This window comes from Burkholderia territorii (assembly GCF_001718335.1).
Taxonomy (GTDB): domain Bacteria; phylum Pseudomonadota; class Gammaproteobacteria; order Burkholderiales; family Burkholderiaceae; genus Burkholderia; species Burkholderia territorii.
This window is the reverse complement of record NZ_CP013366.1, coordinates 629,293-685,925: the sequence shown is the minus strand read 5'-3', so window position 1 is coordinate 685,925 and position 56,633 is coordinate 629,293. Positions and strand designations below refer to the sequence as shown.

Genomic DNA, 56,633 nt, shown 5'->3' with positions numbered 1-56,633 from the left:
GACATCATCGAGGAACGCACGATCGGCCCGAGCCTCGGCGCCGACAACATCAAGATGGGCGTGCACTCGGTGATCTGGGGCTTCTGCGCGATCGCCGTGTTCATGATCGCGTACTACATGCTGTTCGGCGTGATCTCGGTGATCGGCCTGTCGGTGAACCTGCTGCTGCTCGTCGCGGTGCTGTCGCTGATGCAGGCCACGCTGACGCTGCCGGGTATCGCGGCAATCGCGCTTGCGCTCGGCATGGCGATCGACTCGAACGTGCTGATCAACGAGCGCGTGCGTGAGGAACTGCGCGCGGGCCAGCCGCCGCAGATCGCGATCCAGGCCGGCTACGCGCACGCGTGGGCGACGATTCTCGACTCGAACGTCACGACGCTGATCGCCGGCCTCGCGCTGCTCGCATTCGGCTCGGGCCCGGTTCGCGCGTTCGCGATCGTGCACTGCCTCGGCATCCTGACGTCGATGTTCTCCGCGGTGTTCTTCTCGCGCGGGATCGTCAACCTCTGGTACGGCGGCCGCAAGAAGCTGAAGTCGCTCGCGATCGGCCAGGTGTGGAAGCCGGAAGGCGCCACGGCCGGTGCCGCGGGTGCAGCGTTCGCCGCGGCCGACGAATCGACCGACACCGCGCGCGCCGCGAAGCTCGCCGCGCCTGCCAACGGCAACGCGCCGCGCGCCGGCAAGCCGCAGCTGCGCAACCGCGCGCAGCAACGCGTGTCGCCGAAGAAACCGGGCTCGACCCAATAAGGCCCCGGAGACGAAGCCATGGAATTTTTCCGCATCCGTAAAGACATTCCGTTCATGCGGCACGCGCTGGTGTTCAACGTGATCTCGCTGGTCACGTTCCTCGCCGCCGTGTTCTTCCTGTTCCACCGCGGGCTGCACCTGTCCGTCGAATTCACCGGCGGCACGGTGATCGAGGTGCAGTATCAGCAGGCCGCGCAGCTCGAACCCGTGCGCAACACGCTCGGCAAGCTCGGCTACGCCGACGCGCAGGTGCAGAACTTCGGCACGTCGCGCAACGTGCTGATCCGCCTGCAGCTGAAGGAAGGCCTCACGTCCGCGCAGCAGAGCGACCAGGTGATGTCCGCGCTGAAGGCGCAGAGCCCCGACGTCACGCTGCAGCGCGTCGAGTTCGTCGGGCCGCAGGTGGGCCGCGAGCTCGCGACCGACGGTCTGCTCGCGCTCGCGTGCGTGGTGATCGGCATCGTGATCTACCTGTCGATCCGCTTCGAATGGAAGTACGCGGTCGCCGGCATCATCGCGAACCTGCACGACGTCGTGATCATTCTCGGCTTCTTCGCGTTCTTCCAGTGGGAGTTCTCGCTGGCGGTGCTCGCCGCGATCCTCGCGGTGCTCGGCTACTCGGTCAACGAGTCGGTCGTCATCTTCGACCGGATCCGCGAAACCTTCCGCCGCGAGCGCAAGATGAGCGTGCCGGAAGTGATCAACCACGCGATCACGACCACGATGTCGCGCACGATCATCACGCACACGTCGACGGAAATGATGGTGCTGTCGATGTTCTTCTTCGGCGGCCCGACGCTGCACTACTTCGCGCTCGCGCTGACGGTCGGCATCATGTTCGGCATCTACTCGTCGGTGTTCGTCGCGGGCTCGCTCGCGATGTGGCTCGGCATCAAGCGCGAAGACCTGATCAAGGAAAAGAAGACCGCGCACGATCCGGACGATCCGAACGCGGGCGCGCAGGTTTAACGCATCGCGCCGTTTCGGCGGATACCCGAAGGCCGGTCCTGTTGGACCGGCCTTTTTTCATGCGCGCGCCTCGCCCGCTTCCTGCGGTGCGGCGCACGGGCCGTCGGCTACAATCGCTTCACCATCCCGCCCCGCCACCCGTCGAAGCCGCGGTCCTCATGATGCCTGCCTCGCGTGTCGTTCATCGTATCGTCGCCTGGAGCACCGGTGCCGCCGCCGCGGCTGCGTTCGTTGCATGCGCATCGGCCGGCGCCCGTGCGCAATCGGCGTCCGCACCGCCCGCTGCCGCCGCTGCTGTCGCGGCGTCACAACCGTCACCCTGCCCGCCCGACTGGGAACGCCAGCTCTGCGAACTGAAGGCCGCGGTCGAAGTGCTGAAGAAGCAGCACCTGACCGACGTCGACATCGGCGCGTTGCTCGACGCCACCGTGCACGACGGCATCAAGACACTGCCGTACGCGCGGTTCTTCAACGCGACGGAGGAACAGGAACGGCGCGACGACGAGCGCCGCGCGCGCGACGGCACGCCGGGCATCGGCATCGTGTTCGAGACGCGGCCCGACGGACTGCACATCATCGACGTGATCCCCGATGCGCCCGCCGAACGCGCCGGCGTGCGGCCCGACGATCTCGTCGTCGCGATGAACGACCGGAGCGTGGTCGGCATCGACAGCAGCGAGGTCGTCAAACTCGCGAAGGGCGAAGCGGGCGTGCCGCTGAAGCTCACGGTCCGGCGTGGCGCGAACCGTGCGACGCTGACCTTCGCGCCGGTCCGCGCGATCGTCCACCCGCACCCGGCAACGGCAAAGCGGCTCGCCGGCGACATCCTGTACACGCGACTGTCGAGCTTCCCGGAGCCGGCGGTCGGCAACTATATCGACGCAATGCAGGCCGCGCGCCGCGCGGGGCCGCCCGTGAAAGGCGTGATCCTCGACCTGCGCATCAACGGCGGCGGCGCGCTGAATGCGGCGATCGGCATCACCGCCCTCTTCGCCGGGCGCGACCGCACCGTGATGGTGACGCTCGAGCGCGACGGCACGAAGCGCCGCCGCTTCACGACCAACTGGCCCGACTACGAACTGCCCGTCATGCACGGCCAGGATCCGCTCGCGCCGCTGCAGGCGGACGACTGGTGGCGCACCGTGCCGCTCGTCGTGCTGGTCGACGGACAGAGCGCGTCGGCAGCCGAAGCGACCGCGGCCGCACTGAAGGATCTCGGCCGCGCGCGCCTGCTCGGGATGCCGACCTACGGCAAGGGACTCGCGCAGACCGGCGTCGACCTGATCGACGGCACGCGCATCAATTTCACGTTCGCGCGCAATCTGCGGCCGAACGGCTGCCCGATGGACGGCTACGGCGTCGTGCCGGACTGGCTCGTGCCGCCGCGTCGCGACGCGGACGTCGACGGCGTGCTGCTGTGGTACCGCGAAGTCGATCTCGCCCGCGCGCCATATGCGGACCGGCTGGCGCCCGATCCGTTCGCGCAGGTACGCAAGGCACGGCAAGCACTACGCGACGCACGCGTGCGCGACAAAATCGATACGTCGAAGAGCGCGGCGCTGCCGCAGCGGGAATTCGGCACGGCCGCCGACTGGCAGCTCCGGCAGGCGCTCGACGCGCTCGCCGGTCGGCCGGTGCAGACCGTCGCCGCGCCCGCGCAACTGATGCCGGCGCAGCCGGCATGCGAGCGCGTCGGCGACTGACGCGGCGCCGCGCACCGCGCGCTGCGCGTCACCGGAAGCCGAATCGCCGGCGCAACACGATCAGCGCGACGAGGCTCAGCACGGCCGCGAACATCAGGTAGAAGCTCGGCGCGGTCTTCATCCCGGTCGCGCGGATCAGCCACGCGATGATGAACGGCCCGAAGCCGCCGAAGATCGTCACCGCGACGTTATACGCGAGCGACATTCCGGTCGTGCGCGTCTGCACCGGAAACACTTCGGACAGCAGCCCGGGCAGCGCAGCGAAGTAACCGGTCATCAGGAACGCGAGCAGTGCCTGCAGCGCGATCAGCGTGCCGAAGCCCGGATGCGCGACCAGGTACGCGAACGCCGGGTAGATCAGCACGAGGATGCCGATGGCCGGGGCAAGCATCACGCGCACGCGTCCGTAACGATCGGACCAGTGGCCGACGAGCGGCGCGAACGCCATCTGGATCACGCCGACGACGAGGATCGCGGCGAACGCGGCCGACGGTGCAAGGCCGAGCTGCTTCACGCCGTAGGTCGGCATGAACAGCACGAGATAGGTCGCGACGGTGCCGAGCACCACCGCGCCAATCGCGGCAACGAGCCGCGCCTTGTGCGACGCGAACGTGTCGCGCAACGGGCTCGCGGTGCTTTCGGCCGCGAGGAATTCGGGCGTCTCCTCGACCTTCGAGCGGATGTAGTACGCGACAGGCCCGAGCAGCAGCCCGAAGAAGAACGGAATGCGCCACCCCCAGGCGGCCATCTGGTCGGCCGTGAGCTGCGCGTTCAGCACGGTGCCGAAGCCGGCGGCGAGCAGCGTCGTGAGGCCCTGGCTCGCGACCTGCCAGCTCGCGAAGAAGCCGCGCCGGCCCGGCACGTGCTCGGCCAGGAACGCGGTCGCGCTGCCGAATTCCCCGCCGGCCGAAAAGCCTTGCATCAGCCGCGCGGCGACGAGGATCAGCGGCGCGGCGACGCCGATCGTCTGGTAGGTCGGCAGCACCGCGATCACCAGCGTGCCGGCCATCATCAGCATGATCGACAACGTGAGCGCGGCCTTGCGGCCCGCGCGGTCCGCGTATGCGCCGAGCACGATCGCGCCGAGCGGGCGCATGAAGAACGACACGCCGAACGTGCCGAGCGTGAGCAACAGCGACACGGTGTCGTTGCCGGCCGGAAAGAACAGCTTCGAGATCGTCACCGCGAAGAAACCGTAGACGACGAGGTCGAACCACTCGAGCGCATTGCCGATCGATGCGGCGATCACCGCGCGCCACACGCGCGGTGACGAGGCGATGGAGCTGGACTGCGTGACGGCATGCATCGGCGATCTCCTTGTCGTTGTACGTTGTGTCCGGCGCGCCGGTTCTCGCGCCGCGCTGCGCTGCGCCGACGATTATAGGCGCGCAAAAAAAACCGCCGCGCCCCCGGGGAAACGGGAGCGCGGCGGCTGGCTCGCGAGGGCCGGCGGCGCGACGCGGCGGCCGGCCCGACCGGGCGCGTTACTGCTGCTTGACGGCTTCGGCCGTGATCAGCAGCTTCGTCTTCATCTTGAAGCCGTACTGCTTGCCGTAGTCGAGGCCGAAATCGTCGCGGCTGAATTCGCCGACCGCGTCGACGCCGCACACTTCGCGCTTGAGCATCGGATGCGGCATGCACTTGAACGAATCGATCTTCAGCGTGACCGGCTTCGTGACGCCGTGCAGCGTCAGGTTACCGACCACCGACACCGGCTTGTCGCCGTCGAACTTGATGGTGCCCTTGTAGTTCGCCTGCGGGAACTTGGAGACGTCGAAGAACTCGGCCGTCTGCAGGTGCTCGTCGAGCTTCGCGCTGCCCGTGTGGATCGACGCGATGTCGGTCGTCACGTCGACCGTGCCGGTCTTCGCCGCGCGATCGAGCGTCACGGTGCCGCTCGACTTGTCGAACTTGCCGCGCCAGACCGACAGGCCGCCGAAGTGGTCGGCCTCGAAGCTCGGGTACGTGTGGCTCGGGTCGAACTGGTACGTCGCGCTGTCGGCGAATGCCGAGAACGACAGCGAAGCAGCCAGCGCGCCGGCGGCGATGATCAGATGCTTTTTCAAACGCTTTCTCCTTGGAACAGCGCCGCGCCCTCGCGCGGCATTCGGGGTGATGCGACAGCCCGCCGCTTACTTCGTGGCGACGAGATGGAACTTGATCTGCACTTCGTCGGCGACGATCGACGTGTCCTTCCACTCGCCGGTGCCGACGTTGAACGTCGAACGCTTGATCGGCAACACGCCGTCGAAGGTCTGGGTCGCGCCGCTCTGCGTGACCGTGACGGGCACGGTGACGGTCTCGGACTTGCCCTTGATCGTCAGCTTGCCGGTCACGTTGTACTTGTTGCCGCCGGCCGGCGCGATCGCCGTCGACGCGAAGGTCGCCTGCGGATACGCCTTCGCGTCGAACCAGTCCTTGCCCGCGACCTGGTCGTTGTACATCTTGTCGCCGAGGTCGAAGCTCGCGATATCGATCGTCATTTGCGCGCTGCCCTGCGCGGCCTTCGCCGGGTCGAACTTCACCTGCGCGGAAAACTTCTTGAATGCGCCTTCGGTCGGCACGTTCATCTGCTTCGACACGGCGGACACCTTGCTCTTCGCGAGATCGACGTCGGCATGCGCCGCAGCCGACGCGACGAGTGACACCGCGGCGAACGCGGCCAGCATGGAGCGGGAGAAAGACACTTTCATGGGATCCTTCATTTGGCGGAGGGAAGCATCCGCGACAGCAGGCCGTCGCGGTCCAACAACTGGTGCTTGAGCGCCGCGAGTACATGCATGGCGACCAGCGCAAGCAGAATGTAATTCAAAGACACGTGCAGCGTCTTGAAGGTTTCCTTCAGCGCCGGATCGGGATCGATCAGGCGCGGCAGCGGCACGATGCCGAGGTAGACGACCGGAATGTTCGACGCGGAGCTGTACAGGTAGCCCGTCGCCGGAATCACGATCATCAGCACGTACAGCAGCATGTGCACGCCGTGCGACACCGCGCGCTGCCACGCCGGCGTGCTGCCCGGCAGCGGCGGCGGCACGTGGGTCGCGCGCCACAGCACGCGCACGACGGCCAGCGCGAACACCGTCACGCCGATCCATTTGTGCCACGAGAAATACTTGAGCTTCGTCGGCGTGAAGCCGGGGATGTCGGTCATCACCCAGCCGAGCGCGAAGCCGCAGACGATCAGCAGCGCGATCAGCCAGTGCAGCGCGATCGCGGTGTGCGCGTAGCGTGCCGGCTGAGCCGGCGGCGATTTCGATGCCATCTTGGATTTCCTCAGTTGAGCGAACGGCCGCGCCGGTAAATTCATCCGACGCTTGTCAAGGGCGCCATGCTACCGCAACCTTTTGTCACGCGCGGACTCTCAAGACAGGCTCGCCAGCCCGCTGCCATGTCCGCGCCACGTTACCGATCGGTCACGCGCACACGGGGCGTTGACACGCCGAAAAAGGCGTTTTGGTAAGATTGGCGCGGGTTCCGGCCCCGTCGACGCGTTCCCCCAGCCGTCGCAGCACCGCCTTTTCCATGCAACGATACGACCTGATTGCCTGCCACGAATGCGACGCACTGTTGCATAAACCGCGCCTGAGCGGCCGCGAAATCGCGCGCTGCCCGCGCTGCGACGCGCTGCTCTATCGCAACAGCACGACGCAGATCGAGCGCATCAGCGCGCTTGCGGTCGCGGCACTCGTCACGTTCGTCATCGCGCAAGCGTTCCCGATCCTCGAGATGGACCTGAACGGCACCCGCGTGCAGACGACCCTGATCGGCGCGATCGATGCGCTTTGGCATCAGGACATGGAGATCGTCGCGGTGATGGTGTTCTGCTCGACCGTGCTGTTCCCGCTCGTCGAGATGGCCGCGCTCCTTTACGTGCTGTTGCCGATCCGCCGCGGCGTCGTGCCGCCGGGCCTCGATCTCGTGCTGCGCACGATCCAGCTCGTGCGCCCGTGGGGGATGATCGAGGTGTTCATGCTCGGAATCGTCGTGACGATCGTGAAGATGGTGAGCCTCGCGCGCGTCGTGCCCGACGCGGCGCTGTTCGCGTTCGGCGCGCTCACACTGATGACCGCCGTCGTGCTGATGTTCGATCCGCGCACGCTGTGGGACATCGCCGACGAGCTGCGCGCCCGGCGCACGCCGGCGCCGCCCGACGGCAAAGCGCCGCTGCCGGAAGCGCCCCGCCGATGACGATGCCGACCGCCGCCCGGGAGGGCTACGCCAGCTGCCATGCCTGCGGGCTCGTGCAGACGATCGACCATCCGCACGCGCATTGCGCGCGCTGCGGCAGCGCGCTGCACTTTCGCACGCCGAACAGCATCATGCGCGCGTGGGCGCTGCTGATCGCGGCCGCGATCCTCTACATTCCGGCGAACCTGCTGCCGATCATGCGCACGTCGTCGATCGTCGGCTCGCAGGAAGACACGATCATGAGCGGCGTCATCTATTTCTGGACGTCCGGCGACTGGCCGCTCGCGGTGGTCGTGTTCGTCGCCAGCATCCTCGTGCCGATGCTCAAGCTCGGCGTGCTGACGATCCTCGTGGGCACCGCGCAGCGGCGCACCGCGTGGCGGCCGCTGCAACGCACGCGCCTGTACCGGATCGTCGAGCGGATCGGCCGCTGGTCGATGCTCGACATCTTCGTCGTGACGCTGACCGTCGCGCTCGTCCATTTTCGTTCGCTCGCCGTCATCACGGCCGGCCCCGGCGCGCTCGCGTTCGGCTCGGTCGTGATCCTGACGATGCTTGCGTCGATGCAGTTCGATCCCCGCCTGATCTGGGATCCAGTCGAAACCTCAGGGAAACACCATGAATAGTCCGCAAGGCCCGCAGCAAGACGCGCCCCGGCCGCCCGATCCGGCGATCTCGACGAAAAGCGGCTGGCTGCCGTCGCTCGTCTGGCTCGTGCCGCTGATCGCCGCGCTGATCGGCATCGGCCTCGTGATCAAGTCCGTGCGCGAGCGCGGCCCGGAAGTCACGATCAGCTTTCACAGCGCGGAAGGGCTCGAGCCCGGCAAAACGCAGGTCAAGTACAAGGACGTCGAAATCGGCATGGTCAAGACGATCAAGCTGTCGAAGGACCTGTCGCGCGTGCTCGTCCAGGTGCAGTTGAAGAAGGAAGCCGAGGACTTCGCGGTCAAGGGCTCGCGTTTCTGGATCGTGCGTCCGCGCGTCGGCGCGACCGGCGTGTCGGGGCTCGGCACGCTGCTGTCGGGCGCGTACATCGGCGTCGATGCGGGCCACGGGCAGGACACGCAGACCGACTTCACGGGCCTCGAGACACCACCGGCCGTGACCGGCGACCAGAAGGGCACGCAATACGTACTGCGCGGCGATTCGCTCGGCTCGGTCGACATCGGCTCGCCCGTCTACTACCGCCGCGTGCAGGTCGGCCAGGTGGTCGGCTTCTCGCTCGACAAGGACGGCACGGGCGTCACGTTCAACGTGTTCGTGAATGCGCCGTACGACCAGTACGTCGGCGTGAACTCGCGCTGGTGGCAGGCGAGCGGCGTCGACCTGCGGCTCGATTCGAGCGGCCTGAAGCTGAACACGCAGTCGCTCGCGACGGTGATCCTCGGCGGCATCGCGTTCCAGACGCCGCCGAACCAGGACAGCGGCGCGACCGCGCCGAACAACACGACGTTCCGCCTCGGCTCCGACGAAGCGGACGCGATGCGCGATCCGGACGGCCAGCCGCTGCAGGTCGTGATGAACTTCAACCAGTCGCTGCGCGGGCTCGCGGTCGGCGCGCCGGTCGACTTCCGCGGCATCGTGCTCGGCGAGGTGACGAACATCGGCATCGACTTCGATCCGAAGACCAAGAACTTCCTGATGCCGGTGACGATGAACGTGTATCCGGAGCGGCTCGGCCCGCGCTTCCGCGAGACGATCGAGAGCAAGGGCGAAGCGGCCCGCCGCGAGATCGTCGAGCGCCTCGTCACGCACGGGCTGCGCGGCCAGCTGCGCACCGGCAACCTGCTGACGAGCCAGTTGTACGTCGCGCTCGACTTCTTCCCGAAGGCGCCGGTCGTGAAGATCGACGCTGCCCGCCAGCCGCTCGAGCTGCCGACCGTGCCGAACACGCTCGACGAACTGCAGCTGCAGGTCGCCGACATCGCGAAGAAACTCGACAAGGTGCCGTTCGACCAGATCGGCGCGAACCTGAACAGCGCGCTGTCGAATGCCGACAAGCTGTTCAAGCAGCTCGACACGCAGGTCGCGCCGGAAGCGCGCGACACGCTGTCGGCCGCGAAGCAGACCTTCTCGACCGCCGAGGCGACGCTGCAGCAGGATTCGCCGCTGCAGTCCGACGTGCGCGGCGCGCTGAAGGAGCTCACGCGCACGCTGCAATCGCTGAACGCGCTCGCCGATTATCTGGAGCGCCATCCCGAATCGCTGCTCAAGGGCAAGCCAGGAGATCAACAATGACGACGACACGCGCGAACATCGTCGCGAGCGGCGCGGCGGCAGTCTTCGCCGCGCTCGCGCTCGCCGCGTGCAGCTCGCCGCCCGCGCGGTTCTACACGCTGAGCCCGGCCGACGCGGCCGCGCCCGTGCGCAGCGCGCCCGCCAACCCGTCGTTCCTGATCGAGGTGCCGTCCGTCGGCGTGCCCGAGCAGGTCGCGAAGAACCAGCTCGTCGTGCAGAAGAACGCCGCGCAGGTCGACGTGCTCGAGCAGGAGCGCTGGGCCGCGCCGCCCGCCGACGAAATCCGCCGCGCGTTGTCCGACGATCTCGCCGCGCAGCTCGGCACGATCGACGTCGCGAATTCCGCGTATCCGGCCGGCGTGCCGGTCTATCGGATCAGCGTGAACGTGCAGCGCTTCGAGTCGTGGCCCGGCAAGCGCGCGGCGATCGATGCGGTGTGGAGCGTGCGCGCGCTCGGCACGCAGGCCGTGATGACGTGTCGCACGAGCGTCGCGGAACCGGTCGCCGACGGTTACGACGCGCTCGTCGCCGGCCACCGCCGCGCGCTCGACGTCATCGCATCGCAGGCCGCGTCCGGCGTGCGCGCGATGGCCGCGCGGCGTGGCGCCGCCGCTGCGTCGACCACCGCGACGACCGCGTCCGGCAAGTCGGCGGCCACCGCGCCCGTCGTGCCCTGCCCGGCCAATCCGACGCCCCGCGACGATGCGGGCGCGACCGGCAAGTCCGGCGCGTAAGCGCGACGCGCGGGCCGGCGGCCGGCGCATGCGCGCGGTGCCGCTGCACTCGGCACACGCCGCCGATAATCATCGTCGGCCTGGGTGCGCGCGCAACCGCACACGCGAACCTGCCGCCCTCGCCGCCCGGGCGCCGCTGGCCGTCCATCGGCCAAACGGCGGTTTTGCATTGTTTGAAAAATCCGCCGGAACCGGCACGAGTCGACACGGTCGGCTTGCGTTTTCACGCCCGATTGACGATCCTACGCACTTTCCGGCTCGCGCCGCTCGTCGTGCGCGCGCGCCGGCGGCGATCCGCCCGTCGTGTCCGGTCCGATCGCCGCGTCTGCCGGGGCGCGCACGCGTGTCCGCGTGCGTCGCATCGGGGCAGTCCGCATCGCGGGGCGCCGCGCATCGTCCGGCCCCCAACCAGCCTCACCGTTCTCCCCGGTGCCGCGCCGTGTTCCGGCCGGCATCCCGAACCCGCCCGTCCAGGGCTTTCGCTATTCCGTTTATGTTTCGTTCCCTGACGACCCTGATCAAGAAGTGGCGCGCGTCGCGCAGTGCGGGCCACCAGCTCGACGCGCTGCTCGCGCACGCAGACGCGGACGCGTCGTACGCCGAGCGCAGCGAATGGCTGATCGAGCTCGCGCACTGGCTGCGCCGCAACGGCGCGATGCAGGTCGCGCACGACACGCCGGCCGAACGCGATGCCGACGCCGACGCACGCGCGTATCCGGCGCACGCGCGGCTGCGCTACCTGTTCCACGTGCTCGACCGCAATCCCGCGTGGAAATCGCACGCCGCGCGCATCCTGCGCGGGATCCTGCGCGAATGCGACGGCATCTCGCTGCTGTGCGACGCGGGGATGCCCGTGCATTCCGGCTTCTTCGACGCGCTGTTCGAGCGCATCGACGCGTCGCTGATTCCGCCCGCGCCGAACCGTCGCGAACTGACGGCGCTGTTCACGCTGATGTTCCCGACGCCGGAAGACGCGCAATGGATCGACGCGTTGCCCGACGACCTGCTCGCCCGCTTAGCCGAGCTGATCTCGTTCGACGTCACCGACGAGGAGCGCCACGAGCCCGGCTCGTTCTCGCGCGACCTGCTCGCCGCGCTGCACAACCTGACCTGTCAGATCAGCTCGACCGGCCTGTCGCAGACGGTGCGCAGCCGCCTGTCCGACGACGACGCGCGCCAGCCCCTCGAAACGCAGCCGTTCTACCGGCTCACGCGCGCGATGCTCGCGGTCGAGACCGCGCACGCGGCCGTCGAGGACGGCGGCGACGCGAGCAAGCTGCTGCACGAGGTGAATTACCTGCGCGTGCTGCTCGACGAATGCCGGATCGCCGTCGACGACGTGTTCGCGCACTTGTACCGCAACGGCGTGTCGGTCGACATCGTGTTCCAGGTCGAACGCATGCGCATGCGCATCCTGCGCGCGGAAATGCTGCTCAATGCATGGATGGCACGCGACGACCTGCGCGGGATGGCGCGCCTGACCGCCGAGCTCGTCGACGCGAACCAGAACAGCCAGAGCGTGTCGCACCTCGTGCGCAGCAACTTCTCGCTGTTCGCGCGCAAGCTCGTCGAGACCAACGCGGACACCGGCGAGCACTACATCTCGCGCGGCCGCGCGGAGTACCTGAAGATGCTGCGGATGGCCGCGGGCGGCGGGCTCGTCACCGTCGTGACCGTGTGCGTGAAGTTCGCGATCACCGGCGCGCACCTGCAGTCGATGCTCGAAGGGCTGCTCGCGGGCATCAACTACGCGGCGAGCTTCATGCTGATGCACTTCCTGCATTTCACGCTCGCGACCAAGCAGCCCGCGATGACCGCGCCGACGCTCGCGCGCGAGCTCGACGACACGGGTCACGAGGAAGGCGTGAAGGCGTTCGTCGCGTCGGTGATCGCGCTGATCCGCACGCAGGCCGCGGCGATTTCCGGCAACGTGCTCGTCGTGCTGCCCGTGTGCCTGCTCGTGCAGCTGTTCGCGGGCAACCTGCTGCATGCGAACCTGATTTCGCCGGGCAAGGCGCATGCGACGCTGCATTCATTCTCGCTGCTGGGGCCGACGCCGTTCTACGCGGCGCTCACGGGCGTGCTGCTGTGGGCGTCGAGCCTGCTCGCGGGCTGGGCCGACAACTGGTTCGTGCTGCACCGGGTCGGCGACGCGCTCGCGTACAACCGGCGGCTGCGGCTCACGCTCGGCGCGGCAGGCGCCGCGAAGCTCGCGCACTTCTGCCGCTCGAACGTCGCGGGCGTGGTCGCCAACGTCGGCCTGGGCCTGATGCTCGGCCTGATTCCGGCGATCGTCACCGTGTTCCTGTTCCCGTTCGAGGTGCGCCACGTGACGCTGTCGGCCGGCTCGATCGGGGTCGCGCTCGGCGTGCTCGGCAAGGACGCGCTGCGCACGCCCGAGCTGTGGTGGGCCTGCGCCGGCGTGCTGAGCATGGCGATCCTCAACGTGCTCGTGAGCTTCGCGCTCGCGTTCACGATGGCCGTGCGCTCGCGCAGCCTGCGCCGCACCAAGGTGCGCGCGCTGATCGGCGCGATCGTGCGCACGGTACTGGCGAAGCCGTCCGCGCTGTTCTGGCCGGCCGGCACGCCGGCCGCCCGCGCCGGGCAGCCGGGCTCGCATTGAACTTCCAGCGTCGGCGCGCCGCGCGGGCGGGCGCCGACGCGCGGGCCGGCCGGCTCGACGTCACGGCCGGCGCATCGGCGCCGGCATCCCGAATCGGATGCGACGCCGGCTCCGGCCGTCCGCGCCGCGTACAATAGTGGACTTTTGCACGTCCTCACCCGCCTTATGTCCTCGCCCACCCTGTACGAATTCTTCGCTCCCTGCCCGCGCGGCCTCGAAGCGGCGCTTGCCGCCGAGCTGGCCGAAATCGCCGGCCGACACCTGGACGGCGCGCCGTTCACCGCGGGCGCGCAGGTGCCGGGCGGCGTTCATTTCCGCGGCGGCTGGGCCGCCGGCATGGCCGCGAACCTCCATTCGCGCATCGCGAGCCGGATCCTGCTGAAGATCGCGCACCGCCCGTACCGCAACGAACAGGATGTCTACGCGCTCGCGCTCGAGCAGCCGTGGGAACGCTGGTTCGCGTCGACGCAGACGCTGCGCGTCGACATCACCGCGATCAAGTCGCCGCTGAAGAGCCTCGAATTCGCGACGCTGCGCGTGAAGGATGCGATCTGCGACCGGATGCGCGACAAGACGGGCGCACGCCCGAGCATCGACACCGGCGCGCCGGACGTGCGCGTGTTCGCGTTCCTGACGGCCACCGAGTGCACGCTGTACCTCGATACGTCGGGCGAGCCGCTGTTCAAGCGCGGCTGGCGCCTCGACAAGGGTGCGGCACCGCTGCGCGAGAACCTCGCGGCCGGCATCCTGCGCCTGACGGGCTGGACGCCCGGCACGCCGCTGTACGACCCGATGTGCGGCAGCGGCACCTTCCTCGCGGAAGCCGCGCAGATCGCGCTTGGCGTCGCACCGGGCGTCGAGCGCCGGTTCGGCTTCGAAAAGCTCAAGCAGTACGACATCACCGCATGGCAGGGCCTGAAGGTCGCGGCGATCGACGCGAAACGCGCGGCGCGCGGCAAGCGCGATTCGCTCGGCGTGTACGGCAGCGACATCTCGGGCGACATGCTCGAGAAGGCGCGCGCGAACCTCGAGCGCGCGGGCGTGCCGTCGGTGTGGCTCAAGCAGGTCGACGCGCGCGGGATGACGCCGCCGTGCGACGGGCCGGGCATCATCCTCGCGAACCCGCCGTACGGCGAGCGGATCGAGGTGCGCGGCCGCAGCGCGCGCGGCGAGGTGCGCGAGACGGGCCGCAATCGCGGCAACGACGACGCATTCCGCCGCACGCACACCGATGCGCCGGACAGCGAATTCTTCAACGCGCTCGGCGATGCGCTCAAGCAGCGCTTCACCGGCTGGCAGGCATTCCTGCTGACGTCGGACCGCTCGCTGCCGGGCCAGCTGCGCCTGCGCGAATCGGCGAAAACGCCGCTGTTCAACGGCGCGCTCGAATGCCGGCTGTTCCGCTTCGACCTGATCGCCGGCAGCGTGAAGCCACGCCCGGCCGCGCCGGAAGGCGACGCCTGACACGCGCGACGGCCGCCGCGGCCGCCTGCCGACATCCCCACGACGCCCGGCCCGAGCCGGGCGTTTTATTTCCAGCGCACGCGCGCGGGACAAGCCCGTCCCGCATGACGCCACGCCGCCCTCGCGCCGCTTCGGTTCCCGCACGCCTTTGACCCTCGAAGCCGAGGGGCCTCCCCTTTTTGTCAGTACCGCCACGACTACTGACAGCACGCTGTCAGCAGCCCCCGATCACACTGCAATCCCGGCGCAATGCACGGCTGGTTTCCATCAAGAATCCAAACAACAAGGAGCTCGTCATGACGTCCGCAACCGCAACTGCAACCGAAGCCGCAACCCTGGAACGCGCGATCGCGTGGTTCGACATCCCGTCCCTCGATTTCGACCGGGCGATCCGTTTCTATGAAACCGTGCTGCAAACGACGCTGCAGCGCGAAGTCATCGGCGGCGTGCCGATGGCCATGTTCGATCACGAAGCGTCGGCCACGGGCGGCAGCATCGTGTTCGCTCCGCAGCAGATGAAGCCGAGCGCGAACGGCGTGCTCGTGTACCTGAACGCCGGCGAATCGGTCGTCGCGGCACTCGAACGCGCGAAGCGCGCGGGCGGCGTCGTGCAGGGCTCGGTCGTCGAGTTGCCGAACAACTACGGCTACATCGGCTACCTGATCGATACCGAAGGCAACCGCGTCGGCCTGCACGCACCGAAATGCCACTGAGCGCGTCCACGATCCGGCCGGGGCGGCGCTATCATCGCGAAGTCCCCGTAGCCGTTGGAGTCGAGGTTCAGCCATGACGCGCCGTGCCGACCGCCTGTTCCAGATCGCCGAGCTGCTGCGCGGGCGCCGTCTCACGACCGCGCAGCAGCTCGCCGACTGGCTGTCGGTGTCGCCGCGCACGGTCTATCGCGACGTGCGCGACCTGCAACTGTCAGGGGTGCCGATCGAAGGCGAAGCCGGCATCGGCTACCGGCTGAACCGCAACGCGAGCCTGCCGCCGCTCACGTTCACCGCCGAGGAGCTCGCGGCGCTCGCAGCCGGCGCGCGGATGCTCGAGACCTGGGGCGGCGCGCGCTTCGCGGGCGGCGCGCGTTCGGCGCTCGCCAAAATCGCGTCGGCGATGCCGGCCGACAAGCGCACCGCGCTCGACCGCCTGCCGGTGTTCGCGCCGTCGTTCCACATCGACGAGACGTTCTGCGCGAAGGTCGACGCGATTCACCAGGCGGTCGACACGCGTCACGTCGTCAGCTTCGACTACCGCGACCGGCTCGGCGCGCACACGAAGCGCCGCGTGTGGCCGCTCGGGCTCGTCTACTGGGGCGGACGCTGGACGATCGGCGCGTGGTGCGAGCTGCGCGACGACTTCCGCACCTTCGACATCGCGCGAATGGGCGACATCACCGTGCACGAGCAGTTTCCGGACATGGAAGGCCGGCGCATCGCCGACTACATGCGAATCGCGGAAGCGCCGATGCGCTGACGCGCGTCGCCGCCATGCGCGTGCCGGGGCGCCCGCGCCCCGGCAGCGCCCGTCATTCCCCGAACACCACCGATCGCTTCGGCCGCTCGTCGACGTGCAGCGAAAACACGTCGGCGCGCGCGTAGTGTCCGACCACGTCGAAGTCGTAACGCGCCCGCACGAGCTCGTCCGTATCGATGCGCGCGGTCACGAGCCCGGCCTCGCCGATGAGCGGCTCCGTGAGCAGGTCGCCGAGCGGCCCGACGATCACGCTGCCGCCGCGGATCAGCGGCCGCTCGGGATCCCAGCCCGGCACGTCGATGCCAAGCGCGCGCGGCGACGGCTGCACCTGGCACGCGCTCACGACGAAGCAGCGCCCTTCGTGCGCGATGTGCCGCATCGAGCTTTGCCACAGGTCGCGTTCGTCCACGGTCGGCGCGCACCAGATCTGCACGCCTTTTGCATACATCGCGCAGCGCAGCAGCGGCATGTGGTTCTCCCAGCAGATCGCGGCACCCGCGCGACCCGCCGCCGTGTCGACCACCGGCAGCGTCGAGCCGTCGCCCTGCCCCCAGATCAGCCGTTCGGTGCCGGTCGGCATCAGCTTGCGGTGCTTCGCGACGAGCCCGTCGCGCGGATCGAAGAACAGCGCGGTGCAGTACAGCGTGCTGCCGCCCCGCTCGATCGCGCCGACCACGAGGCTCGCGCCGGTGCGCTGCGACAGCGCGGCCAGTTCGTCGGTCTCGGGGCCCGGCACGTCGATCGCCTGCGCGGCGTAGCGCGCGTACGCGTCACGGCCCTCGGGAAGCCGGTAGCCGAGCCGCGTGCCGAAGATCTCGCCTTTCGGATAGCCGCCGAGCACGGCCTCGGGCAGCACGACGAGCGACGCACCGCTGTCGCGGATCGCGGCTTCGTAGCCGAGGATCGTGTCGAGCGTGGCGCGCGTGCCGACGGGCGATGCGCCGATCTGCAGCGCGGCGATGACTGAAGTGGACATGAAGGCGTCTCCGATGAGTGGAGACGCCATCTTTGTCGATATCATTTCATCGATCAAATCGATAAAACGATAACTGATATGAATGTGGATGATATCGCAGGGCTCGACCTGAACCTGCTGAAGGTGTTCGAGGCGCTGTACGAGGAAGGCGGCGCGAGCCGCGCGGCGTTGCGGCTCGGCCTCACGCAATCGGCGGTCAGCGCGGCGCTCGCGCGGCTGCGCGTGATTTATGCCGATCCGCTGTTCGCGCGCACCGGCCGCGGGCTCGCGCCGACGCCGCGCGCGGACGAACTGAAGCCGATCCTGTCCGATGCGCTGGACCGCTGTCGCGCCAGCCTCGCGATCGCGGCGGACGGCGGCGAACGGGTCGGCCGCACGATCGCGATCGGGCTGTCGGACGACTTCGAGATCGCGCTCGGCCGCGCGCTGATCGACGCGGTCGCACGCGAAGCCACGGGCATCCGGCTGATCTTTCGGCAGACGCACAGCGGTATCGCGGGCGACGCGCTGCTGCGGCACGGCGTCGATCTCGCGATCGCGTCGGGCGGTTTCTCGGCAAACGGGCTCAGCCGACGCGCAGTCGCGACGGGCGGCTACGCGTGCCTGATCGATCCGTCCGGCCGCGCGCAAGAGCCGCACGCGCTCGCGCTTGCCGATTTCGTGCAGCGCGATCACCTGCTCGTGTCGTCGGGCGGCGTGATCGGGATCGTCGACGAAGCGCTGGCCGCACTCGGTCACAAGCGACGCGTCGCGGCGTCGACCACGCATTTCGCGGCGCTGCCCTACCTGCTCGCGGGCTCCGACGCGGTGGCGACGATTCCGGCGCACGCGGCTCGCGCGATCGCGCAGTCGACGTCGCTGCGCGCGCTGGCGTGCCCGGTCGAGTTGCCGCGCTACCCGGTGGAAATCGGCTGGCGCACGAGCACACAGCGCGACCCGGCGATCATGCGCGTGCGCGACACGATCGCCGCCTGCGTCGCGACCATCGTCACTCCGTGATGAACGAGATGCGATTCCACTGGTGACCGTCATTCCGGCCGGCGCGGATCGGACCTCGCGGCGCCGCCCATGCGCACCACGGGCGCCGGGCGCCGGGCGCGCGTCACCTCCGCAAGACCGATCGGGGTCGGATCCGTTCAACCTGCCGGCCGGCAGCGTCCGGGCGCAACCGGTAAAATGCCGAACCATGAAACCCGAAATCTGGACCCCGCATGTGACCGTCGCGGCGCTCGTCGAGCGTGCCGGTCGCTTTCTCGTGATCGAGGAAGAAACCTCGACGGGCCTGCGCATCAACCAGCCGGCCGGCCATCTCGAGGCTGGCGAGACGCTCGCCGACGCCGTGATCCGCGAGACGCTCGAGGAAACCGCGCATCCGTTCGTGCCCCACGCGCTCGTCGGCGTCTATCTCGCGCACTACGAGCGCCCGGGCAGCGCCGGCGCGACCTACCTGCGCTTCACGTTCTGCGGCACGGCCGGCGAGCCGCTGCCGGGCCACCTGCTCGACGACGGCATCGTCCGCGTGCTGTGGATGAGCGCCGACGAGCTGCGCGCGTGCAGCGAGCGCCATCGCTCGCCGGCGGTGATGCGCTGCGTCGACGACTATCTCGCCGGGCGGCGCATTCCGCTCGATTTCGTGCACACGCATTCGGTCGCGCCGCGCCCGGAGGCATTCGACCGTCAGGCGGTAAACAAATGAGCAAGCGCCGTGTGGTAGTGGGCATGTCGGGCGGCGTCGATTCGTCGGTGACCGCGTGGCTGCTGAAGGAACAGGGTTACGACGTGGTCGGCCTGTTCATGAAGAACTGGGAAGACGACGACGACGGCGAATACTGCTCGACGCGCCAGGACTGGATCGACGTGGTGTCGGTGGCCGACCTGATCGGCATCGACGTGGAAGCCGTGAACTTCGCGGCCGAATACAAGGACCGCGTGTTCGCCGAATTCCTGCGCGAATACTCGGCCGGCCGCACGCCGAACCCCGACGTGCTGTGCAACGCCGAGATCAAGTTCAAGGCGTTCCTCGACCACGCGATGTCGCTCGACGCGGAAATGATCGCGACCGGCCACTACGCGCGCGTGCGCGAGCGCGACGGTCGCTTCGAACTGCTGAAGGCTTTCGATCATACGAAAGACCAGTCGTACTTCCTGCACCGGCTGAACCAGGCGCAGCTGTCGAAGACGATGTTCCCGCTCGGCGAGATCCCGAAAACCAAAGTGCGCGAGATCGCCGCGCAGATCGGCTTGCCGAACGCGAAGAAGAAGGATTCGACCGGCATCTGCTTCATCGGCGAACGGCCGTTCCGCGACTTCCTGAACCGCTATCTTCCGACGAAACCCGGCCCGATGAAGACGCCCGACGGCAAGGTGGTCGGCGAACACATCGGCCTCGCGTTCTACACGTTCGGCCAGCGCAAGGGCATCGGCCTCGGCGGCAGCAAGGACGGCAACGGCGACCCGTGGTTCGTCGCGGCGAAGGACATCGCGTCGAACACGCTGTACGTCGTGCAGGGCCACGATCATCCATGGCTGCTGTCGCGCGAGCTCGTCGCCGGCAACGTGAGCTGGGTCGCGGGCGAGCCGCCGGCCGAAGGCTTCTCGTGCGGGGCGAAGACGCGCTACCGGCAGGCCGATGCGGCGTGCACGTTCGGTCGGGCCGCGGTCGGCCAAGCCGACGGCGAGCACTTCTCGCTCGCGTTCGACGACCCGCAATGGGCGGTCACGCCCGGCCAGTCGGCCGTGCTGTACGACGGCGAGATCTGCCTCGGCGGCGGCATCATCGAGTTCGCGGCCACCGGCCAGCCCGGCCAGACGGCGCCGGCAGTCGCCCAAGGCGTGCTCGCCGAAGCACGCTGACAACCATTCGGTTTAGACTTGCGGCACGCCGCGCCCGGCGGAACACGATTCCGCCGCGGCCGGTGCGCCGCCGCGCAGCGTACGCATGGCGGCATTTCAAGATTCTTACGGAGTCCCCATGCTTTCCAGACGCTACCTCGCGATGTGGTGCGCCGTGCTGCTGCTCGTTGCGGCGGCTGCCCTCGCATCGCTCCACGTGCTTTCCTGGTTGTGGATCGTCATCCCCGTCGTGCTCGTCGCCGTCGGCCTGTACGACCTGAACCAGGATCGTCACGCGATCCTGCGCAATTATCCGCTCTGGGGCCATTTCCGGTTCCTGTTCGAGTTCATCCGCCCCGAGATCCGCCAGTATTTCGTCGAGGACGACACCGACGAGAAGCCGTTCTCGCGCGCGCAGCGCAGCCTCGTCTATCAGCGCGCGAAGAACGTCGCCGACAACCGCCCGTACGGCACCGAGCTGAACGTGAAGGCCGTCGCGCACGAGTGGATCAGCCACTCGCTCGCGCCGACCAAACTGCCGAGCCACGACTTCCGGATCCGGGTCGGCGCGAGTCGCGCGCAGCCGTACGACATTTCGATCTTCAACATCTCGGCGATGAGCTTCGGCTCGCTGTCCGCGAATGCGATCCGCTCGCTGAACCTCGGCGCGAAGAAAGGCGGCTTCGCGCACGACACCGGCGAAGGCTCGCTGTCGAAGTACCACCGCGAGCACGGCGGCGACATCATCTGGGAAATCGCGTCCGGCTACTTCGGCTGCCGCAACGACGACGGCACGTTCAACCCGGACACGTTCGCGAAGCAGGCGGCCGATCCGCAGGTGAAGATGATCGAGATCAAGCTGTCGCAAGGCGCGAAGCCGGGCCACGGCGGCGTGCTGCCGGCCGCGAAGATCACGCCCGAGATCGCCGAGACGCGCGGCGTGCCGATGGGCAAGGACTGCATCTCGCCCGCGACACACTCGGAATTCTCGACACCGCGCGGCCTGCTCGAATTCGTCGAACGGCTGCGCACGCTGTCGGGCGGCAAGCCGACCGGCTTCAAGCTGTGTATCGGCCATCCGTGGGAATTCTTCGGGATCGCGAAGGCGATGATCGAGACGGGCATCGTGCCGGACTTCATCGTCGTCGACGGCGCGGAAGGCGGCACCGGCGCGGCGCCGCTCGAATTCACCGACCACGTCGGCGTGCCGCTGCAGGAAGGGCTGCTGCTCGTGCACAACACGCTCGTCGGGATCGGCGTGCGCGACCGCGTGAAGATCGGCGCGAGCGGCAAGATCATCACCGCGTTCGACATCGCGCGCACGCTCGCGATCGGCGCGGACTGGGTGAACTCGGCGCGCGGCTTCATGTTCGCGGTCGGCTGCATCCAGGCGCAGCACTGCCACACCGACCGCTGCCCGACCGGCGTCGCCACGCAGGATCCGGTGCGCCAGCGCGCCATCGTCGTGCCCGACAAGGCCGAACGCGTGTACAACTTCCACCGCAACACGCTGCATGCGCTGCAGGAACTCGTGCAGGCGGCCGGCCTCGGCCATCCGTCGGAGTTGCGCGCGCATCACATCGTGCAGCGCGTCGCGCCGCACGAGGTGCGGCTGATGTCGCAATTGCTGAAGTACCTGAAGCCGGGCGCGCTGCTCGACGGCCAGACCTGCGGCTATACGCTGTACGACAAGTGGTGGCCGATCGCGCGCAGCGATTCGTTCGTGCTCGGCGAAACCGTTTACGCATCGATCGAATAACGCGCGATCGCGCGCCGCCGCGTCTCGCATAAAGAAAAGCGCCCCGCGGGGCGCTTTTTCTTCGTCTGCCAGATCCGCCGCCGGCGGCCGCTCAACCTTGCGGCAGCGTGTCGACGAACGTCTGCCGCTGCGACAGCTTCGCGAAATGCTTGTCGAGGTTCGGATGGCGATCGCGCCAGTTGAGTTCGGGCATCCGGAAGTCCAGATAGCCGAGCGCGCAGCCGAGTGCGATATCGGCGAGCGTGTAATGATTACCGACGCACCACGTCTTGCCGCCGAGGCCCTGCGACATCGCGACGAGCGCGTCGTCGATCTTGCGTTGCTGACGCGCGATCCAGCTCGCGCTGCGCTGCGCTTCGTCGCGCAGCGTGTATTCGAGACGAATCGCCACGGCCGCATCCAGCACGCCGTCGCCCAGCGCTTCCCAGCAACGCACTTCGACACGTTCGCGCCCCGACGGCGGAATCAGCTTGCCGACCGGCGACAGCGTGTCGACGTATTCGCAGATCACGCGGGAATCGAACACCGCGGCACCATCCTCCATCACGAGACACGGGACCTTGCCGAGCGGATTCGACGCATGAATGTCGGTGTCCGGCGCCCACACGTTCTCGAGCTCCAGCTTGTAGTCGATCTTCTTTTCAGCAAGCACGATCCGCGCCTTTCGGACGTACGGGCTGCTGAGCGAACCGATTAATTTCATCATCTGCCTTTTTAAGGGAACCGCCGAGAGTATACGTTGTCGCCGATCATAACCGGGCGGCGCGACCGGGTAGAAAATCTGCCCGTCCGGCCTGTGGATGGTTTGCAACAGCCGTCGGCGAGCGCCGTTCGGCGCGGCTTGCGGCCACGCCTCTCACGCGCGGCGCCCGGCGGCGCTACAATCGCACGATGAATGCGCCCCTCGATACCGCCATCGCCGTCGACGTCTACCGCCAGCGCCGCGAACGCGTGCTTGCCGCACTGCGCGCCGCGGGCGGCGGCGTCGCCATCGTCCCGACCGCGCCGGAAATGCTGCGCAACCGCGATACGGCTTTCCCGTACCGGCATGACAGCTACTTCCACTACCTGACGGGCTTCACCGAGCCGGATGCCATGCTCGTGCTGAACGCGGCCGGGTCGCACGGCGCGCCGGAATCGATCCTGTTCTGCCGCGCGAAGAATGCCGACCGCGAGATCTGGGAAGGCTTCCATTACGGGCCCGAGGCCGCGCGCGATGCGTTCGGCTTCGACGCGGCCTACGCGGTCGACGTGATCGACACCGAAATGCCGCGCCTGCTCGCCGATGCGGGCACCGTGCACTACCGGTTCGGCGCGTCGGCCGAGTTCGACCGCCAGCTCGCCGGCTGGATCGACGCGGTGCGCGCGCAGGCACGCACGGGCGTCGCCGCGCCCGACGCGCTGCTCGACCTCACGCCGCTGCTCGACGACATGCGGCTCGTGAAGGACGAACACGAACTCGCGATCATGATGCGTGCCGCGCACATCTCCGCGCTCGCGCATCGCCGCGCGATGCAGGTGTGCCGCCCGGGGATCCGCGAGTACGAACTCGAGGCCGAGCTGCTGTACATGTTCCGCAAGCATGGCGCGCAGGCGCCGGCGTACGGGTCGATCGTCGCGGCGGGCGCGAACGCGTGCGTGCTCCATTACCCGGCCGGCAACGCGACCGCGCGGGACGGCGACCTGATCCTGATCGACGCCGCGTGTGAACTCGACGGCTACGCGTCGGACATCACGCGCACGTTCCCGGCCAACGGGCGCTTCTCCGCCGCGCAGCGCACGCTGTACGACATCGTGCTCGCCGCGCAGCAGGCCGCGATCGACGCGACGCGCGCGGGCGTACCGTTCGAGGTGCCGCACGACGCGGCCGTGCGCGTACTGGCGCAAGGGCTGCTCGATACGGGCATCATCCCGAAGTCGCGCTTCTCGAACGTCGACGACGTGATCGCCGAGCGCGCGTACGCACGCTTCTACATGCATCGCACCGGCCACTGGCTCGGGATGGACGTGCACGATTGCGGCGACTATCGCGAGCGGCTCGCCGCGCGCGATGCCGACGGCGCGTTGCCGTGGCGCACGCTCAAGCCCGGCATGACGCTGACCGTCGAGCCTGGCCTGTACGTGCGGGCAGCCGACGACGTGCCGCCCGAGTACTGGAACATCGGCATTCGCATCGAGGACGACGCGATCGTGCGCGAGCACGGTTGCGAGCTGATCACGCGCGACGTGCCGGTGGCGGCCGCCGAGATCGAGGCGCTGATGCGCGCGGGCGCGGCGCACGGTGCGTGAGCGGCCCGCAAGTTGCCATCGCGCCGCTGTCGCGCCACCTTCGGTTCGCCGTTGATTCGCCGTTGATTCGCCGTTGACCGTTACCCCGTTTCACGAACACTGATGACGACCGCTTCCTCCCCGGCCACGCCGGACTACGATCTCGCCATCGTCGGCGCGGGCCCCGTCGGGCTCGCGCTCGCCGGCTGGCTCGCCCGACGCAGCGCGACGCAGCACGCGTCGATCGCGCTGATCGACGCGCGCGAACCGGCCGCGAGCGCGAACGACCCGCGTGCGATCGCCGTGTCGCATGGCAGCCGCGTGCTGCTCGACACGCTCGGATGGCCGGGCGACGCAACGCCGATCGAGCACATCCACGTGTCGCAGCGCGGCCATTTCGGCCGCACGCTGATCGATCGCGACGAGCACGACCTGGCCGCCCTCGGCTACGTCGTGCGCTACGGCTCGATCGTGCAGGCCCTCGCGCAGGCGGTGCGCGGCACGCGCATCGACTGGCTCACGTCGACCACCGCCCGCACGCCGCGACAGGACGCCGACGGCGTCACGCTGACGCTCGACGGCCCGCAAGGCGAGCGCACGCTGCGCGCGCGCCTCGTCATCAATGCCGAAGGCGGGTTGTTCCACGAACGGCAGGCCGATACCGGCAAGCATCACCGCGACTACGGTCAGACCGCGATCGTCGGCACGGTCACGGTCTCGGCGCCGCGCCCGAACGTTGCATGGGAACGCTTCACGCACGAAGGCCCGCTCGCGCTGCTGCCGCTCGGCGGTCCGCGCCAGGCCGAATATTCGCTCGTGTGGTGCTGCGCGCCCGACGAGGCGGCCCGCCGCGCGGCCCTTCCCGACGACGCGTTCCTGCGCGAACTCGGCGCTGCCTTCGGCGAGCGGATGGGCCGGTTCGTCGCGATCGCGGGGCGCGCATCGTTTCCGCTGGGACTGAGCGCGGCGCAAACGCTCGTCAACGGTCGCATCGCGATCGTCGGCAATGCCGCGCAAACGCTGCACCCGGTCGCAGGCCAAGGGCTCAACCTGGGGCTGCGCGACGCGCACACGCTCGTCGACGCGCTGTCCGCCCAGGGCTTCGAACCAACCGCACTTGCCACCTTCAACGCGCGGCGCGCGCTCGACCGGCGCTTCACGATCGGCGCGACCGACACGCTCGCGCGGCTGTTCACGGTCGACGCCGGCCCCCTCCCGCTGCTGCGCGGCGCGGCGCTCACCGCGCTCGAATTCGTACCGCCGCTCAAGAAGGCGATCGCGCGCCAGATGATGTTCGGCCAGCGCAGCTGACGCGCGGCGCGGTGCGCGTTGCGCGCCGTCAGGCGATGCAAACCGGGTCAAATCGGCGGGGCATGGGAATACGGTAAAATGCGCGTTTTCCCTCCGCCCTTTTTTGCCCGCGACGCCCGGCGCCCGCGGGCGGTGCCATTGCGATGCCCGTTATCGGCTCTCACGTATTGCGTAACAACCTGTTCGTCGCCCCGATGGCCGGCGTGACGGATCGTCCGTTCCGCCAGCTGTGCAAGCGGCTGGGGGCCGGATACGCCGTGTCCGAGATGGTCGCGTCGAATGCGCAGCTGTGGAAGAGCGCGAAGACGATGCGGCGCGCGAACCACGAAGGCGAAGTCGAGCCGATCGCGGTGCAGATCGCCGGCGCCGATCCGGCGATGATGGCCGAAGCCGCCCGCTACAACGTCGACAACGGCGCGCAGATCATCGACATCAACATGGGCTGCCCGGCGAAGAAGGTCTGCAACGTCGCGGCCGGCTCCGCGCTGCTGCAGAACGAGCCGCTCGTGCAGCGAATCGTCGAGGCCGTCGTCGCGGCGGTCGGCACGGGCCCGGATGCGGTGCCCGTCACGCTGAAGATCCGCACCGGCTGGGATCGCGAGCACAAGAACGCGGTCACGGTCGCGCGCCTGGCCGAAGCGGCCGGCATCTCGATGCTGACCGTGCACGGCCGAACGCGCGCCGACCTCTACCGCGGCGACGCGGAATACGACACCATCGCGGCCGTCAAGGCCGCCGTGCGCATCCCGGTCGTCGCGAACGGCGACATCACGTCGCCGGCAAAAGCGAAGGCCGTGCTCGACGCAACCGGCGCCGACGCACTGATGATCGGTCGCGCCGCGCAAGGCCGACCGTGGCTGTTCCGTGAAATCGATCATTTCCTGCAAACCGGCGAGCTGCTGCCCCCGCCGCGGATCGACGAGATCCAGCACGTGATGAACGAACACCTGGAAGACCACTACGCGTTCTATGGTGAATTCACGGGCGTCCGTACTGCGCGCAAGCACATCGGCTGGTACACTCGCGGCCTTTCCGGTGCCAACGGGTTCCGGCACAGGATGAACACGCTCGATTCCACCCGCGAGCAGCTCGCCGCCGTCAACGCATTCTTCGAGGCGCAAAAGGCGCTGTCGGACCACCTCGTCTACGTCGATGACGAAGAGGAAAACGGCCAGGGCGAGTCGGACGACCATAACCAGTTAGCAGCATGAGCAAGCACAACATCGAACAATGTGTCCGCGAGAGCCTGGACGTGTATTTCCGGGATCTAGACGGCTCCAATCCGCACGACGTCTACGAAATGGTGATGTCCTGCGTCGAAAAGCCGATGCTCGAGGTCGTGCTCGTACAGGCCGGCGGCAACCAGTCGCTCGCCGCGGAGTACCTCGGCATCAATCGCAATACGCTGCGCAAGAAGCTGCAGCAGCATGGCCTGCTGTAGGCGGCCGTCCCGTCCCCGTTTCCCTGGCTATTGGTGGTTCCATCATGATCAAGCAAGCGCTCATTTCCGTTTCCGACAAGACCGGCATCGTCGACTTCGCGAAGTCGCTGTCCGACCTCGGCGTCAAGCTGCTGTCGACCGGCGGCACCGCAAAACTGCTCGCCGACGCCGGCCTGCCCGTTACCGAAGTGGCCGACTACACGGGCTTTCCGGAAATGCTCGATGGGCGCGTGAAGACGCTCCACCCGAAGGTGCACGGCGGCATCCTGGCGCGCCGCGACCTGCCCGAGCACATGCAGGCGCTCGAGCAGCACGGCATCCCGACGATCGACCTGCTGGTCGTGAACCTGTATCCGTTCGTTGCGACGATCGCGAAGGACGACTGCACGCTCGCCGACGCGATCGAGAACATCGACATCGGCGGCCCGACGATGCTGCGCTCGGCCGCGAAGAACCACCGCGACGTGACGGTCGTCGTCGATCCGGCCGACTACGCGGTCGTGCTCGACGAAATGAAGGCGAACGGCAACGCGGTCGGCTACGCGACCAATTTCCGCCTCGCGACGAAAGTGTTCGCGCACACCGCGCAATACGACGGCGCGATCACGAACTACCTGACGAGCCTGACCGACGAGCTGCAGCACGCGTCGCGCAGCGCATACCCGGCCACGCTGAACATGGCGTTCGACAAGGTGCAGGACCTGCGCTACGGCGAAAACCCGCACCAGAGCGCGGCGTTCTACCGCGACATCGCGACGCCGGCCGGCGCGCTGGCGAACTACCGCCAGCTGCAGGGCAAGGAACTGTCGTACAACAACATCGCGGATTCGGACGCGGCGTGGGAATGCGTGAAGACGTTCGACGCGCCGGCCTGCGTGATCATCAAGCATGCGAACCCGTGCGGCGTCGCGGTCGGCAACGACTCCGCCGACGCGTATGCGAAGGCATTCCAGACCGACCCGACGTCGGCGTTCGGCGGCATCATCGCGTTCAACCGCGAAGTCGACGAGACGGCCGCGCAGGCGGTCGCGAAGCAGTTCGTCGAAGTGCTGATCGCGCCGTCGTTCTCGGACGCCGCAAAGCAGGTGTTCGCGGCCAAGCAGAACGTGCGCCTGCTCGAAATCGCGCTGGGCGACGGTCATAACGCGTTCGACCTGAAGCGCGTGGGCGGCGGCCTGCTCGTGCAATCGCTCGATTCGAAGAACGTGCAGCCGAGCGAGCTGCGCGTCGTCACGAAGCGTCAACCGACCGCGAAGGAAATGAACGACCTGCTGTTCGCATGGCGCGTCGCGAAGTACGTGAAGTCGAACGCGATCGTGTTCTGCGGCAACGGCATGACGCTCGGCGTCGGCGCCGGGCAGATGAGCCGCGTCGATTCCGCGCGCATCGCGAGCATCAAGGCACAGAACGCGGGCCTCACGCTGGCCGGCTCGGCTGTCGCGTCGGATGCGTTCTTCCCGTTCCGCGACGGTCTCGACGTCGTCGTGGCGGCAGGCGCGACCTGCGTGATCCAGCCGGGCGGCTCGATGCGCGACGACGAAGTGATCGCCGCGGCCGACGAGCACGGCATCGCGATGGTTCTGACGGGCGTGCGTCACTTCCGTCACTGATCGCACGCGGCCCGCGCGGCCGCTGCATGAAAACCCGGCGGCATCACACCCGCCGGGTTTTTTATTGCGCGGCGCCCGCGCGCGCCACCGTGCGGCCGGCGCCGTACACCATTCGTTGTAGTATCGCTGCATCAGGTTTTTCTCCTCACTCATGCGAATTCTCGGCATCGACCCCGGCCTGCGCGTCACGGGTTTCGGCATCATCGACGTCAGCGGCCACCGGCTCGCCTATGTCGCAAGCGGCGTGATCCGCACGCCAACGGCCGACCTGGCGACCCGGCTCGGCACGATCTTCCAGGGTGTATCGACGCTCGTGCGCGAACACGCGCCCGACCAGGCCGCGATCGAGCAGGTGTTCGTCAACGTGAACCCGCAGTCGACACTGCTGCTCGGCCAGGCGCGCGGCGCCGCGATCTGCGGGCTCGTCGCCGGCGGCTTGCCGGTGGCCGAATACACCGCGCTGCAACTGAAGCAGGCCGTCGTCGGTTACGGCCGCGCGACCAAGTCGCAGATGCAGGAGATGGTCACGCGGCTGCTCAATCTCACGGGCCAGCCCGGCAGCGACGCGGCCGACGCGCTCGGGATGGCGATCTGCCACGCGCACAGCGGCAATACGCTCGGCACGATCAGCGGCCTCGCGCCGGCGCTCGCGAAAAAGGGGCTGCGGGTGCGGCGCGGACGGCTCGTCGGCTGACGCGACGGCACGTACGTCGACGGCACTACGCGCAGTGCGCGTGCGCCCCCTGCCCGCCCGATCGCCCTGGGCCACGCATGCGCGCCGAGTCGCGTTGCCCCGCCGTGACGGCCAATCCATCGGCATCGCGCCGCACCTGCGCTACACTCGCGCTTTCTTCCTCGCTTCCCGCCATCCATGATCGGTCGCATCGCCGGCATCCTGCTCGAAAAGAACCCGCCCCACCTGCTCGTCGACTGCAACGGCGTCGGCTACGAGATCGACGTGCCGATGAGCACTTTCTACAACCTGCCGCAGACGGGCGAGCGTGTCGTGCTGCTCACCCAGCAGATCGTGCGCGAGGACGCGCACCTGCTGTACGGCTTCCTGACGCCGCAGGAGCGCACGACCTTCCGCGAACTGCTGAAGATCACCGGTATCGGCGCGCGCATGGCGCTGGCCGTGCTGTCCGGCATGAGCGTGCAGGAGCTTGCGCAGGCGGTGACGATGCAGGACGCCGCGCGTCTCACGCGCCTGCCCGGCATCGGCAAGAAAACCGCCGAGCGCCTGTTGCTCGAGCTGAAGGGCAAGCTCGGCGCGGACCTCGGTGCGCTCGCCGGCGCCGCATCCCAGTCCGACCACGCGACCGACATCCTCAACGCGCTGCTCGCGCTCGGCTACTCGGAAAAGGAAGGCCTCGCCGCGATCAAGAACGTGCCGGCCGGCACCGGCGTGTCCGAAGGCATCAAGCTCGCGCTCAAGGCACTGTCGAAGGCGTAACGCCCGCCCGAGCCGGCTGTCGGAGCCAGTGTCGCGCCGCCGTGGGGCGCGCGCCAGTCGGCCGTTCGGCCAGTTCGACCGCGTGAGCGCGCGCGGTACAATGGCCGCATGATTGAAACCGACAAACTCGCCGCCGAGCGGATCATCGCCGCCACGCCCGCCTCGTCGCACGAGGAGGTGTTCGAACGCGCGCTGCGGCCGCGCCAGCTCGACGACTACGTCGGCCAGGAAAAGGTGCGCGGCCAGCTCGAGATCTTCATCGAGGCCGCGAAGCGCCGCTCCGAGCCGCTCGACCACGTGCTGCTGTTCGGGCCGCCGGGCCTCGGCAAGACCACCCTCGCGCACATCATCGCGCGCGAGATGGGCGTGAACCTGCGCCAGACGTCGGGACCCGTGCTGGAGCGCGCGGGCGATCTCGCCGCGCTGCTGACCAACCTCGAAGCGAACGACGTCCTGTTCATCGACGAAATCCACCGGCTGTCGCCGGTCGTCGAGGAAATCCTGTATCCGGCGCTGGAGGATTACCAAATCGACATCATGATCGGCGAAGGGCCGGCCGCACGCAGCGTGAAGCTCGACTTGCAGCCGTTCACGCTGGTCGGCGCGACCACGCGGGCGGGGATGCTGACCAACCCGCTGCGCGATCGCTTCGGGATCGTCGCGCGCCTCGAGTTCTACGATGCCGACCAACTGTCGCGCATCGTGCGACGCTCGGCGTCGCTGCTGAATGCGCAGATCGATCCGAACGGCGCGCTGGAAATCGCGAAGCGCTCGCGCGGCACGCCCCGGATCGCGAACCGGCTGCTGCGCCGCGTGCGCGACTATGCGGAAGTGAAGGCCGACGGCCAGATCACCGCGGCCGTGGCCGACGCCGCGCTCGCGATGCTCGACGTCGATCCGGTCGGCTTCGACCTGATGGACCGCAAGCTGCTCGAGGCGATCCTGCACAAGTTCGACGGCGGCCCGGTCGGCATCGACAACCTCGCCGCGGCGATCGGCGAGGAGCGCGACACGATCGAGGACGTGCTCGAGCCGTACCTGATCCAGCAGGGCTTCCTGCAGCGCACACCGCGCGGGCGCGTCGCGACGCTGCTCACGTACCGCCACTTCGGCCTCTCGGCGCCCGATGCCGGCAGCACCGAACGCGGAATGTGGGACGCCGCCGACGGGAAGTAACCGCCCGCCCGCGCCACGACTGCCATGACCACGCCGCCCGGCCCGCACCCCGCCACGCCCACGCCGGGCCCGCGCTGGGTCGAACCGATCCGCAAGCGGCTCGTGGCCGGCATCACGCACCTGACGACCGGCGGCGGCGGTCCGTCGATCGACCTGTCGTCGCCTCCCGGAGACCCGGGGCTGTTCGGCCCGGACGCCATCTGCTGGCGCGTGCATGCCGATTTCACGTCGATGATGACGGGCGGCATTGCCGCGCTGCTGCTGCAGGCGCTCCATCCGCTCGCGCTGGCGGGCGTCTGGGATCACTCGTCGTTTCGCACCGACATCCTCGGCCGCTTGCGACGCACCGCCACGTTCATCACGGGCACGACGTTCGGCAGTCGGGCGGACGCACTCGCGCTGATCGAGCGCGTAAAAACGATCCACGCACGCGTATCGGGTACCGCGCCCGATGGCCGGCCTTACCGGGCCGACGATCCGGCGTTGCTGACCTGGGTGCACGTCGCGGAAGTATCGAGCTTCCTCGCCGCCCATTTGCGCTACGTGAACCCGTCGCTGTCTGGCGAACTGCAGGATGGCTACTACGCTGAAACGGCATTGATCGCCGAATTGCTCGGCGCCCGGGACGTGCCCCGTTCGCGTGCGGAAGTCGCGGCGTATTTCACGCGGATGCGGCCCGAGCTCGAAGCAGGGCCGCGCACCTTCGCCGTCATGGACGTCCTGCTCAACGTGCCGATCTCGACGCCCGCGCTGCGGCCGGCCGCGTCACTGATCATGCATGCGGGCATCGACCTGCTGCCGCACTGGGGGCAGCGCATGCTCGGTGTGTCGACGTTCGCGCCGCTGCGGCGCGCGGTGGTACGGCCCGGTGTCAGGGCGGTCGCGCCCGTGCTGCGCTGGGCGCTCGTCAACGGCGCATCGAAACGCGCACGCCGCCGTGCCACCGCGACGCCGCCCGACGGCGCCCCATCCGCCTGACGATCCACTTCTTGGGATCATTTCGATTCGCCGTCGGACTCCCGTGACGGCCGCACCGATGCAATCAAGGGTGGGGAAGAAGTACACCAAAGGAGAATGCGACGCACCGCGCCGGCCAATCGCGGCCGACAGCCCGGGAAGATCGCGTACGCGCTCAACTTCCAGACAGGCCGCCACGCGCTGCCGCACCAGGCCGCACCGGGAAGGCGGCGCCGCCCGCTCATGCCGGGGAGACCGGCATGAACACATCAAAGTACCTTGCGATACCCGTCGTCGTCGCTCGCGGCATCCAGATGCGATACGTCGGCCCATTGCACGACCTGCGCACGGCCATCGACGTAATCGACAACGTTGATGCTGGTATTCAGCAGTGGATAGCTGCGCGGCGCCGACAGGTCGAGGCCGTTTGCAAAGCGATACACGCAATCGAGCACGCCGCCGTGCGCGACGCATGCAATCCGCCCGCCCGGATGCGCGGCGACGATCGGCTCGAGCGCATGCAGCACGCGATGATAGAACGCGCGCTGCGACTCGCCGCCGTCTGGCGCAAAACCCGGGTCGCGCGTCTGCCATGCGGCGTACGCGTCCGGAAACAGCGTCTCGATCTCGGTGCTGTCATGCCCCTGGAATACGCCGTACGCGCGTTCGCGCAGCCCTTCGCGCAACCGCAGCGGCAGCCCGAGCGCATCGGCAAAGGGTTGCGCGGTCTGCTGCGCACGCATCAGGTCGCTCGAATAGATCGCGTCGAGCCGCTGCCCTTCATGCGCTTCCCGCGCGAGCCGCGCGGCCAGCCGCTGCGCCTGCGCGAGCCCGGTATCGGCCAGCGGAATGTCGATATGGCCCTGGATGCGCTTGATGCGGTTCCAGGCCGTCTCGCCATGACGAATGAAGAGAATCTGCGTGGTGGCCATCGCGGCGCGTCTCCGGGGAAAGTCAGGGCCGCACTTGCAGCCAGAACGTCACGGGGCCGTCGTTGACGAGCGACACCTGCATGTCGGCGCCGAACTCGCCGGTCTCGACGATCGGATGACGCGCACGCGCGGCCGCGACGAAATAGTCGAACAGGCGCGCGCCTTCGTCGGGCGGCGCGGCCGGCGTGAAGCTCGGCCGCAGCCCGCTGTTGGTATCGGCCGCGAGCGTGAACTGCGACACGAGCAGCAGGCCGCCGGCACCGCCCATGCCGTCGATGTTCGACACCGGCAGATTCATCTTGCCCGCCGCGTCGCTGAACACGCGATAGCCGAGCAGCTTCGCGAGCAGCTTGTCGGCCGCGGCCTCGGTGTCGCCACGTTGCGCGCAGACGAGCGCGAGCAGCCCCGCGCCGATCTCGCCCGTCGTGCGGTCGCCGACGCGCACGTCGGCGCGCTTCACGCGCTGGATCAGCGCGATCATGCGGTCAGCGTGACGCGCGCGAAGCGACGTTTGCCGACCTGCACGACGAACTCGCCGGCTTCGACCTTCAGGCCCTTGTCGGACACCGTCGCGCCATCGATCTTCACGCCGCCCTGTTCGATGTTGCGCAGCGCTTCGCTCGTCGACGGCACGAGGCCCGCCTGCTTCAGCAACTGGCCGATCGCGAGCGGCGCGCCCGCGAGCGTGACCGACGGGATGTCGTCCGGCACGCCGCCCTTCGCGCGGTGATTGAAGTCTTCCAGCGCGCGCTCGGCGTCGGCCTGCGAGTGGAAGCGCGCGACGATTTCCTGTGCGAGCAGCACCTTGAAGTCGCGCGGATTGCGGCCGCCTTCGGCCTCGCGCTTGAAACCGGCGATTTCGTCGAGGCCGCGGAACGACAGCAGCTCGAAGTAACGCCACATCAGCGTGTCCGAGATGCTCATCAGCTTGCCGAACATGTCGTTCGGCTTCTCGCTGATGCCGACGTAGTTGCCCTTCGACTTCGACATCTTCTCGACGCCGTCGAGGCCTTCGAGCAGCGGCATCGTCAGGATGCACTGCTGTTCCTGGCCGTACTGCTTCTGCAGTTCGCGGCCGACGAGCAGGTTGAACTTCTGGTCGGTGCCGCCGAGTTCGAGGTCGGCGTTCAGCGCGACCGAGTCGTAACCCTGCATCAGCGGATACAGGAATTCATGGATCGAGATCGGCACGCCGCTCTGGAAGCGCTTCGTGAAATCCTCGCGCTCGAGGATCCGCGCGACCGTGTAGCGCGACGCGAGCTTGATCATCCCGTCCGCGCCGAGCGGCATCGACCATTCGCTGTTGTAGCGAATTTCGGTCTTGGCGCGATCGAGCACGAGCGCGGCCTGTTCGAAGTAGGTCTTCGCGTTCGACTCGATCTGCTCGCGCGTGAGCGGCGGGCGCGTCGCGTTGCGGCCCGACGGGTCGCCGATCAGCGACGTGAAGTCGCCGATCAGGAAGATCACGGTGTGGCCGAGATCCTGCAGCTGGCGCATCTTGTTCAGCACGACCGTATGGCCGATGTGAATGTCGGGCGCGGTCGGATCGAGGCCGAGCTTGATGCGCAGCGGCGTGCCGGTAGCCGCGCTGCGCGCGAGCTTCTGCGCGAACTCTTCCTCGATCAGCAGCTCGTCGACGCCGCGCTTCGTGACGGCGAGCGCATGGCGGACTTCGTCGGTAATCGGGAAAACAGGCTTGGAACTGGGTTCGGTGCTCATCGGTGCCGGGAAGAATGTCGCAAAGACAGGGATTTTCCCATAACTTGCGCGTGCATCGCTTAACGATGCGTCAGGTTGCGCGGATAATCGGGCGCAAGGCGCGCGGCACCGGCCCGCGCCGCTCGATCCAGGAGAACCCAACGTGCCGCAACGACATCCGCAACCCGCCCATCCGGCCGACGGCATTTACTTCGGGCTGATGTCGGGAACCAGCATGGACGGCGTCGACGGCGTCGCCGTGCGTTTCGAGACCGGCCGCGCGCCGGTCGTGCTCGCGGAAGCGTTCGTCGGCTTCGCGCAATCGCTGCGCGATGCGCTGTTCGCGCTGCAGCAGCCCGGCGACAACGAGATCGACCGCGAATCGGTCGCGGCGAACGCGCTCGTCGCGCGCTACGCGGTGTGCTGTCACGAGTTGCAGCGCACCGCCGGCCTGTCGCGCGACGAGGTGCGCGCGATCGGCGTGCATGGCCAGACGGTCCGACATCGTCCCGAGCGCGGCTACACGCGCCAGCTCAACAATCCGGCCCTGCTCGCGGAGCTTGCCCACATCGACGTGATCGCCGATTTCCGCAGCCGCGACGTCGCGGCCGGCGGCCACGGCGCGCCGCTCGCGCCGGCGTTCCACGCAACGATCTTCGGCGCGCCGGGCGAGACGCGGGTCGTCTGCAACCTCGGCGGCATCAGCAACATCACGATCCTGCCCGGCAATGGCGGCGACGTGCGCGGCTTCGATTGCGGGCCCGCGAACGCACTGCTCGACGCATGGGCGACGCGCCATCTCGGCAAGCCGTACGACGACGGCGGCAAGTTCGCCGCACGCGGCACCGTGCACGCGCCGCTGCTCGACGCGCTGCTCGACGAGCCGTACTTCGCCGCGCCGCCGCCGAAAAGCACCGGCCGCGACCTGTTCAATCCGGCGTGGCTCGACGCGAAGCTCGCCGGGTTCGCGCAGCTCGCGCCGGAACACGTGCAGGCCACGCTGACGGCGCTCACCGCCGTCTCGGTCGCCCGCGAAGTCGCGCAGCATGCAGCGGATTGCAAGGCCGTGTTCGTGTGCGGCGGCGGTGCCCGCAATCCGGTGCTGCTCGCCGCGCTCGCGAATGCGCTGCGCGAGGCCGGCGTGCCGGCGACGGTGGAGACGACCGCGGCGCTCGGCGTGCCGCCGCAACAGGTCGAAGCGCTCGCGTTCGCGTGGCTCGCATATCGCTTCACCGCGCGCCAGCCCGGCAACCTCGCGAGCGTGACGGGCGCCGCGGACGCGCGCGTGCTGGGCGCGCTTTATCCGCGCTGATGGCCGGCCGGGACGCGACGAGACGCAGGCCGCGCGCAGGCATAAAAAACGGGGCATGAAGCCCCGTTTTTCACTCCGGCGAACCGGACAGGATTTGTCGTGCGCTCAGACAGAGAACGACGAGCCGCACCCGCAGGTGGTCGTTGCGTTCGGGTTCTTGATCACGAACTGGGCGCCGTTGAGGTCGTCCTTGTAGTCGATCTCGGCGCCGACCAGGTACTGGTAGCTCATCGAGTCGATCAGGAGCTGGACGCCGTTCTTGTTCATCACGGTGTCGTCCTCGTTGACTTCCTCGTCGAACGTGAAGCCATACTGGAAGCCCGAGCAGCCGCCACCCTGCACGAATACGCGCAGCTTCAGGTCGGGATTGCCCTCTTCGTCGATCAGTTGCTTGACCTTGTCGGCCGCGGCGTCGGTGAAGACGAACGGTACCGGCATTTCGGTGGTCGTTGCTGCGGATTCGGTAACAGCGTTCATGCGAACTCTCCAAAAAGCTTTAGCCGCTATTGTAGGGCCGATCAGAAGATCGTGCTGATGTCCATGAAATCAATAGGTTCTTGTTGATTTCAGTAAAGGAAACGGCCCGCGGGACGCCGCCGCGCGGGCATAAAAAAACCGCCAGCGCGAATGCTGGCGGTTTTTCCGGCGGACGCCGCCCGAAAGCGGCGCGGCCATGAAGCGGAATTAACGCTTCGAGAACTGCTTTGCGCGACGTGCCTTGCGCAGACCAACCTTCTTACGCTCGACTTCACGTGCATCGCGCGTGACGAAGCCTGCGTTCGACAGCGACGGCTTCAGCGTCGCATCGTAGTCGATCAGCGCGCGGGTGATGCCGTGGCGCACTGCGCCTGCCTGACCCGTTTCGCCGCCGCCGTTCACGTTCACCTTGATGTCGAACGTCTGGCCGTGGTTCGTGAGTTCCAGCGGTTGACGCACGATCATCAGCGACGTTTCGCGCGAGAAGTAGTCAGCGATGGGCTTGCCGTTGACGATGATGTCGCCCTTGCCAGCCTTGATGAAGACACGTGCGACTGCGCTCTTGCGGCGGCCCGTGCCGTAGTTCCAGTTACCGATCATGTGGGCTCCCCTTAGATCTCGAGCGCCTTCGGCTGTTGAGCCGAGTGCGGATGCGTCGCTTCAGCGTAGACCTTCAGCTTCTTGATCATCGCGTAGCCGAGCGGGCCCTTCGGCAGCATGCCCTTGACCGCCTTCTCGAGCGCGCGGCCCGGGAAGCGTTCCTGCATCTTGCCGAACGTCGTTTCATAGATGCCGCCCGGGTAGCCCGAGTGACGGTAGTACTTCTTGTCCAGAGTCTTGTTGCCCGTGACCTTCAACTTGCTTGCGTTGATGATGATGATGAAATCACCAGTGTCGACGTGCGGGGTGAACTCAGGCTTGTGCTTGCCGCGCAGACGGCGTGCCACTTCGCTGGCAACACGGCCGAGAACCTTATCCGTCGCGTCAATCACGTACCATTCGCGCGTCACCTCATGGGCTTTTGCGGAAAACGTCTTCATGATCGATCCAAAAAAAATGCTTTGCCCGATGTGTTCTTCCTGCTTGTCTGTGTGCGCTTCGAGGCGCGGTGCAGGCTCTCCCTGTTCTTTTTCCGTGGGCATGAATGCGGAAAAGCCCTGAATTATAAAGGAAATACGGGAGCTCGGTCAAAAAGAATCCACGCCCCGTGCCGGCGACGCGTGAAATGGGCCAAAATTCGGTCGTGCCCCGATATCCCGGGCGAACCGAGCGCCCGGGGAGGCACCCATCGACGCGCGGCACCCGACCTTGCCGCGCCCGACCGGCCGACAACGGAAAAACAACAAACGAGCATGATGAAACAACGACTTACGCCCTTTCTCGCGGCCGCATTGCTGGCGGCAGCGACGCCTGCCGTCGCTGCCCGGGCCGGCTGCGAGGCAAAGCTCGACGCACTCGACGCCCGCATTGCCGACGCGCGCGACGCCCATGCCGAGGATCGCGTGGCCCGCCTGCGCGCGGTACGCGAACGCGTCCGCCATTTCTGCGCGCGCGGCCATGGCCACGCATCGGCCGCGCAGGTCCCGCCCACGGCCGCCGGTTCGACCGCCAGGCCAACCGGCGAGGCATCGCAAACGGCCGCACGACAACCCGCGTAGACGACGTCACGGCAACGCGTCACGACAGGCATCGGAACGCGCAAACCGCGCGCCGATGCTTGCATGGGACGAAAAAAAGCCCGAACGGCTGGTTCGGGCTTAATCCACCTTAGGAGGAGGGTGGAGGAGACATGCGGAGGTTGCCGCAGCGCGACAACCAATGAGGCTCATTATACGAATGAGCTGACGGTTTCACAAGAAAATTTGCATTGCGAAATCTATACCCACAATGTGGAACGAAGGGGATGTCACTCACCAAAGAGGACTTCTTCATTAAAATCAAATACTTAGAAATCAAAACCGCGGGCAGCAGTCCATCGCACCTAGAGCAAAACCCCTAAAAACAGCAGGGAAATCGACGCGCGACGCGCCGCGTGCGGCGGCGCGACGTTGCATGTCGTGCAGCGCATCAGCCGACCGTTGCGCTGCGGGCTACAATGCGTGATCGAATTCGAATCAGGCAACGCTGGAGTGCAAGCATGGAATGCAAAGTAAGCTGGATGGGTCAGGACGGCATGGCGTTTTCCGCCCAGACCGGGAGCGGGCACCTCGTCGCGATGGACGGCGCGCCGGAAGGCGGCGGACACAATCTCGCGCCGCGCCCGATGGAAATGGTGCTGGTCGGCACCGGCGGCTGCACCGCGTACGACGTCGTGCTGATCCTGAAGAAGAGCCGCCAGGAAGTCACCGGCTGCTCGGTCACGCTGAAGGCCGAACGCGCGAGCGAGGATCCGAAGGTGTTCACGAAGGTCCACTTCCACTTCACCGTCACGGGCCGCAACCTGAACCCGGCCACGGTCGAGCGCGCGATCAACCTGTCGCACGACAAGTACTGCTCCGCATCGATCATGATCGCGAAGACGGCCGAACTCACGCATTCGTTCGACATCGTCGCGGTCTGACAGCCAGTCGGCCATGCATGAAAAAAAGGGCCGGCGCTCCTCATGGAGCGCCGGCCCTTTCGCATTCGAGCGGCAAAGCAGGCCGATAAGCCGGATTCTGTGCACGCTGCACGCCGAAGCGCACCGCGCGTGGCAGCCATTCCTCTAGGCGCGCCATTGCTGACGCGCTCAAGCTTCCTACCCGCAGACGAGACGGGGGCCCCGTCCTGCATCCGAAAATGCGCGCCTGCCTACTTGGAATTGCTCCGGGTGGAGGTTACCGTGCCGGCGGACGTCGCCGTCGCCGCGGTGCGCTCTTACCGCACCGTTTCACCCTTACCTGATCCCGGCTTGCGCCGGGCCATCGGCGGTTTGCTTTCTGTTGCCCTGTTCCGCGTGTCGCCACGGATGGCCGTTAGCCATCACCCTGCCCTGTGGAGTCCGGACTTTCCTCGCCCCCGCCTGCCCGAAGGCGGCGAGGCCGCGACTGCCTGGCCTGCTTTGCGACGCGCATTCTAGCACTGCGCGCCGCCGCCGGCAGCGCGCGAACGGCGGCCGCTGCGGAAAACCGCCGGATCGTCGTAGAACGCGGGTGCGGCATTCGCGTCGCACCAGCCCGGCACGCCGAGCACCGGGAGCGGCGCGAAATCGCGGCTCGTCAGGTCGCGGGTCGCGAGCTCCGCGGCGATCCGCTCGTCGACATGCGCGGCACGCTGCGCGTCGGGCCACGAGAAATAGTCGTCACTCACTTCGACGATCCACGTGTGCGCGGTGCAGGACTTGTACGGCGCGACGAGCTTCTCGAGCAGCGCATGGCCGACAAGCCGCGCCTCGCAGCGCGTGCCCCACGCGTCGCGCGCCGCCACCAGAAGCTGGTGCCAGTTGAAGCCGCGCAGCGCATCGGCAAGCGCGCGGTCGGCCGTCACGAACAGCGCGGCGTTCTCGTCGAACAGCGTGAGCGCATCGCGCAACGTGCCGCGCACGGGACCGACGCCGCCCGCGGCGTCGATCGCCGCGGCCTGGCGCGCGTTCAGCGCGGCCTTGATGCGCGGATAAGCGAACCACACGAGCGCATTGAAGAAGTCGTGAAGATTGTGGCGGGTCGGGACGCCGCCCGTGTCGGCAATATGCGTTTCGTATGCGACGCCCGGCGGCAGCTCCGCCTGCGGCACGAAGCGCAGCGGCCGGCCCCGGCCGCTCGCCCGCTCACCGCCGCGCAGCGCCCCGTTCAACGCGTCGAGCAACGCGCCCTCGCCCGCGAGCGCCGCCGCCTGCAGCGCACAGCCGGGCGCCGCGTAGGGCGCAAGCCATGGCGCCGCCCAGTCGATCTGCGCGAATACCGCCGCCCCGCCGCCGGCCGTCGGGCCGGCTCCGCGCGGCGGCGTGCCGGTCACGCGAACTTCCAGCCGATCGTTTCGCCGGCGCGCAGCGGCACGACCGGCGTGTCGCCCGCGAACACCTCGAGCGGCAGTTCCCAGGTCTCGCGGCGCAGCGTGATCGACTCGGTGCTGTGCGGCAGCCCGTAGAAATCGGCGCCGAAGCGGCTCGCGAAGTTCTCCAGCTTGTCGAGCGCACCGGCCTGGTCGAACGCTTCCGCATACAGTTCGAGCGCGTGCAGCGCCGTGTAGCAGCCCGCGCAGCCGCACGCGGTTTCCTTCGCGCCGCGCGCGTGCGGCGCGCTGTCGGTGCCGAGGAAGAAGCGCGGGTTGCCCGAGGTCGCGGCTTCGACGAGCGCGACGCGGTGCGTTTCGCGCTTCAGCACCGGCAGGCAGTAGTAATGCGGGCGAATCCCGCCGACGAACAGCGCGTTGCGGCTGTACAGCATGTGCTGCGGCGTGATCGTCGCGCCGAGCAGGCCCGGCGCCGCGTCGGCGTCGCGCACGTAGTCGGCCGCGTCCTTCGTCGTGATGTGCTCGAACACGACCTTCAGGCCCGGGAAATCGCGGCGCAGCGGCGTCATTACGCGGTCGATGAACACCTTTTCGCGATCGAACATGTCGATCGCCGGATCGGTCACCTCGCCGTGCACGAGCAGCGGCATGCCCGTTTCCTGCATGACCTCGAGCGTCTTCGCGCACTTAGCGAGATCGCTGACGCCGTGATCGGAGTTCGTCGTCGCGCCTGCCGGATACAGCTTCACGCCATGCACGAAGCCGCTGTCGCGCGCGCGGCGAATTTCGTCCGGCGCCGTGTTGTCGGTCAGGTACAGCGTCATCAGCGGCTCGAACGCCATGCCCGCCGGCAGCGCGGCCAGGATTCGCTCGCGGTAGGCCTGTGCTTGCGCGGTGGTCGTGACGGGCGGCTTCAGGTTCGGCATGACGATCGCGCGGGCGAACTGGCGTGCCGTGTGCGGCAGCACCGCGGCCAGCATGTCGCCGTCGCGCAGGTGCAGGTGCAGGTCGTCGGGACGGGCGAGCGTGAGCGTCGCCGGAGAGGAAGCGTTCGAGGCAGTCATAGGAGGCGTCGTGAGGAACGGGCTGGCCATCTGCGGGGCCGGAACGCGCGTGCGCGGGCCGACTGACGGCAAACCGCAACACGAGGCCTTCGGCCGGCGGAATCCGCTTTTTACCGCTCAAGGCTCGGTGATATGCTAGAAGCCACATTGTACCGGGGTTCACCCGGTTGGTTACTCCCAGCTTTCGCCCCCGCCCCCAAGTAAAATGTGCCAACTTCTTGGAATGAACTGCGCCGCGCCGACGGACGTCACATTCTCCTTCACAGGTTTCGCGGCCCGGGGCGGGCTCACCGATCACCATGCCGACGGCTGGGGCATCGCGTTCTTCGAGGACAAGGCCTGCCGCCTCTTCATCGACCAGCAGGCGTCCGCCACGTCGCCGATCGCCGAAATGGTGAAGCGCTACCCGATCAAGTCCAAGAACACGATCGCGCACATCCGCAAGGCCACGCAGGGTCACATCCTGCTCGAGAACAGCCACCCGTTCATGCGCGAGCTGTGGGGGCGGCACTGGATCTTCGCGCATAACGGCGATCTGCAGGACTACGAACCCGATCTCGACGGCAGCGTCTACCACCCGGTCGGCACGACCGACAGCGAGAAGGCGTTCTGCGTGCTGATGCAGGGGCTGCGCGAAGCGTTCCCCGGCGCGCAGCCGCCGTTGCCGGAACTGTTCGAGCGCGTCGGCGAGCTCACGCGCCGCATCACCGATCACGGCGTGTTCAACTTCCTGATGTCGAACGGCCAGGCGCTCTTCGCGCACTGTTCGACGCGGCTGCACTACCTCGTGCGGCGCTGGCCGTTCTCGACCGCCCATCTGGTCGACGAAGACCTGTCGATCGACTTCGCGAAATACACGACACCCGAGGATCGCGTCGCGGTGATCGCCACGCAGCCGTTGACCGACAACGAAATCTGGACGTCGTTCGAGCCGGGCGAGCTGATCATGTTCCAGTGCGGCGACGTCGCCGCGCGGATGCAGATTCCGGTGCCCGAGCGCGTGCTCGAGAAGCTGCGCAACCCGGCGCTCGATGCGTCGGCGTCCGCGCCGTGCGGCGGTGTGCGACGCGAGGCGGTCGCGGCCGGCATCGCGGACGACGCCGACGACCAGATCGACTTCTAAGCGCGCCGCGCCGTCGGGCGCCGCCCTTCCCGCCTTCCGCTTGTGCGCGAGCGTCACGCTCCGGCGATTGCCGGCAGCAAGGTCTCGCCGCACGGCGTTTCACGGTTCATTCAGATCACCATCAAATACACGCGATTATCGCCAGGCAACGCCCGCTTTTATTTTATTAATTTTCGAGCGAAAATAATTCACCGGCAAAAAAACAATAAATCCCGATCGAAAGCGGATAATCCGGAAACCATATTTTAAAGCACGAACCAACCACCGACCGTGCGCTAACCCACCGACCGGACGATTCCGCCCGATCTATAGAGAACCCTGCCAAGCCGCGCCCACCAAGGCTTTCAGTTCGATTAACCACAGAATCCAGAAATACCGCCCAATACCGTTACCATCCCCACACATCTTGATTTTTCAAAAATCGACCTCCCCGTCGATCAGTAGACTCACCCCATCTTCGGTGTAACGAATCCCGATTGGCACTCCCCGCAGCCACGGCTGCCGCGCGTCCATTCGAACCCCGCATCACCGTGGAATGCGCATTCGCCGACTACGGCGAATACCACTTCAAAAAAAGAAAGAGGGGCTTGTCGTGAATCATTCATTTCGATCGATATGGAGCGAAGCCGCCGGGTGCTGGATCGCGGTTGCGGAGACGGCCCGCGCGCGCGGCAAGCGTGCGGGCAGCCAATCGGCCGCAAGCCGCCGTGCCGGCCGCACGGCGATCCTCCGCTCGCCGCTGCGCGTCGCCGCGCTCGGTGCCGCGCTGGCCGCGCTGTCGGCCGGCTCGGCGTACGCGTCGACCTGCGGTAACGGCTCGGCGGTCGCAAGCGGCGGCACTTGCGCGCTCGGCAGCGTCGGCCCGACCGTCAACGACAACCTGGCCGGTGCCACGACCGTGTCGGGCGGCGACACGATCGGCGTGACGGGTGCATGGACCGGCGCCGCCGGCGACCCCGGCTATACGCTCACGCCGATCGGCAATACCACCATCGTGTCGGGCAACCCGAATCAGCCGCTGCTGTCGCTCGGCGGCAAGACGCAAAGCGTCAGCACGCCCGACACGATCACGGGCACCCATGCGGCGATCGCCACGTACAACTCGTCCGCGTTCGCCGCGTCGACGGCCGGTTCGACCAACGTGCCCGTCTACCATGACGTGAACGGCAACCAGTACGTGAACCTGCGGATCGGCACCGTCGACAACACCGGCGGCACGCTCAACGTATCGATCGGCAATCCCGCGAATGCGCCCGACGCGCCCGGCAACGCAATCTCGATCGCGCCGAAGCAGACCGACCTCACCTTCGCGGACGGCACCGGCACGGCCAAGAGCGTCGTCAACTGGAATTCGCGCAACCAGGTCTGGCTCGGCACCGGCGACTATCTCGCGAACGGCGGTGCCGTCGGCAATCTCCAGCTCGACGTGCCGGCCTACGCGGGCACCTTCACCGCGTTCGACGGCAGCACGTGGACCGTCACCGACGCCGCGTCGCTCGCCGCGTACAACGACTTCCTGGTGCGCTCCATCCAGAGCGGCGCACTCGGCTCGCAGGCCGCGTACGACACCGCGTTCAGCCAGGCCGTCACGTTTTCGCAGGAAACCTTCCAGTACGCGAACCACGTGTCCGCCGGCGACAAGAACACGCTGCCGATCGATCATCTGTCGGCCATGCACGGCACCGGCGCGAACGCGACGCTGCAGATCGGCAAGGACGGCCAGATCGACTTCCGCGGCACCGACACGATCGTGTCGAGTTCGGCCGTCCTCGCGGAAAACGGCGCGCACTTCGTCAACGACGGCCGCCTGTCGGGCGACTTCACGCTGGTGCGCCTGCTGAGCGGCGCGAGCGGCGTAAACAACGGCACGATCTCGTCCGGCTACGCGTCCGGCGACAATGTCGACACGAGCAGCAGCGCGCCGCCCGACAACTTCGGCTTCCACGCGTACACCGAGGGCAACGGCGTGTACGCGAGCGGCACGGGCACCTCGTTCGTCAACAATGGCGTGATGAACGTCGGCGCATGGACGCTCGACGGCAACCGCCCGGACCTGCAGAACTACGCGGTGGCCGTGACGAGCGGTGCGAACGCGTCGAACGCCGGCACGATCAACGTCGGCGTCAACGCGACGACGCTCGACAGCCAGGTGATCGGCGGCTTCGCGGCCGGCGGCACGTTCGCGAACGCGGCCGGCGGCACGATCTATCTCGGCCGCGCGGCCCAGTACGGGCCGGGAGCGGCGACGAACGACGTCGCGCTGGCCGCGCATTCGTACGGGATCCTGCTCGGTGCATCGGGCACGGCCAGCAACCTCGGCTCGATCGTGATCGGCTCGCAGACGCAAAACGGCGCCGGGATGGCGAGCATCGGCTCGTCGTCCGGCACGCTGCTCAACGCGGGCACGATCGCCGTGAACGGTGCGGCAGCGGGCACGCCGTTCGCCAACGTCGGCATGCTCGCGGCGAACTCGGCCGCGACCGTGATCAACACGGGCACGATCACGCTGAACGGCGTGAACGGCATCGGCCTCATGGTGATCGGCACCGGCGCGACCGCGACGGCCGCGACGTCGACCGGCACGATCAACGTGGCCGGCGGTCTCGATCCGGCGTCGGACACGCGCAACTACGGCGTGTGGGCGGAAGGGCCGCGTGCGAAGGCCACGGTCGACGGCGCGCTCAACCTGACCGGCAACGGCGCGATCGGCGTCCATGCGCGCTCGGGCGCGACGATCGACGTCGGTGCCAACGCCGTGCCCGCCTTCATGTCGGGCACGAACCAGATCGGCTTCTACGCATACGGCGCCGGCTCGACGATCAACGTCGCCGCGCGGCACCTGAGCGTCGACACCGACGATTCGACGCTGTTCCGCATCGCGGGCGGCGCGACCTATACGGGCGCGTCGGCGGCCGGCACGCTGACGACCGACGTGAACGGCCAGCGCGCGCGCGGCGTGCTGGCGACGGGTGCCGGCACGACGTTGTCCACCGGCCACGCCACGTACAACGTCAACGGCGCGAACGGCATCGCCGTCGCGGTCGAAGGCGGCGCGACGGGCACGATCGACTCGGGCGCAACCATCGACCTGAATGCGACCGGCGCGACCGCGGGCACCGTCGACGGCCAGGCGCACGCCCTCACCGGCGCGAACGCGGGGACGCCGGTCGCGACGACGCTGACCAACAACGCGGCGGTCGCATCGTCGACGGCCGGCGTGACGGGCTTCGTCGCGCAAAACCTCGGCACGCTCGAGAACCGCAATACGGTGCTGCTGACCGGCGCCGGCTCGACCGGCGTCGTGGTCGGCACGCTCGGCACGGTGAACAACGCGTCGGCGATCCGCGTATCCAACGGCACCGGCGCGCTCGTGCAGGGCGCGTCGGCAACGCTGGCCAACGCGGGCACGATCGAGGCCGACGACGGCATCGCCGGCGTGCACCTCACGGGCAGCGGCGCGTCGGTTGCCTTGTCGGGCGCGGGCACGGTGGTCGCGAACGGAAGCGCCGACGGCGTGCTGATCGACTCGACCGTGTCGGGCGGCGGCATCGCAGCCGGCGCGACGTCGATCGCGACGGGCGGCAGCGGCAAGGGCATCGACAACCTCGGCACCAGCACGACGATCGTGCTGTCGGGCACACAGATCGGTACGGCCGGCAACGGCGCCGACGGGCTGTCGTCGACGGGCGCCGGCGCACGCATCGCAACCGATGCGGCGACCGCCGTGCGCACTGCCGGAGACAACGCGCGCGGCCTGTTCGTGACGGGTGCGGATTCGACGCTGGCCGCCAACGGCACGACCGTCGCGACGACGGGCGCGGGCGCGCATGCGGTCGTCGCCGGCAGCGGCGCGACCGCGCTGCTGTCGGGCGTGAAGGTTTCGACGGCGGGCGCGGCGGCCGATGGCGTCGTCGCGCAGAACGGCGGGCGCATCGGCGACACGGGTTCATCGATCGCGAGCGCGGCCGGCAACGGCGCGACGGTCGACGGCGGCGGCGTGCTCGCACTGACCGGCACGACGCTCAAGGGCGCGACGGCCGGCGTGCTGAGCACCGACACGCTCGGGACCGGCGCGACGAGCGCGGTGCTCGTCGACGGCGGCAGCGTCGCGTCCGTCGCCGGGCCGGCGTTCGCCGCGCGCGGCGGCACGGCCGACATCGCGGTGCGCAACGGCACCGTCGTGACGGCCGGCAACGGCACGCTGCTGGATCTCGCGAACGGCAGCACCGCGACCTTCACCGCATCGGCCGTGAATCTCGCCGGCGACATCGTGTCCGACGCGTCGAGCACGGGCAACGTGTTCCTGACGAACGGCACGACCCTCACCGGCAAGATCGATCCGGTCGCGCTGAACGTCGACGCCACCAGCACGTGGCACATGACGGGCAGCTCCGTGCTGAGCAGCCTGAACAACGCAGGTCTGGTCGCATTCGCCGCGCCGTCCGGCGCGCCGACGGCGGCAGGCAGCTACCGGACGCTGACGACCGGCAGTTACGTCGGCAACGGCGGCACGATCGCGCTGAACACTTTCCTCGGCGCCGACGCATCGCCGACCGATCGGCTGATCGTGAACGGCGGCACCGCGACCGGCACGACGGGGCTGAAGATCGCGAACACGGCCGGCACCGGCGCGCAGACCACGGGCGACGGGATTCCGGTGGTCGTCACGGCCAACGGCGGCACGACTGCCGCATCGGCATTCCATCTCGCGGGCCCGGTGCAGGCCGGCGCATACGAATACCGGCTCTACCGCGGCGGCCAGAGCGACGCGAACGGCTGGTACCTGCGCTCGCAGCTCGATCCGACGGATCCCGGCGATCCGGTCCATCCGTCGGGCGGCGGCGATGGCGGCGGAAACGGCAACGGCGGCAATCTCGCCTATCGTCCGGGCGTTGCAGGCTATGCGATGACGCCGCTGCTGAACGCGGACTACGGCTTCTCGACGCTCGGCAAGCTGCACGAGCGCGTCGGCGACATCTACAACCTCGAGAGGCAGGCGCCGGGCAACCGCGACGGCGTGTGGGGCCGCATCGGCGGGCAGAGCCTCGATGCGAACGCGGGCCGCTTCGCGGCCGACGAGCGCACGTTCTTCGCGCAATTCGGCAAGGACTGGACGCTCGATCAGGCACCGGCCGGCGGCAGCACGCATGCGGGCGTGACGGCAAGCATCGGCATCGCGAACGCGAGCTTCAGCGACATGGCACGCGCCGGCACGCCGGGACTGTCGACGTCGACGGGCTCGGTCGAGATGCACGCGCAGAGCATCGGCGGCTACTGGACGCGCTATCTGGCCGACGGCACCTACTTCGACAGCGTCGGCCAGGTCACGCACTACGGCAACCGCTATCGCGACGGCTACGGCAACGACGCATCGCAGAACGGCTTCGGCATCGCACTGTCGCAGGAGGTCGGCAAGCCGTTCGGGATCGGCGGCACGCCGATCGCGGTCGAGCCGCAGGCGCAGCTGATGTATCAGTATCTGAAGCTGAACGGCTTCAACGACAACGTGTCGGCCGTGTCGGGCACGACGAGCAATGCGTTGCGCGGCCGCGTCGGCGTGCGCATCTTCCGGCCGAACCTCGACGCGAACGCGGGCGGCGGCGCCGCGACGCCGTACTTCACGGCGGACGTGCTGCACGACTTCCTGTCGCCGGGCCAGACCGTGGTCGGCGGCACGCCGTTCGCGACGCACCTGGGCCGCACGTGGTACGAGCTCGGCCTTGGCGTGACCGCGGGCTTCGGCAAGTCGGGCGAGTTGTACGCGAACGTGAAATACGCGCGCAACATCGGCGGCGATTACCGGCGCGGCGTCACCGGCCAGGTCGGCTACCGCTACAGCTGGTAACGCGCGGTGCCGGGATCCGTCCGCCGCCAGCCGCGGCCGACGGGCAACCGGCGACGGGCAACCGGCGAAAAAAAACCGCCCGGCGCTCGGCCGGGCGGTTTCGCTTCCCGCGTGCGCGAAGCGCGCGACGCGACATCGCTCAGTGCAGGATCTTCGCGAGAAAGTCCTTCGCGCGATCCGACTTCGGATTCGAGAAGAAATCGTCCTTGCGGTCGTCCTCGACGATGGCGCCCTTGTCCATGAAGATCACGCGATGGGCGACCTTCTTCGCGAAGCCCATTTCGTGCGTGACGACCATCATCGTCATCCCTTCCTGCGCGAGCTCCACCATCACGTCGAGCACCTCGTTGATCATCTCCGGGTCGAGCGCGGACGTCGGTTCGTCGAACAGCATCGCGATCGGATCCATCGACAGTGCGCGCGCGATCGCGACCCGCTGCTGCTGGCCGCCCGACAGCTGGCCCGGAAACTTGTGCGCATGCGCCTTCAGGCCGACGCGATCGAGCAGCTTCATGCCCTTCTCGGTCGCTTCGTCCTTGCCGCGGCCGAGCACCTTGATCTGCGCGAGCGTGAGGTTCTCGGTGATCGACAGGTGCGGGAACAGCTCGAAGTGCTGGAACACCATCCCGACCTTCGAGCGCAGCTTCGACAGGTTCGTCTTCCTGTCGCCGACCGACTGGCCGTTCACGAGGATCTCGCCCTGCTGGAACGGCTCCAGGCCGTTCACGGTCTTGATCAGCGTGGATTTACCCGAGCCGGACGGACCGCACACGACCACCACCTCGCCTTTCTTGACCTCGGTCGTGCAGTCGGTGAGGACCTGAAACTGGCCGTACCACTTCGAAACGTTCTTGATGGAAATCATCTTGTGACCTTTTTCTGGAGACCCTTGACGACAGCAGACGCCAACGAGCAAATCACGAAATAGCATGCACCCGCGAACAGGACCATCTCGACGGTCGTGCCGTCGCGATCGCCGATGTTGGCGGCCGTGCGGAAGAAGTCCGCGAGACTGATCACGTACACGAGCGACGTGTCCTGGAACAGGACGATCGCCTGCGTGAGCAGCAGCGGCACCATCGCGCGGAACGCCTGCGGCAGGATCACGAGGCGCATGGCCTGCCCGTAGTTCATGCCGAGCGCGAACGCGGCGTTCACCTGCCCGCGCGGCACCGCCTGGATACCGGCGCGGATGATCTCGGAATAATACGCGGCTTCGAACAGCGAGAACGCGACCATCGCCGATGCAAGCCGGATGTCGATCGTCGGCGACAGCCCGAGCACGCCCTGCAGCACCTGCGGCACGATCAGGAAGAACCACAACAGCACCATCACGAGCGGGATCGAGCGGAACACCGTGACGTAGCCTTTCGCGAACCACGCGAGCGGCTTCACGCCCGACAGCCGCATCAGCGCGAGCAACGTGCCCCAGACAATGCCGACGACGATCGCGATCAGCGTGATCTTGAACGTGACGATCGCGCCCGACCACAGCGTCGGTATCGCGCCGGGAATACTACTCCAGTCGAACTGATGCATCACTTGCCTCCGATGTAGCCGGGCAGCCGCGTGCGGCCTTCGATCCAGCGCATGAACGCCATCACGACGAGGTTGATGACCACGTACGCGAGCGTCACCGCGATGAACGACTCGTAGGTCTGCGCGGTGTAGTCGACGAGCTGGCGCGCCTGCGCGGACAGGTCGAGCAGGCCGATCGTCGACGCGACGGCCGAGTTCTTGAAGATGTTCAGGAATTCGGACGTGAGCGGCGGCACGATGATCCGGTATGCAACCGGCAGCAACACGTAGCGGTACGTCTGCCATTGCGTGAAGCCCATCGCGAGGCCGGCCGCGCGCTGGCCCTTCGGCAGCGCGTTGATCCCCGAGCGCACCTGTTCGCACACGCGCGCGCCGGTGAACAGGCCGAGACAGACGATCGACGCGGTGAAGAACTGCGTGCCCGGCGGCAACTGCTTGATCCAGGTGCCGATCGACGCGGGCAACAGTTCCGGCACGACGAGGTACCAGACGAAGAACTGCACGATCAGCGGAATGTTCCGGAAGATCGACACGTACACGGTACCGATCGCGGACAGCCATTTGTTCGGCACCGTGCGCAGCACGCCGAACAGCGAACCGACGATCAGCGCGATGACCCAGGCGACGAGCGACACCTCGATCGTCACCCAGAAGCCGGACATCAGCCATCCGAAATAAGTCGTCGGCTCGCCGGTCGAGACGGGGCTCAGGAAGATGCCCCAGTTCCAGTGGTAAGACATGGGCAAGACTCCAGCAAAAAGAAACGGAAGAAGCGTGGCCTCTTCCGTTTCAGTAGCGTCATTTCTGCTTCAACGGCCGCGTGGTCAGTCGAGCGCCTTGTCGTTCGGGTTCGCGTACAGCTTCTTCATCGAATCGGACAGCGGGAAGTTCAGGTTCAGGCCCTTCGGCGGGATCGGGTTCTCGAACCACTTCGCGTAGATCTTCGCGGCTTCGCCCGACTTCTCGACTTGCGAGATCGCATCGTCGACGACCTTCTTGAAGTCGGCGTCGCCCTTGCGCATCATGCAGCCGTATGCCTCTTCCGACTGCGGCGTGCCGACGATCACCCACTCGCCCGGCTGCTTCGCCTTCGCGCGCTCGCCCGCGAGCAGCGCGTCGTCCATCATGAACGCGACCGCGCGGCCCGATTCCAGCGTGTTGAACGAGTCGCCGTGGTCCTTCGCGCTGATGATGTTCATGCCGAGCTGCTTGTCGTTGTTCATCTTGCGCAGCAGGCGCTCGGACGTCGTGCCGGCCGTGGTCACGACCGTCTTGCCCTTCAGGTCGCCGAAGTCCTTCACGCCGGAATCCTTCTTCGTCATCAGGCGCGTGCCGATCACGAAGATCGTGTCGGAGAACGCGGCCTGCTGCTGACGCTCGACGTTGTTGGTCGTCGAGCCGCACTCGATGTCGACCGTGCCGTTCTGCACGAGCGGGATGCGGTTCTGCGACGTCACCGGGATGTTCTTCACCTGCAGGTTCGGCAGGTTCAGCTTCTTCTTCACCGCGTCCACGATCTTCATCTGGAATTCGCGCGAATAACCGACGACCTGCTGGTTCTGGTCATAGTAGGAGAACGGAATCGACGATTCGCGGTGGCCCAGCGCGATCACGCCCGTGTCCTTGATCTTCTTCAGCGTGCCGGTCTCCTGTGCATGCGCGCCGCTCGCGAACGCGCAAAGCGCCGCGACCATCAGGACTGCCTTCTGGTATTTCATTTTGGTCATCTCCTTGGCTAAAACCCGCGCCAGTGTATCAAAGTAATATTTTTGAAAGTACTGGTTGTTTACCGCACTACGAATCGTCGTGTACGAAGCCGTCCTCCCGGCTTCGGGCGCCCTCTCGCGGCGCCTGAATGCACACGCGGGCGATGCCGGATTCGGCACCGCCCGCGAGGGTTCATGCATGCAATCGGGTGGATTGCGTCATGCTTTCGTCATAGTCGGCCGATCGAATCGGCAACGACCGATCAGGGATACAGGCCGCGCATTTCGCGCGCCATCAGGATGCGCTTGCACGCAACGATGAACGCCGCCGTACGCACCGACACCTTGTGCTCTTCCGCGACCGCCCACACGCCGGCGAACGCTTCGCGCATCACGCGCTCGAGACGGTGGTTGATCTCGTCTTCCGTCCAGAAGAAGCTCGAGAAGTCCTGCACCCACTCGAAGTACGACACGGTCACGCCGCCCGCGTTCGCGATCACGTCGGGGATCACGAGCACGCCGTTCGCGCTCAGGATGTCGTCGGCCGCCGTCGTCGTCGGGCCGTTCGCGCCTTCGACGATGATCTTCGTGCGGATCTTCGACGCGTTCTTCTCGGTGATCTGGTTTTCCAGTGCCGCCGGGATCAGGATGTCGGTCTCGACCGTCCAGAACTCGTCGTTCGGCATCGGTTCCGCGCCCTCGAAGCCCGCGACGCCGCCCGTGCGTGCGACGTGGTCGAGCAGCTTGTTCGCGTCGAGGCCGGCCGGCTGGTAGATCGTGCCCGTGTGATCCTGCACCGCGATCACCTTCGAACCCGCTTCCTGGAACAGCTTCGCCGCGATGCCGCCGACGTTGCCGAAGCCCTGCACGGCGATGCGCGCGCCTTCGATTTCCAGGCCCTTCTTCTTCGCCGCTTCGCAGCCGACGACGAACACGCCGCGACCCGTCGCTTCCTTGCGGCCCAGCGAACCGCCGAGCGAGATCGGCTTGCCGGTCACGACGCCGGTCGACGTCTGGCCCTGGTTCATCGAGAACGTGTCCATCATCCACGCCATCACCTGTTCGTTGGTGTTGACGTCCGGTGCCGGAATGTCGGTGTTCGGGCCGATGATGATGCCGATTTCGCTGGTGTAGCGACGCGTCACGCGCTCGAGCTCACCACGCGACAGCTTGCGCGGGTCGACGCGGATGCCGCCCTTCGCACCGCCGTACGGCACGTTCACGGCAGCGTTCTTCACCGACATCCATGCCGACAGCGCCATCACTTCCGACAGCGTCACGTCCTGGTGGTAGCGCACGCCGCCCTTGCCCGGACCGCGCGACACGTTGTGCTGCACGCGATAGCCTTCGAAGTGCGCGACGGTGCCGTTGTCGAGCTCGATGGGCACGTCGACGATCAGGATGCGCTTCGGACGCTTCAGCGTTTCCAGCCAGCGCGACAGCGAACCGAGGTACGGTGCGACGCGATCGACCTGCTGAAGGTAGTTGCCCCACGGGCCGAGATCGTCGGCATGAAGGTAGGACGGGATGGACTGCAGTTGCGAAGACATGGACGCTCCAACGTTCAACGGATTGCGCACATTGTCGAAAAACCCGTTTTTTTTATCCAATGCCGTTTGCTTATTCGATTATGCGTTTCTTGCATGATCGTGATTTTTCGCAAATCCGCGGTCGATTTGCGCAAGAACGCGCGCGATCGGGCGCGCATCGAGTCGGCGAAGGATCGTCGGGCAAATGCGCGGAACGCCCGCCGGACGGCCGTCCGACAAGCGCGGCAAGCGCGTTGTCAGCCGCTCGCACGATCGGCCGGGTTAACCGCCGACGGTTAACCGGCGGTTTCGCGCAGCTCGTCGCGCACGACTTCCCACAGCGCGCGCACGAGCTTCTGATGCGGATCGTCGCCTTGCAGCGCGAGCTTGTCGCAGTACAGGCGGATCTCCATCGTCAGCGTGAACGGGTGGGTGCCGCCGCGCGCGGACCGGTCGAGCCGGATCAGGCGGCCGCTCGCCACCGCGTCCTCGACGGCGCTGTGCGGCAGGAACGCGACGCCGTGGCCGGCAAGCGCCATCGCCTTCAGCCCTTCGGCCATGTCGGTCTCGTACACGCGATCGAGGAACAGCGACGTCGGCGCGTTCGCGATGATGACTTCGGTCATCCGGCCGAGATACGCGTTCGGCGTATACGACAGATACGGCACGCGCGCATCGGCCGTGCCCGGCAGCGTGTAGCGCGGCCGGCCCGCGCGGCCCGGCGCCGAAAATGCGCTGATCGGCTCGCTGCCGAGCACGAGCATGTCGTAGCGGGCCGGATCGAGCGCGACCGGATGGCTCGGGTGGTGATAGCCCATCACGAGATCGCAGCCGCCCTCGACGAGCGACAGCACGGCGTCGTGCACGTTCAGCGCGCGCAGCCGCGTGTGGACCTGCCCCATCTTCGCCTCGATCCGCTGCAGCCAGCGCGGAAAATACGTGAGCGACAGCGTGTGCGGCACCGCGAATTCGATGGTCGGCACCGGCGCACCGACGTGGCCGCGCAGCAGCGTGCGCGCCTCGTGCGCCTGCGACAGCATCGTCAGCGCCTGCTCGTAGAAGATCTGCCCGGCCTGCGTGAGCCGCGTCGGATAGACCGAACGATCGATCAGCTCGGTCGCGAGCCATGCCTCGAGCGCCTGGATGCGCCGCGAGAACGCGGGCTGCGACACGTGCCGCAATTCGGCGGAGCGGCTGAAGCTGCGCGTTTCAGCGAGCGAGACGAAGTCTTCGAGCCATTTCAGTTCCATGCGGGCGGGCGCGGCGGGCGGCAGTCGGGAGGAAGCCAGCATTCTACCGGGCGGCGGGCGGCGGGCCGTCCGGGTCGCCTCCGGTAGCCCGGGCGGCGTCCACCGGCACCGGAACCGCACCAGCCGCGCCGGCGCCTGCCCGCAGGCCGCTTGCGCGCGCCCGGGCGCCGCATGCCGTGCGGATCGTCCACGGCGGCGGCAGTCGCGCCGGTTCGGCCGGGATCGCCCCGCGCCAATGGTAAAATGCCGGATTCTCCCCCCTCGTTCGCACCGGCCCCCAAGGCCACGCCCGACCATGTCCGACACTCGTCCCGATACGCTTTTCGCCCTCACCGCGCTCTCGCCCATCGACGGCCGCTACGCCAGCAAGACCGAAGCGCTGCGCGACTGGCTCTCCGAAGCCGCCTTCATGCGCCACCGCGTCACCGTCGAGGTGCACTGGCTGATCGCGCTGTCGCGCGCCGGCTTCGCGGAAATCCCGCGCTTCTCGGAAGCCTCCGAACAATTCCTGCTGCAGCTCGCCGAGCGCTTCACCGCGCACGACGCCGCACGCATCAAGGAAATCGAGCGCGTGACGAACCACGACGTGAAGGCCGTCGAATACTGGCTGAAGGAATCGGTCAAGGGCCAGGCCGAACTCGAGAAGGCCAGCGAATTCATCCACTTCGCGTGCACGTCCGAAGACATCAACAACACGTCGCACGGGATGATGCTCGCCGGCGCGCGCGAGCACGTGATCGTGCCGGCGCTGCGCACGGTCCACCAGCGCCTCGTCGCGCTCGCGCATGCGCTGGCCGACCAGCCGATGCTGTCGCGCACGCACGGCCAGCCGGCCAGCCCGACGACGCTCGGCAAGGAACTCGCGAACGTCGCCGCCCGCCTCGCGCGCGCGATCGCGCGCATCGAGAAGGTCGAGATCCTCGGCAAGATGAACGGCGCGGTCGGCAACTTCAACGCGCATCTGTCCGCGTATCCGGAATTCGACTGGGAAGCGTTCTCGCGCGACGTAATCGAGAACCGCCTTAAGCTCACCTTCAACCCGTACACGATCCAGATCGAGCCGCACGACTACATGGCCGAGCTGTTCGACGCGGTCGCACGCGCGAACACGATCCTGCTCGACCTCGACCGCGACGTGTGGGGCTACATCTCGGTCGGCTACTTCAAGCAGAAGACGAAGGCCGGCGAAATCGGCTCGTCGACGATGCCGCACAAGGTCAACCCGATCGACTTCGAGAACTCGGAAGGCAACCTCGGCCTGGCGAACGCGACGCTGCGCCACCTCGCCGACAAGCTGCCGGTGTCGCGCTGGCAGCGCGACCTGACCGACTCGACGGTGCTGCGCAACATGGGCGTCGCGCTCGGCTACTCGCTGCTCGCGTACGACTCGCTGATCCGCGGCCTCGACAAGCTCGAAGTGAACCCGCAGCGTCTGAACGAAGACCTCGACAACTGCTGGGAAGTGCTCGCCGAGCCGGTGCAGACGGTGATGCGCCGCTACGGCATCGAGAACCCGTACGAGCAGCTGAAGGAACTGACGCGCGGCAAGGGCATCACGCGCGAGGCGCTGCAGGAATTCGTCGGCACGCTGGCGATCCCGCAGGACGCCAAGGACCGCCTGCTCGCGATGACGCCCGCATCGTACATCGGCAAGGCCGTCGAACTCGCGAAGCGGATCGCGTAAGCGCCGCCGCGCCAACGCAAAACGCCCGATGCATCGTGCATCGGGCGTTTTTGTTTGTCGGGCCGACGATCGGCGCCGCCCGATCAGAACGAGATCATCTTTCCCGGATTGAGCGCCGTCATCACGCTCATCGCCGCCTTCGCGGCGGGAATCGCGATCGGCGACAACTGCCGGCCGAGCGGAATCTCGCGGTGGTCGATGCCGGTCAGCATCGAGAAATCGTCGTTGCGTCCGACGAAATCGTCGCAGATCGCCTTGCCGATCCGCACCGTCTGCGCGACGCCGTGCCCGCTCCAGCCCTGCACCATGTACATCGGCACGCGGCCGTCGGTCTTGCGGCTGTCGGTCGCGCCGTTCAGCGTGAAATCGCTGACGCCGCTCCAGCAGTAGTCGAGCGCGAACCGGCCGTCGACTTGCGGGAACACCGAATTCAGCCGCGTCAGCAGATACGCGTTGACGTCGGGCTGCGCCCAGCACGTGCCGGTGCCCTGCCCGCCGAACAGCAGGCGGTTGCCGCGCACCGGCCGGTAGTAGTCGATCTGGAACTGTGTGTCGTACACCGGCATGCCGGCCGGCATCAGGGTCGAGACGTCGACGTCGAGCGGCGCCGTCACGCTCACGT

General features: G+C 67.7%; 51 protein-coding genes and 1 other RNA gene (2 of these 52 only partly in view). 30 read left to right on the top strand and 22 right to left on the bottom strand.

The features are described from left to right. From secD to WS51_RS13905, 3 genes are all read left to right on the top strand, one after another. Window positions 1-747, top strand: partial view of a protein translocase subunit SecD gene (secD, locus tag WS51_RS13915; protein ID WP_069229328.1) — the 3' end only. Its footprint begins 1,284 nt before the window's first position; 747 of the gene's 2,031 nt are visible here — the last part of the coding sequence; the start codon falls outside the window, past its left edge; the stop codon is at window positions 745-747. A gap of 18 nt (window positions 748-765) precedes the next feature. Continuing rightward, entirely contained in the window at window positions 766-1,716 is a 951-nt protein-coding gene (gene secF / locus WS51_RS13910; protein WP_059452022.1) for a protein translocase subunit SecF, read from the top strand. 158 nt (window positions 1,717-1,874) lie between these two features. Then, window positions 1,875-3,419 carry a S41 family peptidase gene (locus tag WS51_RS13905; protein WP_208606683.1) on the top strand — a complete coding sequence of 515 codons (1,545 nt, stop codon included), beginning with the start codon at window positions 1,875-1,877 and terminating at the stop codon, window positions 3,417-3,419. A 28-nt stretch (window positions 3,420-3,447) separates the two neighbouring features. Here WS51_RS13905 and WS51_RS13900 read toward each other — a convergent pair whose 3' ends face one another. From WS51_RS13900 to WS51_RS13885, 4 genes are all read right to left on the bottom strand, one after another. Then, entirely contained in the window at window positions 3,448-4,725 is a 1,278-nt protein-coding gene (locus WS51_RS13900; RefSeq protein ID WP_069229327.1) for an MFS transporter, read from the bottom strand. A 178-nt stretch (window positions 4,726-4,903) separates the two neighbouring features. Continuing rightward, on the bottom strand, window positions 4,904-5,485 hold the full coding sequence (locus WS51_RS13895) for a YceI family protein (protein ID WP_059452020.1): 582 nt from the start codon (window positions 5,483-5,485) through the stop codon (window positions 4,904-4,906). 66 nt (window positions 5,486-5,551) lie between these two features. Then, window positions 5,552-6,112 carry a YceI family protein gene (locus WS51_RS13890; RefSeq protein WP_059507004.1) on the bottom strand — a complete coding sequence of 187 codons (561 nt, stop codon included), beginning with the start codon at window positions 6,110-6,112 and terminating at the stop codon, window positions 5,552-5,554. A gap of 8 nt (window positions 6,113-6,120) precedes the next feature. Continuing rightward, window positions 6,121-6,681, bottom strand: coding sequence for a cytochrome b (locus tag WS51_RS13885; protein ID WP_059546854.1), 561 nt, complete (start codon window positions 6,679-6,681; stop codon window positions 6,121-6,123). Between the two features lie 260 nt (window positions 6,682-6,941). On the opposite strand from WS51_RS13885, the gene WS51_RS13880 reads away from it, so the two are divergent. From WS51_RS13880 to WS51_RS13845, 8 genes are all read left to right on the top strand, one after another. Then, complete coding sequence (locus tag WS51_RS13880; protein ID WP_059452017.1) at window positions 6,942-7,607, top strand: paraquat-inducible protein A; 666 nt, start codon at window positions 6,942-6,944, stop codon at window positions 7,605-7,607. Further along, window positions 7,604-8,233, top strand: coding sequence for a paraquat-inducible protein A (locus WS51_RS13875; RefSeq protein ID WP_059452016.1), 630 nt, complete (start codon window positions 7,604-7,606; stop codon window positions 8,231-8,233). The genes WS51_RS13880 and WS51_RS13875 overlap by 4 nt, the downstream gene beginning before the upstream one ends. Then, window positions 8,226-9,845, top strand: coding sequence for a PqiB family protein (locus WS51_RS13870; RefSeq protein ID WP_059452015.1), 1,620 nt, complete (start codon window positions 8,226-8,228; stop codon window positions 9,843-9,845). Before WS51_RS13875 ends, WS51_RS13870 begins: the two co-directional genes overlap by 8 nt. Beyond that, window positions 9,842-10,579, top strand: coding sequence for a PqiC family protein (locus tag WS51_RS13865; protein WP_059452014.1), 738 nt, complete (start codon window positions 9,842-9,844; stop codon window positions 10,577-10,579). Before WS51_RS13870 ends, WS51_RS13865 begins: the two co-directional genes overlap by 4 nt. Before the next feature lie 493 nt (window positions 10,580-11,072). Continuing rightward, complete coding sequence (locus WS51_RS13860) at window positions 11,073-13,202, top strand: site-specific recombinase (RefSeq protein ID WP_069229326.1); 2,130 nt, start codon at window positions 11,073-11,075, stop codon at window positions 13,200-13,202. 165 nt (window positions 13,203-13,367) lie between these two features. Further along, complete coding sequence (locus WS51_RS13855; protein ID WP_059452012.1) at window positions 13,368-14,666, top strand: THUMP domain-containing class I SAM-dependent RNA methyltransferase; 1,299 nt, start codon at window positions 13,368-13,370, stop codon at window positions 14,664-14,666. Between the two features lie 296 nt (window positions 14,667-14,962). Beyond that, window positions 14,963-15,379 carry a VOC family protein gene (locus WS51_RS13850; protein WP_069229325.1) on the top strand — a complete coding sequence of 139 codons (417 nt, stop codon included), beginning with the start codon at window positions 14,963-14,965 and terminating at the stop codon, window positions 15,377-15,379. 73 nt (window positions 15,380-15,452) lie between these two features. Further along, window positions 15,453-16,139 carry a helix-turn-helix transcriptional regulator gene (locus tag WS51_RS13845; RefSeq protein ID WP_059452010.1) on the top strand — a complete coding sequence of 229 codons (687 nt, stop codon included), beginning with the start codon at window positions 15,453-15,455 and terminating at the stop codon, window positions 16,137-16,139. A gap of 52 nt (window positions 16,140-16,191) precedes the next feature. Here WS51_RS13845 and WS51_RS13840 read toward each other — a convergent pair whose 3' ends face one another. Next, a complete protein-coding gene (locus WS51_RS13840) occupies window positions 16,192-17,115 on the bottom strand; it encodes a carbon-nitrogen hydrolase family protein (protein WP_069229324.1) in 924 nt (307 codons plus the stop codon). Between the two features lie 78 nt (window positions 17,116-17,193). Between WS51_RS13840 and WS51_RS13835 the strand changes: the two genes are divergently transcribed. From WS51_RS13835 to WS51_RS13820, 4 genes are all read left to right on the top strand, one after another. After that, window positions 17,194-18,114 (top strand): LysR family transcriptional regulator, encoded by a 921-nt coding sequence (locus WS51_RS13835; protein WP_069229323.1) that lies wholly within the window; start codon window positions 17,194-17,196, stop codon window positions 18,112-18,114. A 187-nt stretch (window positions 18,115-18,301) separates the two neighbouring features. After that, entirely contained in the window at window positions 18,302-18,811 is a 510-nt protein-coding gene (locus WS51_RS13830) for an NUDIX hydrolase (RefSeq protein WP_059452007.1), read from the top strand. After that, window positions 18,808-19,968, top strand: a complete 1,161-nt coding sequence (gene mnmA / locus WS51_RS13825) for a tRNA 2-thiouridine(34) synthase MnmA (RefSeq protein ID WP_059768394.1) — start codon at window positions 18,808-18,810, stop codon at window positions 19,966-19,968. The genes WS51_RS13830 and mnmA overlap by 4 nt, the downstream gene beginning before the upstream one ends. A gap of 118 nt (window positions 19,969-20,086) precedes the next feature. Further along, window positions 20,087-21,706, top strand: a complete 1,620-nt coding sequence (locus tag WS51_RS13820) for an FMN-binding glutamate synthase family protein (RefSeq protein WP_069229322.1) — start codon at window positions 20,087-20,089, stop codon at window positions 21,704-21,706. Between the two features lie 91 nt (window positions 21,707-21,797). Here the strand turns inward: WS51_RS13820 and WS51_RS13815 are convergent, their stop codons facing one another. Beyond that, window positions 21,798-22,412: a glutathione S-transferase family protein gene (locus WS51_RS13815; protein WP_059452004.1), complete on the bottom strand. Its 615-nt coding sequence runs from the start codon at window positions 22,410-22,412 to the stop codon at window positions 21,798-21,800. A gap of 185 nt (window positions 22,413-22,597) precedes the next feature. On the opposite strand from WS51_RS13815, the gene WS51_RS13810 reads away from it, so the two are divergent. From WS51_RS13810 to WS51_RS13770, 9 genes are all read left to right on the top strand, one after another. Continuing rightward, complete coding sequence (locus WS51_RS13810; protein ID WP_059546871.1) at window positions 22,598-23,995, top strand: aminopeptidase P N-terminal domain-containing protein; 1,398 nt, start codon at window positions 22,598-22,600, stop codon at window positions 23,993-23,995. Window positions 23,996-24,097: 102 nt separating this feature from the next. After that, the gene (locus tag WS51_RS13805) at window positions 24,098-25,285 is read left to right on the top strand and encodes a UbiH/UbiF/VisC/COQ6 family ubiquinone biosynthesis hydroxylase (protein ID WP_059546876.1); all 1,188 of its coding nucleotides are present in this window, start codon (window positions 24,098-24,100) and stop codon (window positions 25,283-25,285) included. A 143-nt stretch (window positions 25,286-25,428) separates the two neighbouring features. After that, complete coding sequence (dusB, locus tag WS51_RS13800; RefSeq protein WP_059506935.1) at window positions 25,429-26,496, top strand: tRNA dihydrouridine synthase DusB; 1,068 nt, start codon at window positions 25,429-25,431, stop codon at window positions 26,494-26,496. Continuing rightward, window positions 26,493-26,726, top strand: a complete 234-nt coding sequence (locus WS51_RS13795; protein ID WP_006476892.1) for a Fis family transcriptional regulator — start codon at window positions 26,493-26,495, stop codon at window positions 26,724-26,726. Before dusB ends, WS51_RS13795 begins: the two co-directional genes overlap by 4 nt. Window positions 26,727-26,770: 44 nt before the next feature. Further along, window positions 26,771-28,336 (top strand): bifunctional phosphoribosylaminoimidazolecarboxamide formyltransferase/IMP cyclohydrolase, encoded by a 1,566-nt coding sequence (purH, locus tag WS51_RS13790; RefSeq protein WP_059768388.1) that lies wholly within the window; start codon window positions 26,771-26,773, stop codon window positions 28,334-28,336. 151 nt (window positions 28,337-28,487) lie between these two features. Continuing rightward, complete coding sequence (gene ruvC, locus WS51_RS13785; protein WP_059465409.1) at window positions 28,488-29,030, top strand: crossover junction endodeoxyribonuclease RuvC; 543 nt, start codon at window positions 28,488-28,490, stop codon at window positions 29,028-29,030. A gap of 177 nt (window positions 29,031-29,207) precedes the next feature. Further along, the gene (gene ruvA / locus WS51_RS13780) at window positions 29,208-29,789 is read left to right on the top strand and encodes a Holliday junction branch migration protein RuvA (protein ID WP_059451998.1); all 582 of its coding nucleotides are present in this window, start codon (window positions 29,208-29,210) and stop codon (window positions 29,787-29,789) included. A gap of 108 nt (window positions 29,790-29,897) precedes the next feature. Continuing rightward, on the top strand, window positions 29,898-30,965 hold the full coding sequence (gene ruvB / locus WS51_RS13775) for a Holliday junction branch migration DNA helicase RuvB (protein WP_059451997.1): 1,068 nt from the start codon (window positions 29,898-29,900) through the stop codon (window positions 30,963-30,965). Between the two features lie 24 nt (window positions 30,966-30,989). Further along, window positions 30,990-31,943: an oxygenase MpaB family protein gene (locus WS51_RS13770; protein ID WP_069229321.1), complete on the top strand. Its 954-nt coding sequence runs from the start codon at window positions 30,990-30,992 to the stop codon at window positions 31,941-31,943. Window positions 31,944-32,191: 248 nt separating this feature from the next. On the opposite strand, the gene WS51_RS13765 is transcribed toward WS51_RS13770, so the two are convergent. Genes WS51_RS13765 through tyrS form a run of 3 tightly spaced genes read right to left on the bottom strand, consistent with a single transcriptional unit; the run spans window position 32,192 to window position 34,573 of the window. Next, window positions 32,192-32,854, bottom strand: coding sequence for a histidine phosphatase family protein (locus WS51_RS13765; protein ID WP_059870111.1), 663 nt, complete (start codon window positions 32,852-32,854; stop codon window positions 32,192-32,194). Window positions 32,855-32,876: 22 nt separating this feature from the next. Further along, window positions 32,877-33,335 (bottom strand): D-aminoacyl-tRNA deacylase, encoded by a 459-nt coding sequence (gene dtd / locus WS51_RS13760; protein WP_069229320.1) that lies wholly within the window; start codon window positions 33,333-33,335, stop codon window positions 32,877-32,879. Then, complete coding sequence (gene tyrS, locus WS51_RS13755; RefSeq protein WP_059451993.1) at window positions 33,332-34,573, bottom strand: tyrosine--tRNA ligase; 1,242 nt, start codon at window positions 34,571-34,573, stop codon at window positions 33,332-33,334. The genes dtd and tyrS overlap by 4 nt, the downstream gene beginning before the upstream one ends. Before the next feature lie 142 nt (window positions 34,574-34,715). Between tyrS and WS51_RS13750 the strand changes: the two genes are divergently transcribed. Then, on the top strand, window positions 34,716-35,864 hold the full coding sequence (locus WS51_RS13750; RefSeq protein WP_059451992.1) for an anhydro-N-acetylmuramic acid kinase: 1,149 nt from the start codon (window positions 34,716-34,718) through the stop codon (window positions 35,862-35,864). 105 nt (window positions 35,865-35,969) lie between these two features. On the opposite strand, the gene erpA is transcribed toward WS51_RS13750, so the two are convergent. From erpA to rplM, 3 genes are all read right to left on the bottom strand, one after another. Further along, a complete protein-coding gene (gene erpA / locus WS51_RS13745; RefSeq protein ID WP_059451991.1) occupies window positions 35,970-36,341 on the bottom strand; it encodes an iron-sulfur cluster insertion protein ErpA in 372 nt (123 codons plus the stop codon). A 207-nt stretch (window positions 36,342-36,548) separates the two neighbouring features. Further along, entirely contained in the window at window positions 36,549-36,941 is a 393-nt protein-coding gene (gene rpsI / locus WS51_RS13740) for a 30S ribosomal protein S9 (RefSeq protein WP_011883283.1), read from the bottom strand. An 11-nt stretch (window positions 36,942-36,952) separates the two neighbouring features. Continuing rightward, window positions 36,953-37,381: a 50S ribosomal protein L13 gene (rplM, locus tag WS51_RS13735; protein WP_009687896.1), complete on the bottom strand. Its 429-nt coding sequence runs from the start codon at window positions 37,379-37,381 to the stop codon at window positions 36,953-36,955. A 312-nt stretch (window positions 37,382-37,693) separates the two neighbouring features. On the opposite strand from rplM, the gene WS51_RS13730 reads away from it, so the two are divergent. Together WS51_RS13730 and WS51_RS13725 are read left to right on the top strand one after the other, a co-directional pair. Beyond that, complete coding sequence (locus WS51_RS13730; RefSeq protein WP_059451990.1) at window positions 37,694-37,999, top strand: DUF1090 family protein; 306 nt, start codon at window positions 37,694-37,696, stop codon at window positions 37,997-37,999. A 437-nt stretch (window positions 38,000-38,436) separates the two neighbouring features. After that, window positions 38,437-38,901 carry an OsmC family protein gene (locus WS51_RS13725; RefSeq protein ID WP_081053242.1) on the top strand — a complete coding sequence of 155 codons (465 nt, stop codon included), beginning with the start codon at window positions 38,437-38,439 and terminating at the stop codon, window positions 38,899-38,901. Window positions 38,902-38,971: 70 nt separating this feature from the next. On the opposite strand, the gene rnpB is transcribed toward WS51_RS13725, so the two are convergent. The 3 genes from rnpB to pyrC all read right to left on the bottom strand — a co-directional run bounded on the left by rnpB (window position 38,972) and on the right by pyrC (window position 41,335). After that, window positions 38,972-39,383: RNase P RNA component class A (rnpB, locus tag WS51_RS13720), an RNA gene on the bottom strand. A 12-nt stretch (window positions 39,384-39,395) separates the two neighbouring features. Continuing rightward, window positions 39,396-40,274, bottom strand: coding sequence for a DUF3025 domain-containing protein (locus WS51_RS13715; protein ID WP_069229319.1), 879 nt, complete (start codon window positions 40,272-40,274; stop codon window positions 39,396-39,398). Then, window positions 40,271-41,335: a dihydroorotase gene (pyrC, locus tag WS51_RS13710; protein ID WP_059506928.1), complete on the bottom strand. Its 1,065-nt coding sequence runs from the start codon at window positions 41,333-41,335 to the stop codon at window positions 40,271-40,273. The genes WS51_RS13715 and pyrC overlap by 4 nt, the downstream gene beginning before the upstream one ends. Window positions 41,336-41,540: 205 nt before the next feature. Between pyrC and WS51_RS13705 the strand changes: the two genes are divergently transcribed. Both WS51_RS13705 and WS51_RS13700 read left to right on the top strand, forming a co-directional pair. After that, window positions 41,541-42,458 (top strand): class II glutamine amidotransferase, encoded by a 918-nt coding sequence (locus WS51_RS13705; RefSeq protein ID WP_069229318.1) that lies wholly within the window; start codon window positions 41,541-41,543, stop codon window positions 42,456-42,458. 592 nt (window positions 42,459-43,050) lie between these two features. Beyond that, window positions 43,051-48,303 (top strand): autotransporter outer membrane beta-barrel domain-containing protein, encoded by a 5,253-nt coding sequence (locus WS51_RS13700; protein WP_069229317.1) that lies wholly within the window; start codon window positions 43,051-43,053, stop codon window positions 48,301-48,303. A gap of 139 nt (window positions 48,304-48,442) precedes the next feature. Here the strand turns inward: WS51_RS13700 and WS51_RS13695 are convergent, their stop codons facing one another. From WS51_RS13695 to WS51_RS13665, 6 genes are all read right to left on the bottom strand, one after another. Next, window positions 48,443-49,168 (bottom strand): amino acid ABC transporter ATP-binding protein, encoded by a 726-nt coding sequence (locus WS51_RS13695; RefSeq protein WP_059451984.1) that lies wholly within the window; start codon window positions 49,166-49,168, stop codon window positions 48,443-48,445. Then, complete coding sequence (gltK, locus tag WS51_RS13690; protein ID WP_059451983.1) at window positions 49,165-49,842, bottom strand: glutamate/aspartate ABC transporter permease GltK; 678 nt, start codon at window positions 49,840-49,842, stop codon at window positions 49,165-49,167. The genes WS51_RS13695 and gltK overlap by 4 nt, the downstream gene beginning before the upstream one ends. After that, window positions 49,842-50,582 (bottom strand): amino acid ABC transporter permease, encoded by a 741-nt coding sequence (locus tag WS51_RS13685; protein ID WP_059451982.1) that lies wholly within the window; start codon window positions 50,580-50,582, stop codon window positions 49,842-49,844. The genes gltK and WS51_RS13685 overlap by 1 nt, the downstream gene beginning before the upstream one ends. Window positions 50,583-50,666: 84 nt before the next feature. Further along, on the bottom strand, window positions 50,667-51,560 hold the full coding sequence (locus tag WS51_RS13680; protein WP_059507003.1) for a glutamate/aspartate ABC transporter substrate-binding protein: 894 nt from the start codon (window positions 51,558-51,560) through the stop codon (window positions 50,667-50,669). 251 nt (window positions 51,561-51,811) lie between these two features. Then, window positions 51,812-53,098 (bottom strand): Glu/Leu/Phe/Val family dehydrogenase, encoded by a 1,287-nt coding sequence (locus tag WS51_RS13675; RefSeq protein WP_059451980.1) that lies wholly within the window; start codon window positions 53,096-53,098, stop codon window positions 51,812-51,814. Between the two features lie 275 nt (window positions 53,099-53,373). Further along, the gene (locus tag WS51_RS13665; protein ID WP_059451978.1) at window positions 53,374-54,327 is read right to left on the bottom strand and encodes a LysR substrate-binding domain-containing protein; all 954 of its coding nucleotides are present in this window, start codon (window positions 54,325-54,327) and stop codon (window positions 53,374-53,376) included. A gap of 295 nt (window positions 54,328-54,622) precedes the next feature. On the opposite strand from WS51_RS13665, the gene purB reads away from it, so the two are divergent. Then, the gene (purB, locus tag WS51_RS13660) at window positions 54,623-56,011 is read left to right on the top strand and encodes an adenylosuccinate lyase (protein ID WP_059506924.1); all 1,389 of its coding nucleotides are present in this window, start codon (window positions 54,623-54,625) and stop codon (window positions 56,009-56,011) included. Window positions 56,012-56,094: 83 nt separating this feature from the next. Here purB and WS51_RS13655 read toward each other — a convergent pair whose 3' ends face one another. Further along, window positions 56,095-56,633, bottom strand: the final stretch of a protein-coding gene (locus WS51_RS13655) for an NAD(P)/FAD-dependent oxidoreductase (RefSeq protein ID WP_059506923.1). Its footprint extends 883 nt past the window's final position; 539 of the gene's 1,422 nt are visible here — the last part of the coding sequence; its start codon lies beyond the right edge, outside the window; the stop codon is at window positions 56,095-56,097.

What these genes read in the sequence shown, in the direction of transcription:
- WS51_RS13675 (WP_059451980.1), bottom strand. Translation starts at nt 53,098, where the DNA reads ATGTCTTCGCAACTGCAGTCCATCCCGTCCTACCTTCATGCCGACGAT.
- gltK (WP_059451983.1), bottom strand. Translation starts at nt 49,842, where the DNA reads ATGCATCAGTTCGACTGGAGTAGTATTCCCGGCGCGATACCGACGCTG.
- WS51_RS13820 (WP_069229322.1), top strand. Translation starts at nt 20,087, where the DNA reads ATGCTTTCCAGACGCTACCTCGCGATGTGGTGCGCCGTGCTGCTGCTC.
- tyrS (WP_059451993.1), bottom strand. Translation starts at nt 34,573, where the DNA reads ATGAGCACCGAACCCAGTTCCAAGCCTGTTTTCCCGATTACCGACGAA.
- WS51_RS13850 (WP_069229325.1), top strand. Translation starts at nt 14,963, where the DNA reads ATGACGTCCGCAACCGCAACTGCAACCGAAGCCGCAACCCTGGAACGC.
- secF (WP_059452022.1), top strand. Translation starts at nt 766, where the DNA reads ATGGAATTTTTCCGCATCCGTAAAGACATTCCGTTCATGCGGCACGCG.
- purB (WP_059506924.1), top strand. Translation starts at nt 54,623, where the DNA reads ATGTCCGACACTCGTCCCGATACGCTTTTCGCCCTCACCGCGCTCTCG.
- WS51_RS13880 (WP_059452017.1), top strand. Translation starts at nt 6,942, where the DNA reads ATGCAACGATACGACCTGATTGCCTGCCACGAATGCGACGCACTGTTG.
- mnmA (WP_059768394.1), top strand. Translation starts at nt 18,808, where the DNA reads ATGAGCAAGCGCCGTGTGGTAGTGGGCATGTCGGGCGGCGTCGATTCG.
- WS51_RS13890 (WP_059507004.1), bottom strand. Translation starts at nt 6,112, where the DNA reads ATGAAAGTGTCTTTCTCCCGCTCCATGCTGGCCGCGTTCGCCGCGGTG.
- WS51_RS13665 (WP_059451978.1), bottom strand. Translation starts at nt 54,327, where the DNA reads ATGGAACTGAAATGGCTCGAAGACTTCGTCTCGCTCGCTGAAACGCGC.
- WS51_RS13695 (WP_059451984.1), bottom strand. Translation starts at nt 49,168, where the DNA reads ATGATTTCCATCAAGAACGTTTCGAAGTGGTACGGCCAGTTTCAGGTC.
- WS51_RS13905 (WP_208606683.1), top strand. Translation starts at nt 1,875, where the DNA reads ATGATGCCTGCCTCGCGTGTCGTTCATCGTATCGTCGCCTGGAGCACC.
- erpA (WP_059451991.1), bottom strand. Translation starts at nt 36,341, where the DNA reads ATGAACGCTGTTACCGAATCCGCAGCAACGACCACCGAAATGCCGGTA.
- WS51_RS13810 (WP_059546871.1), top strand. Translation starts at nt 22,598, where the DNA reads ATGAATGCGCCCCTCGATACCGCCATCGCCGTCGACGTCTACCGCCAG.
- WS51_RS13865 (WP_059452014.1), top strand. Translation starts at nt 9,842, where the DNA reads ATGACGACGACACGCGCGAACATCGTCGCGAGCGGCGCGGCGGCAGTC.
- purH (WP_059768388.1), top strand. Translation starts at nt 26,771, where the DNA reads ATGATCAAGCAAGCGCTCATTTCCGTTTCCGACAAGACCGGCATCGTC.
- WS51_RS13730 (WP_059451990.1), top strand. Translation starts at nt 37,694, where the DNA reads ATGATGAAACAACGACTTACGCCCTTTCTCGCGGCCGCATTGCTGGCG.
- WS51_RS13860 (WP_069229326.1), top strand. Translation starts at nt 11,073, where the DNA reads ATGTTTCGTTCCCTGACGACCCTGATCAAGAAGTGGCGCGCGTCGCGC.
- WS51_RS13725 (WP_081053242.1), top strand. Translation starts at nt 38,437, where the DNA reads ATGCGTGATCGAATTCGAATCAGGCAACGCTGGAGTGCAAGCATGGAA.
- WS51_RS13870 (WP_059452015.1), top strand. Translation starts at nt 8,226, where the DNA reads ATGAATAGTCCGCAAGGCCCGCAGCAAGACGCGCCCCGGCCGCCCGAT.
- WS51_RS13830 (WP_059452007.1), top strand. Translation starts at nt 18,302, where the DNA reads ATGAAACCCGAAATCTGGACCCCGCATGTGACCGTCGCGGCGCTCGTC.
- rplM (WP_009687896.1), bottom strand. Translation starts at nt 37,381, where the DNA reads ATGAAGACGTTTTCCGCAAAAGCCCATGAGGTGACGCGCGAATGGTAC.
- WS51_RS13835 (WP_069229323.1), top strand. Translation starts at nt 17,194, where the DNA reads ATGAATGTGGATGATATCGCAGGGCTCGACCTGAACCTGCTGAAGGTG.
- WS51_RS13845 (WP_059452010.1), top strand. Translation starts at nt 15,453, where the DNA reads ATGACGCGCCGTGCCGACCGCCTGTTCCAGATCGCCGAGCTGCTGCGC.
- ruvC (WP_059465409.1), top strand. Translation starts at nt 28,488, where the DNA reads ATGCGAATTCTCGGCATCGACCCCGGCCTGCGCGTCACGGGTTTCGGC.
- WS51_RS13885 (WP_059546854.1), bottom strand. Translation starts at nt 6,681, where the DNA reads ATGGCATCGAAATCGCCGCCGGCTCAGCCGGCACGCTACGCGCACACC.
- WS51_RS13705 (WP_069229318.1), top strand. Translation starts at nt 41,541, where the DNA reads ATGTGCCAACTTCTTGGAATGAACTGCGCCGCGCCGACGGACGTCACA.
- ruvB (WP_059451997.1), top strand. Translation starts at nt 29,898, where the DNA reads ATGATTGAAACCGACAAACTCGCCGCCGAGCGGATCATCGCCGCCACG.
- rpsI (WP_011883283.1), bottom strand. Translation starts at nt 36,941, where the DNA reads ATGATCGGTAACTGGAACTACGGCACGGGCCGCCGCAAGAGCGCAGTC.
- WS51_RS13795 (WP_006476892.1), top strand. Translation starts at nt 26,493, where the DNA reads ATGAGCAAGCACAACATCGAACAATGTGTCCGCGAGAGCCTGGACGTG.
- WS51_RS13805 (WP_059546876.1), top strand. Translation starts at nt 24,098, where the DNA reads ATGACGACCGCTTCCTCCCCGGCCACGCCGGACTACGATCTCGCCATC.
- WS51_RS13680 (WP_059507003.1), bottom strand. Translation starts at nt 51,560, where the DNA reads ATGAAATACCAGAAGGCAGTCCTGATGGTCGCGGCGCTTTGCGCGTTC.
- ruvA (WP_059451998.1), top strand. Translation starts at nt 29,208, where the DNA reads ATGATCGGTCGCATCGCCGGCATCCTGCTCGAAAAGAACCCGCCCCAC.
- WS51_RS13685 (WP_059451982.1), bottom strand. Translation starts at nt 50,582, where the DNA reads ATGTCTTACCACTGGAACTGGGGCATCTTCCTGAGCCCCGTCTCGACC.
- WS51_RS13875 (WP_059452016.1), top strand. Translation starts at nt 7,604, where the DNA reads ATGACGATGCCGACCGCCGCCCGGGAGGGCTACGCCAGCTGCCATGCC.
- dusB (WP_059506935.1), top strand. Translation starts at nt 25,429, where the DNA reads ATGCCCGTTATCGGCTCTCACGTATTGCGTAACAACCTGTTCGTCGCC.
- WS51_RS13770 (WP_069229321.1), top strand. Translation starts at nt 30,990, where the DNA reads ATGACCACGCCGCCCGGCCCGCACCCCGCCACGCCCACGCCGGGCCCG.
- WS51_RS13855 (WP_059452012.1), top strand. Translation starts at nt 13,368, where the DNA reads ATGTCCTCGCCCACCCTGTACGAATTCTTCGCTCCCTGCCCGCGCGGC.
- pyrC (WP_059506928.1), bottom strand. Translation starts at nt 41,335, where the DNA reads ATGACTGCCTCGAACGCTTCCTCTCCGGCGACGCTCACGCTCGCCCGT.
- WS51_RS13815 (WP_059452004.1), bottom strand. Translation starts at nt 22,412, where the DNA reads ATGATGAAATTAATCGGTTCGCTCAGCAGCCCGTACGTCCGAAAGGCG.
- WS51_RS13840 (WP_069229324.1), bottom strand. Translation starts at nt 17,115, where the DNA reads ATGTCCACTTCAGTCATCGCCGCGCTGCAGATCGGCGCATCGCCCGTC.
- dtd (WP_069229320.1), bottom strand. Translation starts at nt 33,335, where the DNA reads ATGATCGCGCTGATCCAGCGCGTGAAGCGCGCCGACGTGCGCGTCGGC.
- WS51_RS13900 (WP_069229327.1), bottom strand. Translation starts at nt 4,725, where the DNA reads ATGCATGCCGTCACGCAGTCCAGCTCCATCGCCTCGTCACCGCGCGTG.
- WS51_RS13765 (WP_059870111.1), bottom strand. Translation starts at nt 32,854, where the DNA reads ATGGCCACCACGCAGATTCTCTTCATTCGTCATGGCGAGACGGCCTGG.